Below are 57,380 nucleotides of genomic sequence, written 5' to 3'. Positions count from 1 at the left end.
AGGCCCAGCGCGCTGCGATCGCAGGCCCGCACCAGGTCCGTCGCCGTGACGATGCCGACCAGTCGTTCGCCCGACACGACGGCCACGAGGTCGAGCCCCGGCCGCAGCAGCACCCGGCTCGCGACCTCGGCGAGCGACGCGTCGGCGGGCACCCGCGCCGCCGCGGGCAGCGGCCGGGCCCGGTCCGCGACGGCGACGACCGTGCGCTCGCCCTCCGGGACGGGCGTCAGGTCGGACAGCGACACCACCCCGGTGGGCCGGTGGCCGTCGTCGACGACGGGGAAGACCCGGTGGTGCGAGCCGCGGGCCGCGACGGCGAGGAGCTGCGCTACGCTCCAGCGCGCGGGGGCGGCCACCGGCGACGGCGTCATGACGTCGCCGACCCGGGTGTCGCCGAGCTGATGCCGTAGCGACGCGTTCGCGAGCTCGGCGTTGGCCGCGGTCCGCAGGAACCAGCCGAGGAGCATCAGCCACAGGCCGCCCGCGCTGCCGAGGGCGAGCGTCTCGGCGGCGCCGAGCAGGATCAGCGCCAGCCCGACCGCGCGGCCGGAGCGCGCGGCGCCGCTCGCGGCCGCGAGGCGGTCGCCGGTGCGGCGCCACAGCACCGCCCGCACGACCCGTCCGCCGTCCAGCGGCGCACCCGGCAACAGGTTGAACACGGCCAGTACCAGGTTGGTCGCGCCGAGCCAGCCGATCGTCGCGGTCACCAGCTCCGGGACGGGCGGGCCGAGGAACGAGGCCGCCGCCAGCGCGACGACGCCGATCCCGACGCTCGTGAGCGGTCCGGCCAGCGCGATACGCAGATCGGCTTTCGGGTTCGGGGGTTCGTCGCGCAGCTCGGAGACGCCGCCGAGCAGCCACAGCGTGATCCCGTCCACCCCGACTCCGTAGCGGCCCGCCACCACCGAGTGCGCAAGTTCGTGGGCGAGCAGCGACACCAGCAGGCCTACCGCCGCGGCGACGCCCGCGATCCAGAACTGTGCGGGGCTCGGACCGCTGATCCGGGCGGGCAGGATCGCCCCGGCAAGCAGCCACGACAGCAGCCCGAGCGTCGCGAGCAGCGACCAGTGGGCCCGGATCTCTATCCCCGCGACCCGGCCGAGCCGGATCGATCCGCGCAGCATCGTCACACCCCCGGACGGCAGATCATGGTCGGGCACGGCGCGTGGTGCAGCAGCGCCTGACTCGTCGAGCCCAGGAGCAGGCCGCCGAGCAGTCCCCGGCCGTGGCTGCCGACGACGCTCAACTGAGCGTGCGTCGCCAGCCGCAGCAGCAGGTGCCGGGCGCCGATCTGCTCGACGATCTCGGTGACCGGCACGTCCGGGTACCGCTCGCGCTGCCCGGCGATGCACTCGGACAGCAACGCCGTCTCCTCGGCCTCGACGACTGCCCAGTCGATCAGTTCGAGCGCCGAGGTGCGGCCCGCCACCTCCCCGGCACCCCACGCGTGCGCGGCGAGGACGCCGACCCCGAGCGCCGCGGCCATGTCGAACGCGGCGGTGACCACCGGGCCGGCGTCCTCGCTGCCGTCGATGCCGACCAGCACCGGCCGGCGGTCCGTGCCCGGTTCGGGGACCGGATCGCCCCGCCAGAGCACGACCGGGCAGGTGGACCGGTTGGCGACCCGCAGCGCGGTGGAGCCGGTGAGCAGCGAACCGAGCGCACCCGTGCCGGTGGCTCCGAGCACGAGCATCCGGCTGCGGTCGCCGTGTTCGAGCAGCGCCAGGTCGGGTGGGCCGTCATGGACGGTTGTGACCACCTCGAGATCCGGGTGCCGCCGGTGCAGCGCCGCCGCGGTGTCGTCGAGCAGTTCACGGCCGATTTCGGCGAGGCGCTGGGTGTATTCGGTCCGCGCGCGCAGCGCGGCGTCACTGAAATAATTCCGGGGGCCCGGCAGCGAATGGACGAGCTGCAGGTTCGTGCCGAGCCGCGCGGCGACGGCTGCGGACCAGGTCGCAGCCTGTTTCGCGGCGTCGGAGCCGTCGATTCCGACGGTGACCGGCCGCCTGCCGAGGTCGCTGCTCATTGCGCCTGCCTTTCGGTTCGGCTTTGCTCGATAACGATTATGTGCAAGCCTCGTACAGGCCGACGTGGACCTCTACCGTGTTGTTGCGTAACTGTCGGGGCCACAGTTGTTGTTGCTACAGATGTGCTGATGGAGCCTGGTGTGACTCATACTTCCAGAACCAAGGCCGGACGCCGGGGGGTTCGGGCGCTCGTCCGATTCCTGATCGCGGCGCTCGTGCTGCCGCTCGCGGTGGCCTTCGCCGGCGCGGGCACCGCCTCGGCGGACCCCTACTCCCGCCTGCGGGAACACTGGGTGCCGGCGCCGGGCGGGGTCGGCCAGATCAAGGTCCGCATCTGGCTGGCGAACAACGGCAGCAACAAGGCCATGTACCTGCTCGACGGCCTGCGCGCCACCAACGACGTGAGCGGCTGGGAGCACGAGACGAACGCCGCGTGGCTGTCGGATCACGGCGTCAACGTGGTGATGCCGGTCGGCGGCCAGTCCAGCTTCTACACGGACTGGTACGCGCCGAGCAACCTCAACGGCCAGCGCTACACCTACAAGTGGGAGTCCTTCCTCACCCAGAACCTGCCGGACTTCCTGGCCGGTACGTACGGCATCGACCGTTCCAGCAACGCGATCGTGGGCCTGTCGATGGGAGGCAACGCGGCGCTGATCCTCGCGGCCTACCACCGCGACCAGTTCCGCTTCGCCGGTTCCATGTCCGGTTACCTGAACCTGTCCGCGCCCGGTATGCGGGAGGCGATCCGCCTCGCGATGATCGACTCCGGCGGCTACAACGCCGACTCGATGTGGGGCCCGCCGTGGAACTCGGCGTGGCTGCGCAACGACCCGTTCGTCGCCGCGCCCAGCATGCGGGGGCTGCCGATGTGGATCTCCGCGGGCAGCGGCCTGCCCGGCCAGCACGACCGGCCGAACTCCGCGATCGGGGTGTTCAACACGGGTAACGCGATGGGACTCGAGGCGCTCGCCCTGGCGCAGAACCGCGCGTTCCAGGTGCGGTTGGCGACCCTGGGCATCAACTCCGCCCACTTCGACTTCCCGGCCGCCGGCACCCACACGTGGGGTTACTGGCAGGACCAGCTGTGGGCGATGCTGCCCATGATGAAGTCCTCCATCGGTGCCTGAACGGTTCTCCCCGCCGGCACCCGGCACCCTGCGGGGCCGCACCTTCGTGGTGACCGGCGCGAACAGCGGCCTCGGTGCGGCCACCGCCCGGGCGCTCGGTGCCGCCGGTGCCGACGTGGTGCTCGCGTGCCGGAACGTGGCCAGGGGCGAGGCGGTCGCGCGGGATATCGGCCCGCACGCGCAGGTGCGCCGGCTCGATCTCGCCGACCTGGCGTCGGTGCGGGAGTTCGCGTCGGGCATCGAGACCGTCGACGTGCTCGTCAACAACGCCGGCGTGATGGGTGTGCCGCTGAGCCGCACGGTGGACGGCTTCGAGATGCAGATGGGCACCAACCACCTCGGGCACTTCGCGCTGACCGGGCTGCTGCTCGATCGGCTCACCGACCGCGTGGTCACCGTCTCGAGCATGAGTCACCGGTTCGGGCGCATCCATCTCGACGACCTGAACTGGGAGCGCCGCCGGCACTACAGCCGCTCGCTGGCCTACGCGGAATCCAAGCTGGCGAACCTGATGTTCAGCCTCGAGCTCGGGCGCCGGCTGGCGGCCGCCGGATCGCCGCTGCGGGCGGTGGCCGCGCATCCGGGCTACGCGGCCACCGACGTCGGCACGCACACCGGAACGTGGTTCGACCAGTTGTTCCGCCTCGGGAAGAGAGTGCTCGAGCGCACCCCGGCCCAGGGCGCCGAATCCGTGGTGGTGGCCGCCGCCGATCCCGAGGTGACCGGCGGCTACATCGGGCCGGACCGCTTCTTCGAGCTGTACGGCCCGCCGACCGTGGCCGCCTACAGCCGCCGCGCCGGAGATCCGGACACCGCCCGGCAACTGTGGGAGCTGTCGGAGAAGCTCACGGGCGTGCGGTTCGAGCTCTAGCGAACGGCGCCAGCAGGCCCGCGTACGGCTTCGCCGGCGGGACGGCGAACTCGCCCCGTTTGCCGGTGCGCAGACCCAGCGTGACCAGGGACTGGACGAACAACGTCGCCGCGGCCACCCCGTCCACGACCGGGGCGCCGAGCTCCTCGGAGATGTGTGCGCACAGGTCGGCCATGCCGGCACACCCGAGCACGACGGCGTCGGAGCCGTCCGAGTCGAGCGCCTCGAAACAGGCCTCCGTGACGATCTTGCGGGCGTCGGGATCGGTCTCGAGGTCCAGCACCGGCAGCTCGCACGCGTGCACGCCGAGGCAGGACCGGCGCAGGCCGTACCGTTCGGCCAGATCCCACGTCCGGCCGGTGGTCCGGCCCAGCGTCGTGACGACGGAGAAGCCACGACCCAGGAGCGCGGCCGCGTGCATGGCGGCCTCCGCGATGCCGACGACGGGCCCGGCGGCGATCTCCCGCGCTGCGTCGAGCCCCGGGTCGCCGAAACAGGCGATGACGTATCCGTCGACGCCGGCCTCCTCGCCCGCGGCGATCTCGGCGAGCACACCCGGTACGGCGAGCGCCTCGTCGTAGTGGCTCTCGATCGAGGCGGGACCCATCGTGGGGCTGACCGCCTCGACATCGGTGCCCGGGCCGGCGACGGTCCGGGCACACGCCTCGATGGTGGCGGTCATCGACCGGGTGGTGTTCGGGTTGACGACCTTGATGCGCATTCCGATCAGCCCACGCTCACCGGTTCGGCGGAACCGTCGCCGACGCGGACCGCGAGGGCGGTGCGGGTGGCGAGGACGTAGTAGACGGCCAGGCCGAGGCCGCACCCGATGAACCAGCTGTACTGCGCGGCGGTGTGCATGCCGGGCGCGGACTTGACCAGCACCGGGATCACCGCGACGGCGGCGCCGACGACGGTGGCGATCACCGCGGCGGGGTTGTAGCCCTTGCGGTACCAGTACGCGCCGCGCTCGGACATGGTGAACAGATCGTCGACGATCACCTTCTGCCTCCGCACCAGGTAGTAGTCCGCGATCAGGATGCCGAACAGCGGACCGATGAACGCGCCGAGCGTCTCGAGGGTGTAGTGGATGACATCGGGGTTGTTGTACAGGTTCCACGGGGTGATCAGCACCGAGCCGACGGCGGCGATCATTCCGCCGGCGCGCCAGCTGATCCGCTGGGGGCTGACGTTGGAGAAGTCGAAGGCGGGGGAGATGAAGTTGGCGACGATGTTGATGCCGATGGTGGCGACGGTGAACGTCAGGGCACCGAGCACGATCGCGAAGGTCGAGTCGATGCGGGCGACCGTTTCGACGGGATCGGTGATCAGCTCGCCGTACACGGGCAGGGTCAGCGACGCGGTGATCACCACGAGCAGCGAGAACACCAGGAAGTTGACCGGCAGGCCGAGGAGGTTGCCCTTCTTCACCGCGGCGAAGGACTTTCCGTAGCGGGAGAAATCGCCGAAGTTCAGCATCGGTCCGGAGAAGTAGGACACCACCAGCGCAATCGCGCCCAGCATCACCGGAATCGCATCCAGGCCCGTGTAGGTCACCGAGCCGAGATTCAGATCGATTGCGCTCCAACCGGCCTGGGAGATCAGGTAGCCGCACAGCAGGAACATCACGACATAGACTGCGGGACCGCAGAAGTCGATGAACCTACGGATCGACTCCATGCCGCGCCAGAATACGCAGGCCTGCACGATCCACAGGGTCAGGAAGCTGCCCCAGCCCAGGGCGGAGAGTCCGGCGAAGCCGTAGTCCTCCACCACCGCGTACGGGGCCAGCGACGGGAACAGCTTGATCAGCACCACATCGAGCGCCGCCGAGGCGAGGAACGTCTGGATTCCGTACCAGGCCACCGCGATCAGGCCGCGGATGATCGCGGGTATGTTCGCGCCGAGCACCCCGAAGACGCTGCGGCAGATCACCGGATAGGGCACGCCGGTCACCTGACTGGGCTTGGCGACGAGGTTGCAGAAGAAGTAGACGATCGTGATGCCGGCGAGCAGGGCCACCAGCACCTGCCAGCTGGCCAGGCCGAGGGCGAAGAGGCTGCCGGCGGTGACGTAGCCCCCGACGCTGTGCACGTCGGACATCCAGAACGCGAAGATGTTGTACGAGCCCCAGCTCTGCTTCTTCAGCGGGGCGAGGTCCTCGTTGGTGAGCCGCGGGTCGTAGTCCGGCTCGACCAGCCCGCCGCCGACGGGGTGGCCCGCCGCTTCGACGAGGTCGTCGGCGCCGAGCACGGCGCCGCGCGGCAGATCACGGCGGGGAGAGATCAATTCGGTCATGGGTACTCCTGGACGTCGACGACCGGCGGGGCGCCGATCGGTTCGGCACGGCGCAGGTCCGCGAGGAAGGCAGTGGACCCGGAATCTCAGCGACGGTGGTGAATTCCGATGAGGTGAACGGTAACGATCAGGTGTTGCCGGTGGGTTTCCCGATCGGTATATCTTCCGGGGTCAGCAACCCGGCGTCGGCGGGCAGCGTCGCGATCACGGAATCGAGCCGATGGTTGTGGGCGTCGGCGGCGGCGAGGAGCCCCGCCGTGTCCCGGGCCAGGAACGCGGTCAGCATCCGCTCGTGCTCGGCATGCAGAACCGTCCGCTGCACCGCGGACACGTGCACCATCGGTTGCACGGGTTCGGTGATGTTCCAAGCCGATTCGAGCATGTGCAGCAGCCGGTGCATGCGCGACGGGCCGGCCAGCGCCAGGTGGAACTCGCGGCTCTCGCGGTGGTAGGTGTGCGGATCGTCGTCGGCGACGGCGCGTTCGAGGCGTGCGTGGACCCATGCGGCGTGGGCGTGATCGGCTTCGGTGGCCAGCGCCACCGCCGCCGTCAGTGCTGCCGTCTCGAGGGTTTCCCGCACGAGATACATCTCGCGGAGTTCGGCGGCGGTCAGCCGGGCGACGGCGTATCCGTGGTTCCGCCGGTGGTCGACGAGTCCCTCGCCGATGAGGGTTTTCAGCGATTCCCGGATCGGGATGCGGCTGACGCCGAACAGTTCCGCCACCTCGGGTACCGGGATGGGGGTTCCCGGCGGGACGGCGCCGGAGAGGATGACGCGGCGCAGTTCGTCGAGGATGGCCTGCTGGGGACGGCCGGGGGTCCCGGATTCGAGCCGGTCGAGCAGTATCGACCTGCGACGTGGCGGCACGGGACCCCTCCTACTGCTCCCTTCGGAATTCCGGCGCGACGGGCGACGGAAGCGAGGCGACCCTATCGCCGGCCTGTTTCGGGAACGTGTCGGCGACGTGTCGGCGCCGGGCGGGTGGCCGAGCGGGTTCCTTTCCCGGATGTCCCGTTCCCCGTAGGGTGGCCGACATGACGGCTTGGACCACACGCGACATCCCGAAGCAGGACGGCCGCACCTTCGTGGTGACGGGCGCCAACAGCGGCCTGGGCGAGGTGGCGGCCCGCGCACTCGGGGCCGCGGGGGCGCGGGTGGTGCTGGCGTGCCGGAACGTGGCCAAGGGCGAGGCCGTGGCCCGGGAGATCGGGCCCAACGCGCAGGTGCGGCGCCTCGATCTGGCCGACCTGGCATCGGTGCGTGAATTCGCCGGGGGCGTCGACGAGGTCGACGTGCTGGTCAACAACGCCGGCGTGATGGCAGTACCGCTGCGCCGCACCGTCGACGGATTCGAGATGCAGATCGGAACCAATCACCTCGGCCACTTCGCCCTCACCGCCCTGCTGGGCGAGCGCGTCACCGACCGCGTGGTGACGATGTCGAGCGGCATGCACCGGATCGGCCGCATCGATCTCGACGACCTGAACTGGGAGCACCGTCGCTACGACCGGTGGCTGGCGTACGGGCAGTCGAAGCTGGCCAACCTGCTGTTCACCCACGAGCTGCAGCGCCGGCTCACCGAGCAGCAGTCCCCGGTCGTGGCGGTGGCCGCGCACCCGGGATACTCCTCGACGAACCTGCAGTCACACACCGAGTCGATCCAGGACGTGTTCCTGGGCGTGGCGAACCGGCTGGTGGGGCAGTCCCCGCAGACCGGAGCGCTGCCGCTGCTGTACGCGGCCACCGCGCCCGGCGTCGAGCCCGGCGGGTACTACGGTCCCGGTGGCCTGTTCGAGCTGCGGGGCGCCCCCGAGCGTGTCGAATCCAATTCGCGCTCGCACGACGAGGCTGTCGCCCGCGGACTCTGGGAGCTGTCGGCGCGGCTGTGCGCCCCGGCCGGATAGCGGAACCCGGGACGGCAACCGCACGGTCGGTCCGAGACGCCCCGGCCGGTCCGGGACGTTCCGATCAGTCCGAGACGCGCCGGAGGTAGAGCAGCCGGTCGCCGGCCTCCACCGCCTCGACCTCCGGGGACCCGACACGCAGCAGGCGGCCGTTGCGTTCGACGCCCAGGACGATGTCGGGGAGGTGCCGCGGTGAGCCGCCGACCTCGCCGGGTTCGACCTCGCGTTCGGCGATCGCGAAGCCTTCCTCCGGGGTGAGCAGGTCCTCGATCATTTCCACGACGTTCGGGGTGATGGTGGCGGCTCCGAGCAACCGGCCCGCCGTCTCGGAGGAGATCACCACCGTGTCGGCGCCCGACTGTCGGAGCAGATGGGTGTTCTCCGATTCGCGGATGGCCACGACGATCTTGGCGGCGGGGGCGAGTTCACGGGCGGTGAGGGTGACGAGCACCGCGGTGTCGTCGCGGTTGGCGGCGACGACGATCGAGTCGCAGTGCGGCACCCCGGCCAGGCGCAGCACGTCGGACTTGGTCGCCGAGCCCTGGACGGTGACCAAGCCCTGGCCGCTGGCGGCGTCGAGCACCACGGGGTCGGTGTCGACGACGACGATGTCCGAGGGCGCGGCGCCGTCGCCGAGCATCGCCTCGACCGCGGTGCGGCCCTTGGTGCCGTAGCCGGCGACGACGGTGTGGTTGCGCACGCGGTGTCGCCAGCGTTGGATGCGGAAGGTTTGGCGGGAGCTCTCGGTCAGGGCGGAGAGGGTGGTGCCGACCAGGATGATGAGGAAGAAGATCCGCAGCGGGGTGATGACCAGGACGTTGACGAGGCGGGCCTGCGGTGTGATGGGGGTGATGTCGCCGTAGCCGGTGGTCGAGAGCGACACCGTCGCGTAGTAGAGGCAGTCCAGCAACGACAGTTCGTTGTCCTGGGCGTCGGAGTAGCCGTCGCGGTCGAGGTAGACGACGAGCACCACCAGGGCCAGGGCGATCAGGGCGTACCCGATCCGGCGCACGATCGCCCGGCCCGGGCTGGTCTGTAGCTGCGGCACCCGCAGGATGCCCACCAGCGCGAAGTCGGGTCGCTCGGTCAGGGCGTCGGAACGGCTGAACCGGGTCCTCAGCGTGCTACCGGGCACGACCGGTGCCGTTCGGTGCCGCGGCCGGGTGGGGGTCCGGTCGCTCCTGGTGCGCTGTCGGTGACATCGTCTGCAGCCTACGTCGTTCCGGTGCTGTCAGGTGAGTTCGCTGAATCGTTCGGTGTTCCGGACCCGCCCGGAGACGATGATGGTGTCCCCGGGGGCGAGGACGGTGTCGGCGGTGGCGTAGGTGAAGTCCTCGCCGGGACGTTTGATCGCCACGACGGTCACGCCGAAGTCGGAGCGGACGGCGGTGTCGCCGAGGCGCCGGCCGATCGCGAACGCCGGCGGGGTCGTCTTGACCATCGCGAAGCCGTCGTCGAACTCGATGTAGTCGATCATCCGGCCGCGCACCAGGTGGGCGACCCGCTTGCCCATGTCGTGCTCCGGCCGGACGACGTGGTGCACCCCGATCTGGGTGAGGATCTTCGCGTGCGCGTTGCTGATCGCCTTGGCCCAGATGTTGTGCACGCCCAGGTTGATCAGGGCGGAGGCGGTGAGCAGGCTGGCCTCGAGATCGGAACCGATTCCCACGACGGCGCGGCCGTACTCGTGCACCGACAGTTGCCGCAGCGATTCCTCGTCGGTGGTGTCGGCGACCACGGCGTGGGTCAGGCGGTGGGCGACCTTCTGCACCACGGCGTCGCTGGAGTCGATGCCGAGGACCTCGGTGCCCTGGCTCATCAGCTCGAGCGCGAGCGACTTGCCGAACCGCCCGAGCCCGAGCACGACCACCACGTCGGCGGCGGATTTCCTAGCCAATGAAGGGCCTTTCTTCCGGGAGTTCGTAGCGCCGGCCGCGATCGCGGGCGGCGAGAGCGCTCACGAGGGTGATCGATCCGATGCGGCCCAGATACATCAGGAGCACCAGGATCAGCTGCCCCCAGACGGGCAGCTGCGCCGTGATCCCGGTGGACAGGCCGACGGTGGCGAACGCGGAGGTGACCTCGAACAACAGGACGTTGAGGTCGAACGAGGTCCCCGCCAACAGGGCGATGGTCGGCACCATCACCAGGGCGACACCGATCAGGGCCACCGACAACGCCTGACGCTGGACCCGGGTGTCGATGCGCCGGTCGAAGACGCTCACCGAGCGCTCGCCGCGGGCCTCGGCGAGGATGACGAACAGCAGAAGGACGAAGGTGGTGACCTTGATTCCGCCGGCGGTGCCGCCGCTGCCGCCGCCGATGAACATGAGCACGTCCGTCACCAGGAGGGTGGCCGGGTCCATCTGGGCGTAGTCGACGCTGTTGAAGCCGGCGGTGCGGGGCATCACGCCCTGGAACGCGGCGACGAGCAGCTTCTGGCCGAAGTGGTAGTGCTGCAGGGTGCGGGTCCACTCGAGCACCAGCACCAGCATCGGTCCCACCACCAACAGCACCGCGGTGACGGTCACGGTCAGGCGGGTGTGCAGGCTCCAGCGGTGGCTGCGGCCGCGCAGGTGCCGGGTCACTTCGAACAGGACCGGGAACCCGATGCCGCCCAGGATCACCGCGAGCATCAGCGGCACGCAGATCCACGGATCGTCGGCGAAGCCGATGATGTTGTCGCTGTAGAGCGCGAAGCCGGCGTTGTTGAACGCCGAGACGGAATGGAACACTCCCAGCCACACCGCACGCAGGGGCGGCTCCTCGTAGCCGAGCGCAAACCGCAGGGCGAGCGCCACCGCGGTGACCGACTCGATGAACACGCTCATCCGCACGACGCCGACGACGACCGAGCGGACGTCGCCGAGCCCCGACGCACGCACCTCGGCCGCGGTATTCAATCGGGCCTTGAGGCCGATCCGGTTCGCGAGCAGCAGGCCGACGAGCGAGGCCATGGTCATGATCCCGAACCCGCCGGCCTGGATCAGGGCCAGGATGATGCCCTGGCCGAAGCCGGACCAGTGCGTGGGCGTGTCGACGACGACCAGGCCCGTCAGGCACATCGCCGAGGTAGCGGTGAACAGGGCGTCGACGAGGGAAGTCGCGGTACCGGGCAGGCTCGCCGCGGGCGTGAGGAGCAGGAGCGTGCCGACGGCGATCGCGGCGGCGAAGCTCAGCGCCACGACCCGGACAGGAGTGAGCGTCGCCCGCGCCGCCATGCGCCGCAGCAGGGACGGCGCGAACGCACCGGTGCGTGTCCTCACCCGGAGGCGACTAGACCCGCTCCGGGCCGCCGGGGAACCGGACGGCGGTGGCCGGAGTTCGGACCCATGCCATGACGGCGGCGGGTGCGGGCCGCCGATCGGCGGAGGTGAACGTCACCGGTCTCTGCTGCGGGATCGGCGTGGCGCCGGCTCCCGTTCGTCCTCGTTGCCGGCGAGCAGGCCACGGACCCGTTCGCCGGCGGAGTCCAGTGCGCCCTTCGTCTTGTGCTCGGCGGCCTTCTCGACGACGTTCCCGGCCACGCCGCCGACGACGTCCGTCAGGCCCTTCGGCTCGGTCGTGGAGATCTCGAGCCTGTTGACTGCCTCGGCGAAACGCAGGTAGGTGTCGACGCTCGCCACCACGACCCGTGCGTCGATCGTGATGATCTCGATGCCCACGAGCGAGACGCGGACGAATGCGTCGATGACGAGTCCCTTGTCGAGGATGGTGTCGATGACGTCGGCGAGGCCGGACGAGTTCGGCCGTGCCATCGTGCCGCCGCCCCCACCTCCGCCTGCGGATTGGATGGTCATGGTCCGCGCTCCTGTCGCTCCAACGGTCCGCGAGCCGCCGCGCCGCGCGGGAGACCTCTCGTGGGGCGGTGCCCGTGTAAGGGCTATAGCCACGCGCTCCCGAGTCGAAACACGCCCGCGCGGAGAAATAAGGGCGGGACCAGCTCCAAAGACATACCGTGCGACCGGTTTGTTGCTATCGTCGCTTCGGGCCGCGATCCCGGCAGGGAGGTCACTCCGCCTGGCATGCGAGCGGGGAGTCCCGGCCCCCTACGTCTCCGCGTCGTCCGGGACTGGACGAGGGGTAGTCCCCGCGGCGCGGAGACGTCACACCATTTCCGCGCGTCGCGGGCACGTCCCTGCGGAGATGGCCGGGTTACCGCACGCGCGGGCTGTTTCGGCGCCACGATGGGGGAATGCAGGTGATGAGCCTTCCCGAGGCGCTGTTCGTGCTGCTCGAAACCTCGTCGCGTCCACTGCACCTCGGGGCTCTCGCGTTGTTCGAGCCCCCGCCGGATGCCGGGGACGACCACGCCCGTCGCATGTACGAGACCCTGCTCGCCCACGACGAGGTGGCGGATGCGCTGCGCCGGCGTCCGGTGCGGACGCTGCGCGGGGCCGGCTACCCGTGGTGGTCGCGTCCCGAGGACGTCGACCTGCGGTTTCACGTACGTCACACCGCCGTGCCCGGATCCGGTTCGATGGCCGACCTGCTGGCCCTCGTCTCCCGGATCCACGGCTCCCCGCTCGACCCGCTCCACCCGATGTGGGAGGTGTACGTCATCGAGGGACTCGAGGACGGGCGCACCGCGATGTACGCGAAGATCCACCTGTCCCTCGCCGACGGCCCGGCCGGCCTGCGCCTGCTGCACCGGAGCATGTCCACCGACCCCGGCGCCCGCGACTGCCCCGCGCCGTGGAGCCCGGAGGTGGTGGCCCCCCGGGCTCGGCTGTCGCCCCTTCCCACCTCGTGGCTGCGCGCCGGGCTCCGGGTCGGCGCGGAGGTGTTCGCGATGACCCCGGAGATCGGCAGGCTGGTCACGGAGGGCGTGCGCCGGCACCAGGTGGCGCTGCCGTGGCAGACGCCGCCCACGATGTTCAACGTCGCGGTGGGGCGGGGCCGGACCCTCGCGGCGCGCTCCTGGCCGATCGAGCGGCTCCACTCGGTTGCGACGTCGGCGGACACCACGATCGACGCGGTCGTGCTGACGATGTGCGCCGGCGGCCTGCGCGCGTATCTGTCCGAGCGGTACGCGCTCCCGGAGGCACCGCTGACCGCGATGCTCCCGGTGCCGATGAACCTCGGTGGCGCCGCGGTCGGTCCCGGCGGCCGCGAACCCGGCGTCGGAGCGATGGTGATCGGCCTGGCCACCGACGAACCCGATCCCGCGGTGCGGCTCGCCCGGATCGCCGACTCGCTCGTCCACACCGACCGGGTGGTCACCGCGCTGAGCGGAACCCAGTTCCTGATGCTCAGCGCGTTGTCGCTGAGCCCGCTCGCGCTCGAGCCGGTGCGGCGGTTCGTCGACGAGATCCCGCCGCCGTTCAACGTGCTGATCTCCTACCTGCCGGGACCTTCCCGCACCCGGTACTGGAACGGTGCGCGGCTGACCGGCATCTACCCCGTGCCGGCCGTGCTGAACGGGCAGGCACTGAGCATCACCCTCACCGGGAACGACGGCCGGCTCGATCTCGGGGTGGTCGGCGACCGCCACGCGGTGCCCGCCCTCGACCGGCTGGTCGAGCTCCTCGAGGGCGCGCTCACCGAACTGGAGAGCGCTGTGGGTACCCGGCCGCGGTGAAGCCGGCCGGCTCCACCGGGCACTCGCCCCTGCCGATCTGCCCGAGCAGGTCGAGGGTGCGCAGGTAGCGCCGGACGAGATCGCCCGCCGACAGATCCGACTCCGCCGCCTCGCGCAGGGCCGCGGACACGCCGTCGCCACGGGCCCACCGGTGGATCGCGCGCATCGCCACCGGATCCGGTTCGGGGCCCGCGGGCAGGCCGTGCCGGCGCTCCGCGTCGGACAGTTCCCGCCACAGCCGGACCGTCGCGCGGTACGCGGCGTCGACACCGGCCGTGGGGGCTCCGCCGCCGGGCGCCGGCCGTCGCGATTCGCCGAGCACACTCGACACGACGGCGGCCAGCTCGGCCGGATCGAGGCCCGCCCACACGCCGGTTCTCAGGCACTCGGCAACGAGAAGGTCGCTGCCGCAATAAATCCGGCCCAGCATCCGGCCGTGGTCGGTGGCCACCGCCTCGCCGGTGTACGGGTCGGACAGGATGTACCCGCGTTCGTCGAGCAGCCCGAGGACACGGTCGAACGTCTCCACGAGCCGGCCGGTGGCGGCGGCGACCTGCCCGCGCAGCACCTCGGTGTCGGCGGCCAGCGCGCGACGGCGCTCGGCGACGGTGATCAGGCGTTCCCGATCGGCGTGCCGGTGCCCGGGGTGCGAACGCACGGCCCGCGCGAGAGCGGTCACCGCGTCGGCGGTGCCGCTGGTGCGCGCCGCGGCCAGCCGCTCGCGCAACTGCTGGTACTCGGCGAAACCCTCGGCGTCCCCGAGTTCGTCGTCGAGCCGGTGGAGCGTCGCCGCGTTCGTCGTCGCCGCGGTGGCCAGCGCGGCCACCGAATGCTCCGCCTGGAACTGGGCGAAGGACCGGCCGAGCAGGTCCCGGGCTCCGGCGACGCCGAGCCGGTCGACGAGGTTGACAGCGGTGTTGTAGCCCACCCGCAGGGAGCTGTTCAGCGGGTAGGTGCGGGTGGAGGCGAGCCCCGCGACGGTGGCCGGCTGCACCTCCGGACTCCACAGCACGACCGCGTGGCCCTCCCGATCGATGCCGCGACGGCCGGCCCGTCCCGTCAACTGGGTGTACTCGCCGGCGGTGAGGCGGACCGGCCCGGCGGTGGTGTGCTTGACGAGGCGTTCGAGCACGACTGTCCGTGCGGGCATGTTGACGCCCACGGCGAGAGTCTCCGTGGCGAAGACGATCCGGACGAGGCCGAGGCCGAACAGCTCCTCCACGGCGTGCCGGAATACCGGCACCATGCCCGCGTGATGGGCGGCGAAGCCGCGTTCGAGTCCGTCGAGCCAGTCGGCGAATCCGAGCGCGTCGAGGTCGGCGGGGGAGAGGCCGGCGGTGTGCCGGTCGACGATGCGGCGGATGCGGGTGACGTCGGCGGCCTCGGTGAGCCGCAGCGACGAGCGCAGGCATTCGGCGACGGCCTCGTCGCAGCCGCTGCGGCTGAAGCGGAACCAGATCGCCGGCAGCAGCGACTCGGCCTCGAGCCGCGCGACGAGCTCGGGCCGGTCGACGCCGGCCGGGCCGGGCGTGGCCGTGCGGCGGCGCCGGCGACGCGACGGGACGGCGGGGGCGGCGTCGACGAGCTGGCGATGCGCGACGTACCGCACGAGGTTCTCGTCGATCGCACCGGTGGTGGGGGAGAACAGGTCGAACAGCCGGCCCCCGGCGAGCACGTGCTGGTGCAGCGGAACCGGCCGGGTCTCCTCGACGACGACGGTGGTCGCGCCGCGGACCCGGCCCAGCCAGGCACCGAACTCCTCGGCGTTGCTGACCGTCGCGGACAGGCTCACCAGGCGCACGGTGCCGGGTAGATAGAGGATGGCCTCCTCCCACACCGCGCCGCGCTCGCGGTCGGCGAGGTAGTGGACCTCGTCCATCACGACGTGGGTGAGCCCGTCGAGCAGGGGCGAGCGGCCGTGCAGCATGCTGCGCAGCACCTCGGTCGTCATGACGACCACGGGTGCGTGCGGGTCGACCGAGACGTCTCCGGTGAGCAGGCCGACCCGCTCGTCCCCGAGTTGCGCGGCGAGGTCGGCGTGCTTCTGGTTGCTCAGGGCCTTGATGGGCGTCGTGTAGAAGCACTTGCCGCCGGCGGCGAGCGCCAGGTGCACCGCGAACTCGCCGACGATCGTCTTGCCGGCGCCGGTGGGGGCACAGACGAGCACGTCCCGGCCCTCGTCGAGAGCGCGACAGGCGCGGACCTGGAAGTCGTCGAGCGTGAAGCCGAGTCCCGCGGTGAACTGCGCGAGCCGCGGCCCGTCCTGCCTGCACACGCAATCCACGCTACGCGTGCCTGGGGACGGACCGCGGCGAGCCGCGCGAGAGTGACCGCGGCGAGCCGCGCAGGTGTGACCGCGGCGAGCCGCGCGGGTCAGTCCTCGGTGACCTCGAGTTCGACATCGATGTTGCCGCGGGTGGCGTTCGAGTACGGGCACACCTGGTGGGCCTTCTCGGTCAGTTCGAGGGCCTGGGCGCGCGGCACGTGGGGCAGCGACACCTCGAGCGTGACCTTCAGGCCGAAGCCGCCGCCGTCGGTGCGGCCGATGCCGACGCGTGCTCCGACCGCCGAGTCGGCGACGTCGGCCTTGTCCTGCCGGGCGACGAGCTGCAGCGCCGAGTGGAAGCAGGCGGCGTATCCCGCGGCGAAGAGCTGCTCGGGATTGGTGCCCTCGCCGGTGCCGCCCATTTCGGTGGGGATGGCGAGGCCCAGGTCGAGCTTGCCGTCGGAGGTCCGGGCGCGGCCGTTGCGACCCTCTCCGGTGGCGAGTGCTTCGGCGGTGTAGAGCACGTTCATGGCTTCTCCTGTGGGGTGGCGGGATGGGGATCGGGTGTTTCGGGGCGGTGCAGCGCCTCGGTCATGCGGTGGAGCGTGTCGCGAAGGGCGGCCAGCTCGTCGGCCGCGAGGCCGCTCGCGCGGGCCATGCGCGCGGGGATGTCCTCGGCGCGGGCGCGCAGCTCGCGCCCGGCCTCGGTGAGGTGGATCTGCACGCGGCGCTCGTCGCTGCTCTGCCGCCGGCGTTCGAGCAGTCCGGCGCTCTCGAGCCGCTTGAGGAGCGGGGAGAGGGTGCCGGTGTCGAGGTCGAGGGCGTCGCACAGGTCGCGGACGCCGCGGCCGCTGTGGTCCCCGCGGCTTTCCTGTTCCCACAGGGCCAGGAGTACGAGGTACTGCGGGTAGGTGACGCCGAGCCGGTCGAGCATGCCGCGGTAGGCGGCGGTGGTGGCCCGGGAGGCGGAGTAGAGCGCGAAGCAGACCTGCCGGTCGAGCGCGAGATCGTCGGACACGAGAAATAAAGTAGCGCACCGCTATGTTGTGCACAACTGAAATTCGGGCCTCAAGGATATGGCGCACATCACACCATCTGTGGAATTGACAGGGGACCCGACACGTTAGTTGAGTGAGAAAGACTCAAGTCCGAGAGAGAGGCTTCGGAATGCCGGCATTCTTCGGGCCTGGTGGCCCTGGGCGTATCGACATCACCCGCTACCTGAGCCGTGGCACCCAGGAACTCATGGCCGCTGCGGCCCGATTCGCCGCCGAACGCGGCGACACGGACCTCGACGCGCTCCACGTCCTGCACGTGATGGCGGAACAGGACCCGGTCCGGTCGGTCATGACCCGCGCCGGGGCCGATCCCGCCGAGGTCCTGGCCGCGGTGGAGCAACGGCTCCCGCAGGAACAGACCCGCACCGCGGTCACCGCTCCCGCCCTCACCGGCGCGATCAAGACGGTGCTGCTCGAGGCGCACCAGCTCACGCGCGCCCTCGGCGCGACCTACATCGAACCCCAGCACCTGTTCGTGGCCCTCGCCGCCGACCAGGAACACGGGGTCGGAGGGCTGCTCGTCTCGGCCGGGATCACCGCTCAGTCGCTCCAGGCCGCCCTGCAGCCCGCCGCGCCCGCCGAGGCGGCGCAGGAGCAGTCCGCCACCCCCACCCTGGACAAGTACGGCGTAGACCTGACCGAGCGTGCCCGCGGCGGCGGCATCGACCCCGTCATCGGCCGTGCCGACGAGATCGAGCAGACCGTCGAGATCCTCTCCCGCCGCACCAAGAACAACCCGGTTCTGGTCGGTGAGGCCGGTGTCGGCAAGACCGCGATCGTCGAGGGTCTGGCCCAGCGCGTCGTCGACGGCGACGTCCCGGACAGCCTGCGCGGCAAGCGGATCGTGCAGCTCGACCTGACCGGTATGGTCGCCGGCACCCGGTACCGCGGCGACTTCGAGGAGCGGCTGACCAAGGTGCTCGACGAGATCGCCGCGCACTCGGACGAGCTGATCGTCTTCGTCGACGAGATCCACACCGTCGTCGGCGCGGGCGGCGGCAACGAAGGCGCGATGGATGCCGGCAACATTCTCAAGCCCAAGCTCGCCCGCGGGGAACTGCACATCGTCGGCGCCACCACGCTCGACGAGTACCGCAAGCACATCGAGAAGGATCCGGCGCTCGAGCGCCGCTTCCAGCCGGTCACCGTCGGCGAACCCGGCCACGACGACGCGGTCGCGATCCTGCGCGGCCTGCGGGACCGCTACGCCGAACACCACGGTGTGCGGTATACCGACGACGCGCTCGACGCCGCGGTGGACCTGTCGGTGCGGTACCTGCCGGACCGGCACCTGCCGGACAAGGCGATCGACCTGATCGACCAGGCCGGTGCCCGGCTGCGGCTGCGCTCACCGCGCGTCGACGAGAAGGCGTTGCGCGAGCAGCTGGCCCGGCTCGAGGCCGACAAGGACCGGGCCGTCGCGGCGGAACGCTACGAGCAGGCCTCGCGACTGCGCGACCAGATCACCGAGGTGCAGGCCCGTCTCGATGCCGGCGCCCCCGCCGGTGCCGAGGTGCCCGAGGTGACCGCGGAACTGATCGCCGAGGTCGTCTCCCGCGCCACCGGCATCCCGGCGACGCGGATGACCCAGGCGGAGAAGGAGCGGCTGCGCGGCCTCGAGGACGAACTGCACCGGCGCGTCGTCGGGCAGGACGAGGCCGTCCGGGCCGTGGCCCGGGCCGTGCGTCGCAGCCGCGCCGGCATGAGCGATCCGCATCGGCCGGTCGGCAGCTTCCTGTTCCTGGGTCCCACCGGCGTCGGCAAGACCGAGCTGGCGAAGGCGCTGGCGGAGGTGCTGTTCGGCGACGAGCGCAAGATGCTGCGGGTGGACATGAGCGAGTTCGGCGAGCGGCACACGGTCAGCCGTCTCGTGGGGGCGCCCCCGGGCTACGTCGGCTACGGCGAGGCGGGTCAGCTCACCGAGCAGGTGCGGCGCAACCCGTACTCGGTCGTGCTGCTCGACGAGATCGAGAAGGCGCACCCGGACGTGTTCAACACCCTGCTGCAGGTGCTCGACGACGGCCGGCTCACCGACGGCCAGGGCCGCACGGTCGACTTCACCAACACCGTGGTGATCATGACCAGCAACCTCGGCTCGGACATCATCTCGAGCCGCGGCGGGGCGCTGGGCTTCAGCACCGGGGACGCCGAGGCGGCCGAGAAGCCGCTGCGGGACCGGGTGATGGGTCGTCTGCGCGAGTCGATGCGGCCGGAGTTCCTCAATCGCATCGACGAGATCGTGATCTTCCGCAGGCTCGACACCGAGCAGCTGCACCGGATCACCGACCTGCTGTTGGACGACAGCCGCAAGCGACTGCACGCCAAGGGAATCGAGATCGAGTTCACCGAGGCCGCCGTCGACTGGATTGCCGAGCACGGCCACCAGCCGGAGTTCGGGGCGCGGCCGTTGCGCCGGTCCATCCAGCGCGCCGTGGACGACCGCATCGCCGACCTGCTGCTCGACGACGTGCTCGTCGAGGGTGGGCAGGTCCGAGTCGACGTCGCCGACGACGAACTGGACCTGATGGTGCGCTGACGCTGCCACCGACGCGCAGGCACGCGGGGCGGTGACCGGAACCGGTCACCGCCCCGCTTGCTGTGCAACGGGTCCGCGGGTCGTCGTCGAGCCCGGCTCCGACCGGGCGTCGGCGACGCGGCCCTGTTCCACCGGCCCCTGCGGCATTTGTCCGTTGTCCGGGCGCGCAACTTGTCACCCGCAGTGACAGTGATCACACTGACTGGGCAGCGGTCTGCGATCCCGTGCGGGCCCGGGGTCGCAACGAAGGAGCCGCCCAGGTGGATGTGCAGCAGGGGGAGACGCGGATCGCGGTCGACGAGGAGGAGTTGCAGACGCCATGGCCGAACCTCGCAGCCCGGCCGCGGTGGGGGCCCTCGCCATCCTCGTGATGCTGTTGGCGACGCTGGCGGTCTTCTCCTTCGATTCGCTACCGCTCCTGGGAGCCGGCGCCCTCTACCGTGCCGAGTTCACCGAAGCAGCGGGCCTGAGACCTGGCAACGAAGTCCGGATCGCCGGTGTCAAGGTCGGCAAGGTCATGTCGGTCGAACTCGAAGGCGACCACGTCGAGGTGACGTTCGGAGCCAAGGACGCGTGGATCGGTGACAACACCTCCGCCTCCATACAGATCAAGACGATCCTGGGGCAGAAGTACCTGGCCCTCGACCCCCGTGGCTCCGAGGTCCTGAATCCGCGGGAGGTGATCCCACGCGACCGCACCACGTCTCCCTACGACGTGCTCGAGGCCTTCTCGGCGGCGGCACAGACCATCGGGGAGATCGACTCCACCCAACTCGCCCAGAGCCTGACGGTGTTGTCCCAGGCATTCGACAACACCTCCGACGACATCCGCGCCTCCCTCGACGGCGTCACCCGACTCTCACAGACCATCGCGAGCCGCGACCGAGAATTGCGCAGACTGCTCGACGCGACCGAGCACACCACAGGGGTGCTGGCCGACCGCAATGCCGAATTCACTCAACTGATCACCGACGCCGGACTGCTCATCGGGGAACTGAACAGCCGGCAGCAGGCGATCTCCCAGCTGCTCACCGGAACCCAGCGCCTGTCCCGGCAACTGACCGGACTCGTGCGCGACAACGAAGCCACCATCGGACCGGCACTCGAACAACTCCGCGGCGTCGTGCAGATCCTCGACGCCCGCAACGACGACCTGAACCGGGCGCTGGAGCTGTACTACCCCTTCATCCGCATGTACACGAACATCATCGGCAACGGGCGCTGGTTCGAGGGAGTCATCGTGAATCTCACCCCGCCCGGGTTGCCGGATATTTCGGCGCCGCGCAGTCCCATTCGCACGATGGAAGGCAATTGACCGGCAGACGTCGCATGAGGCCGCAGCGCAGACAGGTCACGCCGCTTCGCCCGCACCGCCACCGGCCCACCTCCGCTCGCCGACACGGGACTGCACATCCGAGCAGTTGCACCGGCATCCCCAACCGAGAGATGATCGTTCGGTCCGGCGCCCACGTCCCATAGCGGCCGCACGCTCCGAAGACGTGGCCCCGGCGGCGGGACGCCGTTCCGGGTTCCGAACCGGACGTCCCCGCGCTCCCGGCTCTCACCCCAGGGTCACACTTCTCACCCCTAGGGTGGCTATCGAGGCTCCCGATCCCGGACAAGTGTCGAGCTGGGTAAGTGGCGCGGCGCCACAAGCCGCGCGATGCGAGGAGTCACTCATGAGCATCGTCAACCTGCAGGCAGACCCCCGGGCCGCTCCGGGGCAGCGCTCCACACCGAAACCCCTCGTCGAGGGGACGACGCTGGCGGGGGTGTGCGGCGTCGTACCACCGCACCGTTACGCTCAGGCCGAGCTCACCAAGATGTTCGCCGACTACTGCCTCGGCGAGGACGGCGACATCAGGTTGCTGCAGCGGCTGCACGCCAATGCCGAGGTCCGGACGCGGCACCTGGTGCGCCCGCTCGAGCGCTATCCGGAGCTGCACGACTTCGACGATTGCAACAACACGTTCATCGAAGGTGCGATCGAGTTGGGTGCGGCCGCCGTGACCGGCGCGCTCGCCCAGTCCGGGATTCGACCCGACGAGGTGGACTTGATCATGTCCACCACGGTCACCGGTGTCGCCGCCCCGTCGATGGAGGCCCGGATCGCGTATCGGGTCGGGCTGCGACCCGACGTCAAACGGGTGCCGATCTTCGGGCTCGGGTGCGTTGCCGGTGCGGCGGGAACAGCGCGTCTGTACGACTATCTGCTCGGGCACCCCGACGACGTGGCCGTCCTGCTGTCCGTGGAACTGTGTTCGCTGACGGTGCAGCGCAACGATCACTCCATCGCCAATCTCGTGGCGACCGGGCTGTTCGGCGACGGTGCGGCAGCGGTGGCGGCCGTCGGCGCCCGGCGCGCCGAACGGACCCGGGCGCGCGGGCCCCGGGTGATCGCGTCGCGCAGCCACCTGTACCCGGACACCGAGCGGACCATGGGGTGGGATGTGGGGTCGAGCGGCCTGAAGATCGTCCTCGATGCCCAGGTGCCCGCCGTGATCGAAAAGTACCTCGGTGCGGACGTCCGCTCGTTCCTGGCCGAACACGGATTGCGGACGGACGACATCACCGCCTGGGTCTGCCATCCGGGAGGGCCGAGGGTGATCCGCGCGGTCGAGTCCGTGCTCGGTCTGTCGTCGCAGGCGTTGGAGATGACCCGCCGGTCGCTGGCCGCGGTGGGGAACCTGTCCTCGTCGTCGGTCCTGCACGTGCTGCGGGACACGCTCGAACAGCGCCCCCCGGAACCGGGCACTCCGGGGCTCATGATGGCTATGGGGCCGGGGTTCTGCTCCGAACTCGTCCTCCTCGAGTGGTAGCGCGGACGCCATGTTCTATCTCCTGCTCGTCGCCGCGGTCGCCACGGAGCGGCTCGCCGAGCTGGTGGTGTCCCGGCGGAACCTGGCGTGGAGCATGGAGCGCGGGGGCCGGGAGAGCGGCCGCGGACACTATCCGGTGATGGCGTCACTGCACGCGGGGCTGCTGGCCGGATGCCTGATCGAGACGTTCGGCGTCGGCCGCCGGTACGTGCCGGCTCTCGGCCGGCCGATGCTGGCACTCGTCCTGGCGTCGCAGTGCCTGAGATGGTGGTGCATCCTCACCCTCGGACACCGCTGGAACACCCGCATCGTGATCGTGCCCGGATTGCCCCTGATCCGCCGTGGGCCGTACCGCCGGCTCCGGCACCCCAACTACGTGGCCGTCGTCGTCGAGGGTGCGGCACTGCCGCTCGTCCACTCCGCGTGGGTGACCGCGGTGACCTTCACTGCGCTCGATGCCGTGGTACTTCGGGTGCGGATCCGCGCCGAGAACGCCGCCCTGCGCGAACTGGTGCGCGATGCATGACCTGATCGTCGTCGGCGCCGGCCCCGCCGGGCTGGCCACGGCCCTGTATTCCGCCCGGGCCGGCCTCGATACGGTCGTGATCGAGTCGAGGCCGTCGCCGATCGACAAGGCCTGCGGGGAGGGTCTGATGCCGGGCGCGGTCGCCTGCCTGCGCGAACTCGGTGTGCCGGTCGACGGACATCCCCTCCGGGGGATCCGGTACACGGACGGGCGCTGCCGGGCCGAGGCCGTCTTCCGCGACGGCCACGGCTTGGGGGTGCGCCGCACCGATCTGCAGGCAGCATTGCAGTCCGAGGTCGTGACACGAGGTGTTCCGGTGCTGCAGCGCCGGGTCTCCGAGATCACGCAGGATGCCCGGTGCGTGACGGCCGCAGGCGCCACGGCGCGGTACCTCGTCGCGGCCGACGGGCTGCACTCCGCCATCCGACGGCAGCTGGGCCTGGACCGCCCACCGTCCGGTCACCACAGGTGGGGGCTACGCCGGCACTTCGAGGTGGCCCCATGGACCGACTTCGTGGAAGTGCATTGGGCCCGCGACCGCGAGGCCTACGTCACCCCGGTCGGTCCCCGCCTCGTCGGCGTCGCGCTGCTCTCCGCTACCCGCGGGTCGTTCGCCCGGCAGCTGGCCGAATTCCCCGCCCTTGCCCAGCGGCTCCCCGACACCGCGGCGACCGCCGTCCGGGGGGCGGGACCGATGCGTCAGGACGCCAGGGCCCGCGTCGCGGGCCGTGTGCTGCTCGTCGGCGACGCGGCCGGATACGTGGACGCGATCACCGGCGAAGGCATCGACGTCGCTCTGAAATGCGCACGCGCCCTTGTGCAGTGCCTCGTCTGCGGGCAACCGGCACGCTACGAACGGGCATGGTCGCGGGCGTCGCGGCGCTCACGCCTGCTGACCTCCTCCCTGCTGTGGGCGCGTCGGCAACCCCGCCTCGGCCCTGTCATCGTGCCGTTGGCTGCGCGGTCACCACGCCTGTTCGCTGCCGCCGTCCATCAGGTCGCACGATGACGATGTCGACGTCCCCGACCCGGCCTCCGCCACGGCCATGACCCGCTGGGCCGCATTTCTTCTCGCACGCCGGTGGCTCGTGCTGATCGTGACCGTCACCGCGCTGGTGCTCGGCGGCGCATGGGGGCTGGGGGTCTTCCCCCATCTGAGGTTCGAGGGCTTCCTCGACGACGGGAGCGAAGCCGCGCACGTCACGCACCAGGTCGAGGAGCACCTCGGCCGCAGGGAGCCGGACATCGTCGCCATCTACACCGCCCCACCCGGGCAGAGCATCGACGACATCGGACCCGAGGTGGCCGGGCACCTCGCCGCTCTCGATCGCACCCGGGTCGAGCGCGTCGACACCTACTGGACGGTGCCCGTGGTCGAGAAACCGTACTTGCGCTCCGCCGATGGCACCCGAGCGCTCGCGACGGTGACCCTGCAGCATTCCGGGTCGGGTGATCGGCCGCCGTACCACGATCTGCTGTCCGTGCTGCAGGTTCCCGGAGTCGACACCCAGCTGACCGGCAAGACCGTGGTCGACGATTCGTTCAACACACAACTGAAGACCGACCTCGTCGTCGCCGAGTCGGTGTCGCTTCCGCTGACCCTGATTCTGCTGGTGATGATCTTCGGCGGACTGACCGCCGCGGCGGTGCCGGTTCTCGTCGCCGCGCTGTCGGTGCTCAGCGCGCTCGGGACGCTTCGGCTGCTGACCATGTTCACCGCGGTCAATGCCTTTGCCCTCAACGTCACCTCCCTTCTGTGTCTCGGTCTGGCCATCGATTACGGACTGTTCATCGTCAGCCGGTTCCGGGAAGAACTCCGCTCCGGCGCCTCGCCGAACGACGCGGTTCGGCAGACCGTTCTCACCGCGGGCCGCACCGTGTGCTTTTCCGCGCTGCTGCTCGTATGTGCCTTCGCCGGAATGCTCGTCTTTCCCCAGGAGGTGATCCGGTCGCTGGGTTTGGGCGCCATCTCGGCCGCCCTCAGCGCGGCCCTGCTGTCCTTGACCGCCGTGCCCGCGGCCCTGGCCGTTCTGGGTGCCCGGATCAACAGTCTGACCTGGCGCCGCGGGGCGGTCGAGCGCGGCGAGGTGCGAGCCCACCGATTCTGGGGAGCCGTCGCCGACCGGGTGATGCGCCATCCGCTGCGCGTCGCAGTCCCGATCACCCTCGTGCTGGTGGTGTTCGCGGCCCCGGTCGTTCTGACGCGGTTCGGCTCGATCAGCTACACCTCGCTGCCGCCCGGCAATCCGGTTCGCGCGGCCACCGAACAGCTGGTCCAGGAATTTCGGTCACCTGGTGGCGACATCACCGTCCTGGTGCACGGAACAGCCGGCTCGCCCCCGCCCCTGCATGCGAGCCTCGGGTTCGTGGCACAGGCCGATGCCGTCGACGGGGTCACCGGGGCGCAGCCGATCGCCACGACCTCGGATTTCACCGTCATCTCCGCGGCGGTGACCGACCGATCGGACGTCGAGCGCGCGAACGCGGCCGTCGCAGCACTGCGCGAGCTGGCGCCGCCGGCAGGAACCCGGATCGAGGTCGGCGGACCGTTCGCCCTCGAGGCCGACAACAATCACGCGATCACCGAGGCGCTGCCCACCATGATCGCCGTCATGGTGGGCGCGACACTGCTGCTGCTGTTCCTGGCCTTCGGCACGGTGGTGCTGCCGGTCAAGGCGGTCGCCATGGCGGGACTGAGCCTCGGGGCGACCTTCGGGCTGCTGACCTGGATCTTCCAGGAAGGACACGGCGCCGGTCTCATCGGCGTGGCTCCGGAGCCCGTCCAGCCCACCCTGGTCGTGTTGATCCTCGCCGTCGTGTTCGGCCTGTCGACCGATTACGAGATCTTCCTGATGTCGCGGATGGTCGAAGCGCATGCTGCGGGGGCGTCGACCGAGACGGCGGTGCACACCGGTACCGCCCTCACCGGTCGTGTCGTCACCTGCGCCGCGCTGATACTCGGTACGGTCACCGCGGCCTTCGCGCTCTCCCCGATGACGATCATGCGGTTCATCGGACTGGGAATGATCTTCGCCCTCGTCATCGACGCCACGCTGGTCCGCATGCTGCTGGTTCCCTCACTGATCAAGCTGATGGGCGACGCGAACTGGTGGGCGCCGGCACCCCTGGCACGCCTGCACCGACGCATCGTGCACGGATGGTCCGAGGGCCCGGGCCCGCGCCACCGGGCCACCGCGAGAGGCCGGTCGACACCCGCCGCGGGCCGGCACCGGTCCTCCGTGGACCTGCGCCGACCACGCCGGAAAGGGTCCTCCCCGGACCGGGGGGCGGCCGCGATCGACCCGGTCCACCGGCCGCATCGGGGCGGACTCGACGACCCGGCACCCTCGGGTGAGGATCCCCTGGCGGATACCACCGACGGCCACAGCCCTACGTCGCCTGCACCAGCCGACGGATCGCGTTGAGCGGCAGCCGGATCCACTGTGGCCGGTGGCGGGCCTCGTAGACCACCTCGTAAACGGCCTTGTCCAGTTCGTACGCGCGCAGCAGCGCGGCCGACTCGCGCGGATCCGCGCCGGACGCGCCCGCATAGCCGTCGCAGAACGCGGCGGAGTTGCGCTGCGCCCATTCCTGCGCCCGGAACTCGCGTTGCGCGGCGGCAGCCTCCGACGTCGCATCGTGCAGGGAGTGGTGGGCCGCGTAGTCGAACGAGCGGAGCATCCCCGCCACGTCGCGCAGGGCGCTGTCCGGTTCCCGCCGTTCGTCGAGGGACTTGGCGGGCTCGCCCTCGAAATCGATGAGCAGCCAGTGTTCCGGGGTGCGCAGCACCTGCCCGAGGTGCAGGTCCCCGTGGACCCGCTGCACCGTGGTCGTGCCGGTGGCCGCCGCCTCCGCCAACCGCTCCCGCACCGCCGGGGCGAATTCCGCCAGTTCCGGTACGACGGCACCGGCCGCGTCCAGGCGGCGCAGCATGCCGTCGACGATCTCGCCGACGGGTCGCTGCGACGTCCCGAGGGACTGCGCCAGCAGCGCGTGCACCTCGGCCACGGCCGCGCCCATCCGCTGCGATTCGCCGGCGAAGTCCGTGCCCACCTCGTCCGCCCGCAGGTCGGCCTCGAGCAGCAGGTCCCGCACGCTGCCCAGAGCCATCGACCAGCCGTCGGCGGAGTTGGCCGCGAAGTCCTGCACCATCGCCAGCGTCGTGCGCACGCCGCCGATCTCGGCGTCGATCCACGCGCGCACGGGGGCGACCGACCGGCAGCCCGCCTCGCCGAGCGCGAGGTGCAGTTCCACGTCGGGGTTGACGCCCGGAGTGATCCGGCGGAAGAGCTTGAGCAGCAACTGCTCGCCCAGCACGACGGAGGTGTTGGACTGCTCGGCGCTGAGCGCCCGCCCGCGCAGTCCCTCCTCGATGACCGTGCCGGGCACGGTGTGCAGCTCGACCGGGCCGTACACCTGCCCGGTAGCGATCGAGTGCGCGTACAGGTCGATGATCTCCTGGTCGCGCAGGCCGTCGTAGGCGTGGGGGCGGTCGTCGCCGCTCCCGTCGGGCCGCGGCAGCGCCCAGGGTGCCAGCTCGTCGGGCAGGTGCGGGCGATACCCGAGCGGCACCTGGTAGATCTGCTCGGCGCCGGATTCGAACTCGACGGTCACCAGCAGGTGGTCCGCTCCGAACGCGGGGGTGTCGGTGAGCGGTTCCCGCAGCATGATCCGGACGGCGGCGACGGTTCTGCCCTTGGCGGCGAACCAACGCTGGTGGGGAAGCCACTCGGCCAGCAGGGCCTCGAGCTCCGCATCGGAGTAGTGCTGCACGTTCGGATCCCTCATGGCTGCACCGCCGCCTCGGCTTCGCTGCTCACCGGATGTTCGCCGACGCCTTCCCTCGTCGGATCGGGCTGCAGCGCGAACCAATAGAAACCGTGACCGGGCAGGGTGATCATGTACCCCTCCTCCGTGATCGGTGGGAACGGGACGGAACCGGTGAGCTCCACCGGAATCCACCCTGCGAACCGGGACAGGTCCAGGATGACGGCCTGGGGATACCGGGACAGGTTGTTCACACACAGGATGACGTCGCTGTAGTTGCGGTCCGGGCCGAGCGGCATCTCCCGCAGGTACGACAGGACGGCCGGGTTGGCGCTGCCCAATTCGGTGAAGGCGGCCTTGCCGAACGCCGGATGCTGCTTGCGGACCTGGATCATCCGGCGCGTCCAGTGCAGCAGCGTGTTCGTCGAGTTCATCTGCCGCTCGACGTTCACGGACTGGTAGCCGTAGGTCGGATCCATGATCGTCGGCAGGTACAGCCGCGCGGGGTCCGCCCGCGAGAAGCCCGCGTTGCGGTCGGGTGTCCACTGCATCGGCGTGCGCACGGCGTCGCGGTCGCCGAGCCAGATGTTGTCGCCCATCCCGATCTCGTCGCCGTAGTAGAGCACCGGCGAGCCGGGCAGGCTCAACAGCAGAGCCGTGAACAGCTCGAGCTGGTTGCGGTCGTTCTCGAGCAGCGGGGCCAGCCGGCGCCGGATGCCGATGTTCGCCCGCATCCGCGGGTCGGTGACGTACTCGGCATACATGTAGTCACGTTCTTCGTCCGTGACCATCTCGAGGGTCAGCTCGTCGTGGTTGCGCAGGAAGATGCCCCACTGCGCACTGCTCGGAATCGGCGGGGTCTGGGCGAGGATCTCGGAGATGGGGAACCGGTTCTGGCGCCGCACCGCCATGAAGATGCGCGGCATGAGCGGGAAGTGGAACGCCATGTGGCATTCGTCGCCGACCTCCGGCTCGCCGAAGTACTCCACCACGTCGCTGGGCCACTGGTTCGCCTCCGCCAGCAGCACCCGGCCCGGATACTCCGCGTCGATCACCGCGCGGCACTTCTTCAGGAACGCGTGTGTCTCGGGCAGGTTCTCGCAGTTGGTGCCCTCGCGCTCGAACAGGTAGGGCACCGCGTCCAGCCGGAACCCGTCGATCCCCAGGTCGAGCCAGAAGCGCAGGACGTCGATCATCGCGTCCTGCACCTCGGGATTGTCGTAGTTCAGGTCCGGCTGGTGCGAGAAGAACCGGTGCCAGTAGTACTGCTTGCGCACCGGATCCCACGTCCAGTTGGAGGATTCGGTGTCGACGAAGATGATGCGCGCATCCGGGTAGCGCTCGTCGGTGTCGGACCACACGTAGAAGTCGCCGTACGGGCCGTCCGGGTCCGTACGCGACTCCTGGAACCACGCGTGCGTGTCGGACGTGTGGTTCATGACCAGGTCGGTGATCACGCGGATACCGCGCTTGTGCGCCTCGTCGAGGAACGTGACGAAGTCGTCGACGGTGCCGAACTCCGGGAGCACCGCCCGGAAGTCCCGGATGTCGTACCCGCCGTCGCGCAGCGGGGAGTCGTAGAACGGTGGCAGCCAGATACAGTCGGCGCCCAGCCAGGCGATGTAGTCGAGCTTCTCGGTCAGCCCGCGCAGATCACCCGTCCCGTCGTGGTTCGAGTCGTTGAAGGCGCGCACCAGGACCTCGTAGAACACCGCGGTCTTGAACCAGTCGGGATCCACCGCGAGGTTTCTGGCATGGGAGAAGTCCTCGGACTGGGCCTCGACGAGATGGCCGTCGGCTGTGTGTTCCGGTTCGTTCGACCGGTCCCTGGACTCGTGTGAACCTTCGAGCGGCATAACACCTCGGCGATCGTCTCGGCGGTACGGGCAGTGTTCTCGGTTCGTTCCGATCGTAGGGGGGTCGGCGCCGTCGCGCTGGCAATGCGGACTCGCCCCGGGCCCCCGATGTGCACCCCCGCGGGGGCTCGGGTAGGGTGTCCGTCATGCAGCGTGCATATTTCTGGTTTAGCAGGCCGGCCCGGGGTGGGTCGGTCGGCGTAACCGCGCGCTGACTTCTTCCACCTACGAGCCGGACACGGACCGGCTCGCTGGGATCTTTCAGGTTCAGCCAGGGTCGGCCCGGGAACAGGAACCGAACCCCGATGACCACCAGCACCTCCATCTCCACCGCGAATCTCGACGAACAGCGGACCGTGCGGATCAGCCCGCTCGTCGCCCCGGCCGTCGTCCGCGGCGAGCACGCCCCCGACGAGGTGGCCGCCGCCACCGTGCGCTCGGGCCGCGCCGACACCGTGGCGATCCTCGACGGCACCGACGACCGGCTGCTCGTCGTGGTCGGGCCGTGCTCGGTGCACGACCCCGCCGCCGCGATGGACTACGCGCGCCGCCTCGCCGCCAAGGCCGACGATCTGCGCGACGACCTGCACGTGGTGATGCGGGTGTACTTCGAGAAGCCGCGCACCACCCTCGGGTGGAAGGGCCTGCTCAACGACCCGCACCTCGACGGCACCTACGACATCAACACTGGTCTGCGCATCGGCCGCAAGCTGCTGCTCGACGTGTCCGGCCTCGGACTGCCGGTCGGGTGCGAGTTCCTCGACCCGATCCTGCCGCAGTACTACGCGGATCTGGTCACCTACGGCGCGATCGGTGCCCGCACCGCGGCCAGCCAGGTACACCGGCAACTGTGCAGCGCCCTGTCCATGCCGGTCGGCATCAAGAACTCCACCGAGGGTGACGTGCAGGTGGCCGTCGACGGCACCCGCGCCGCCGCCGCGAGCCACGTGTTCCCCGGCACCGATCTCGACGGGCAGGCCGCGCTCATCGAGACCGTCGGCAACCCCGACTGCCACGTCATCCTGCGCGGCGGCTCCGCCGGCCCCAACTACGACGCCGGGACGGTCGCCGACACCATGGCCCGCCTGCGCAAGGCCGGTCTGCCCGAGCGCGTCGTGATCGACGCGAGCCACGGCAACAGCAGCAAGAACCACGAGAAGCAGGTCGACGTCGTCACCGACATCGCCGAGCGGCTCGTCGCGGGCGAGAAGGGCATCGTCGGTGTGATGCTGGAGAGCTTCCTCGAGGCGGGCCGTCAGGACCTGACCCTGGGCCGGTCCGACGAGCTCGAGTACGGCAAGTCGATCACCGACGCGTGCCTCGACTGGGCCACCACGGCCGACCAGCTCGACCGGCTGGCCGACGCGGTGCGCCGCCGGCGCGCCTGAGGCCCGCGGCGCCCCTGACGCCGGTGCCGGGAACCGTCTCGGGGGATGTCCCGGAACGGTTCCCGCCCTCGGCGGCGCGCGGCCGGTCGCGGTAGCGTCGGAGGCATGCATCAGCACACGCTGTCGGTGGTCGTGCCGGCGTACAACGAGGAACGCTACATCGGTCCGTGCCTGGCGGCGCTGTTGGAGCAGGAAGCGGACATCCGCGAAATCGTGGTAGTGGACAACAATTCGACGGACAGGACGGGCGAGATCGTCGACGCGATCGCCGAGCGGTCTCCGATCGTCCGCCGGATCGTCGAGCCCCGCCCCGGCGTCGCATTCGCCCGCAATGCCGGATTCGACTCGGCGACAGGAGATCTCCTCGGCCGGATCGACGCCGACACGCGGGTGCGGCCCGGATGGGCCCGCGCGATCCTCGACTTCTTCGCGCGTGCAGACACCGAGAGCGTCGGTGCCGTCAGCGGACTCAGCAACTCCTACGACTCGCCGTACCGGGAGCTCAAGCGCCGGTATATCGAGCAGCGCGTGCGCAAGGGCTTCTTCGGCGGTGAGCGCCGCATCGACAACCTGCACGGTGCCAACATGGCCGTGCGCCGGTCGGCCTGGCAGCGCGTCCGTGACGCGGTCAGCACGGATGCCGGGATCCACGAAGACCTCGACCTGGCCCTGTGTCTGCGCGAGGCCGACATCGAGATCGCCCAGCTCTCCGAGCTGTTCGTCGACATCTCCCCACGGCGTGCGCTGACGCCGCCGCGGGAGTACACCAAGTACATCCGCTCCGGAACCGCCACGTTCGAACTGCACGGCCGGATGAATCCGGTGCTTCGCCGAATCCTGCGGGCGCACTGGGCGTTCCACGTGCTCGTGTATCTGGCCTACCGGCCCTACGATCCGGAGCTGGGCCGGTTCACGCTCACCCGGCTGCTGCGCACACCGCGTGCCCGCACGCTGCCGATCGACGTGGCGGACACCGCCCGCGTGTGAGCGCCGCGATGCGGGGTGCGCCCGGCCCGCGCCGGTCGCACCCCGCGTCCGTTCCTGTCAGCGCATCTGTTCGGGTCAGTGCAGGGGAGTGAAGTCCCGGCTGCCGAGGTAGTCCGGCCGCCGGCGCGGCGCCGAGAACGGCTCGACGAGCGCGTTCTCGACACTGTTGAACACCACGAACAGATTCGAGCGGGGGAACGGGGTGATGTTGCCGTTCGAGCCGTGCATGCAGTTCGCGTCGAACACCGTGGCCGAACCGGCCGAGCCGGTGAACGTGGCGATGCCGTGCTCGGCGGCCATCGAGGTCAGCGTGTCCTCGTCGGGCGAACCGGTGGGGGGCACGTGCGTAACGAGGGACTGCCGGTAGTAGTCGTCGGGGGTGGTACCGGCGCACGAGACGAAGGTCCGGTGCGAACCGGGCATGATCATCAAACCGCCGTTGTAACCGTAGTTCTCGGTCAGCGCGACGGAGATGCTCAGCGCCCGCGGACGCGGCATCCCGTCCTCGGCGTGCCAGGTCTCGAAATCGGAGTGCCAGTAGAACGGTCCGCCGCGGAATCCCGGCTTGACGTTCAGCCTCGATTGGTGGATGTAGACCGCCGAGCCGAGGAGTTGGCGGGCGATTCCGGCGATCTCCGGTCGCCGGACGATCTCGGCGACCGTGCCGGAGAGGCGGTGCACGTCGAACACGGAGCGCACGTCCCCGCTTCCCGCCTCCCGCACGACCCGCTCGTCGTCGGCCAGATCCCGGCCCAGACGTGCCGTCTCGTCGAGCAGATTTCCGACGTCGTGCGCCGGCAGGAGCGCGTCGACGGTGTGGAACCCGCGCCGGTCGTACTCGGCGACGGCCGGGGCGTCCAGCGGCCCCGTTGCCGATCCCCACACCACCGGATCCGGCCGGGACACGCTCACGCAGTTCGTGCGGTTCCGGGTCGGGTAGTCGTCGATGACGGCCGTCTGCATTGTTGCGAATCACCCTCTCGAAGTCGATGACGGTTCCTTCCGACGCTCTCACCCACCGTGGGCGGATGCAACCCGTCGCGGAGATCCGCGGCACAAACATGCGCAACGCCGCATGCGCCGGGAGTAGGGTCGCCCCTGGCTGCCGCCGCACAACAGGATGAGGGGATCATGACCGAGACGATGCGCGCCGCGCGTTTTCATGCGGACACCAGAACCAATGTGCTGGAAGATGTTCCGATTCCGTCGCCGGGCCCCGGCGAGGTGCTCGTCAAGGTCGCCTTCTGCGGCATCTGCCACTCGGACCTGAGCCTGCTCGACGGCACCTTCCCGGCCCTGCTGCCGGTGGTCACCCAGGGCCACGAAGCCGCCGGGATCATCGCGGCCGTCGGGGACGGCGTGACCGGGTGGGAGGTCGGGGACCGCGTCGTGCCCTCGGCCGGACGACCGTGCATGCAGTGCCGCAAGTGCCGGCGCGGCGACCTGACCAACTGCCTGAACATCCAGTTGATGGCCTTCGCGTACGACGGCGCCTGGGCCGAGTACACCGTCGCACAGGCGGGCGGTCTCACCCTCGTGCCCGACAACGTCCCGCTCGAGCAGGCGGCGATCCTCGCCGACGCGGTGTCCACGCCGTTCGGCGCCGTCGTGCGCACCGGGCAGGTGCAGGTGGGCGAGGCCGTCGGCGTGTGGGGGGTCGGCGGAGTGGGCACCCACATCGTGCAGCTCGCCCGGCTGATCGGTGCCGTGCCGGTCCTCGCGTTCGACATCAACCCCGCGGTGCGGGAGCGGGCCCTCGAACTCGGCGCCGACTACGCGTTCGACTCCCGCGACCCGGACCTGGTGCAGAGGGTCGCCGAGGCGACCGGCGGGAAGATGCTCGACGTGGCCTTCGACTCGGCGGGCGTGAAGGCCACCTTCGACCAGGCCCTGCAGTGCGTGATGACGGGTGGCCGCGTCGTGGTCGTCGGGCTGAGCGGGCAGGAGGCCTCCCTGGGCCCCACCGCCACGTTCGGACTGTCGCGCAAGCACGTGATGGGCCACCTCGGCTACAAGAATGTCGACATCGAAACGCTCGCCGCGCTCGTCTCCCGCGGCCGCCTGGACATCTCCCGCTCGATCAGCGAGATCGTGCCGCTAGAGAACATCGCCGAGGGCATCGAGAAGCTGCACAACCACATCGGGGATCCGATCCGGATCCTCGTTCAGCCCTGACCTGTCGGAGTCTCGTCGTACCGTCGCCGCATGGGTTACGAATTCCAGGTGACGGTCGATTCCGACAGCCCGCACACGCTGGCGAAATGGTGGGCGGCCGCGCTGGGCTGGCGGGTGGAGCCGAGCAACGAGGACTTCATCCGCGGCCTGGTCGCGGCCGGCCACGCCCGCGAGGAGGACACCGAGATCTTCGAGGGCGTCCTGGTCTGGAAGGCGGGCGCCGCGATCTCCGATCCCGAGGTGCCCGCGCGTCCGCGCGTGCTCTTCCAGCGGGTGCCCGAGGGCAAGACGGTGAAGAACCGGCTGCACTTCGACATCCGGGCCGGGGAGGAACGTGAGGCGCTCGCCGGGAGGCTCGTCGAGGCGGGCGCGACCGTCCTGCACCGGGGCCGGCAGGGGCCGAGCGAGTGGATCACCATGACCGACCCGGAGGGCAACGAGTTCTGCGTCGGGTGAACCGGCGGACCTACCGATACGCGCGCGGGGTCTTGCCTGTCCATCGCTTGAAGGCACGCCGGAACGCGCTCGGCTCGGAGAAGCCGAGGCGGGCCGACAGCGCGTCCACCGGTTCGCCGCGGCGCAGCCCGGCGATCGCCATGTCGCGCAGCACCTCCTCGCGCAACTGCCCGAGCGAGGTGCCCTCCTGCCGGAGCAGGCGCCGCAGATGCGGTGCGCTCACCGACAGCATCTCCGCGACTTCCTCGGCGGTCGCCGTGCGTCCCTCGATGCCCGACTCGAAGATCCGCCGCACCTGCGACGCGGCGGTGGAGTCGTAGTCGCGTTCCGACATCATCAGATTCGGCGATTCGCGCAGATAGTCCTCGAGCGTCTCCTCGGTCTGGACGATGGGCGACCGCAGTGCCGCGTTGTCGATTTCGAGCGCTGCCCCGTCGGCGTCGAAGGTGACCGGCACCCCGAAGATCGCGTCGTAGTTCTTCGCGAGCACCGGATCGGGCTCGCCGTAGGGAACCGTGACCGACGCCAGCCGTACTCGTCCGCCGACGAGCCAGGCCGCGAAGCGGTGCAGCAGGATGAGCAGGAAATCGATGATGACGCGGGTCTTGTCGTCGCACGGCTCCGGCAGCACCACCTCGAGCCGGGTCGTCTGCGGGCCCGGCGTCAGCCGCAGTCTCGGCAGCGTCGGCAGCACGCGGTTGACCTCGATCATCCGTTCGAGGGCCTGGGCGAGGTCCCGGCAGTGGATCAGCGTCAGGCACATCACGCGGAAGGTGCCGCGGGGCACCGGCCCCGGGCCGAGGCCGAACAACTCGTCACCGGTGAGCTCCCAGGTCTTCTGCGTGAACCGGGTGACCTGTTCGGGGGTGAGGCGCGCGTGCGGGTGCGCGAGCACCGCGCGACTGATCCGGGCCGCGTCCAGGGCCGGGGCCAGATCCACGCCGTTCGCCGCGGCGAGAACCACCGAGCGGCGCACGAAGTCGGAGGGAATGGTGGCGGGGGCGGTCATGTTCAGCCGTGCTCCCGCAGGCTGCGCAGCCGCCGGACGCCCTCGAGGAGGACGTCGTCGCGCTTGCAGAACGCGAAGCGCACCAGATGGTTCCACTGCTGGGGGTCGTCGACGAAGGCGCTGACCGGGACCGCGGCCACCCCGATGCGTTCGGGCAGGGTCCGGCAGAAGGCGACACCGTCCGTCGCGCCGAACGGGGTGATGTCCGCGCACACGAAATACGTTCCGGCCGAGTCCAATACACCGAATCCGGCGTCGGCGAGGGCGCCGGAGAGCAGGTCGCGCCTGCGCTGCAGATCGTCGCGCTGGGCGGCGATCCACGGCTGCTCGTGGGTCAGCGCGTACGCGACGGCGGGCTGGAACGGCGCCCCGGCGACGAACGACATGAACTGTTTCGCCGCGCGCACCCCGTCGATCAGTTCGCGGGGGCCGAGCGCCCATCCGATCTTCCAGCCGGTGACGTTGAACGTCTTCGCGGCGCTGGACACGGTGACGGTGCGTTCGGCCATGCCGGGCAGCGACGCGAGCGGCCGGTGCCGGCGGCCGTCGAACACCAGGTGCTCGTACACCTCGTCGGACAGCACCAGCAGGTCCCGCTCGCAGGCCAGTGCCGCGACCGCGGCGAGCGCCGCGTCGTCGTAGACCGTGCCCGTCGGGTTGTGCGGGGTGTTGACCACGAGCATGCGGGTGCGCTCGGTGACCGCGGCGCGCAGCGCGTCCACGTCCAGGACGAACCCGGACCCCGCGCGGGCGAGCGGCACCGTGCGGCGGCTCGCCCCCGCCAGCGCCACGGACGCGGCGTAGGAGTCGTAGTAGGGCTCGGTGAGCAGCACCTCGTCGCCGGGTTCGACGAGACCGAGGATGGCGGCGCTGATCGCCTCGGTGGCGCCGACGGTGACGAGGACCTCGGTGTCCGGGTCGTGCTCGAGCCCGTACCGGGCGGCGCGGTCCGCCGCGATCGCCCGGCGCAACTCGGGCGTGCCCGGCCCGGGCGGGTACTGGTTGACGCCGTCGGCGATGGCCTGGCGCGCGACGTCCAGCATCGCGCGGGGGCCGTCCGTGTCGGGAAAACCCTGGCCGAGGTTCACGGCGTCGTGCGTAACGGCCAGGGCGGTCATCTCGGCGAAGATCGTGGACGCGAACGGGCGCAGCCTGCGGACGGTGCGGACCCGATGTGAGGACGCGATTTCTGCCATTTCTGCAGCTTAGCCGCGCCCTTCCCGGCCTCCGGCAGCGGTCGTGTCACATCCGGCGGGGCTGTCTCGTCCAAAGGATGAACGGTCCCGCTCGGGACCCGAGGAACGGAGAAGGTAATGGCGCGCATTCCCGCGGTGACACCGGCCGAGGCCGGCGTCACGACGAAGATCGCCTACCGGGTGGCCCGGCGCCGCTTCGGGGAGGTGCCCGAGCCGTTCGCCGTCTACGCCCACCATCCGGCGTTGATGCGGGCGAGCGCCGTGCACGAGATGCTCGTCGAGCGCGCCTCGACGGTGCTGCCGGCGCACGTCCGCGAGCTCGCGGTGTACCGGGTGGCCTGGAGCGTCGGGTGCTCCTGGTGCGTCGACTTCGGCGCGATGCTGCAGCGGCTCGACGGGCTCGACGTGGACCGCCTCGAGCACATCGCCGACTACGCGACCTCCGACGCCTACAGCGACGACGAGCGTGCGGCGATCGCGTACGCCGACGCGATGACGGGAGCCGGCGGTGCGGCCGTCGCGGTGACGGACGAGCAGGTCGCCGACCTCGAGCGTCGCTTCGGGCGGGCCGGGGTGGTGGAACTGACGTACCAGATCGCGCTCGAGAACATGCGGGCCCGGATGAACTCGGCCCTGGGCATCCACGAGCAGGGATTCAGCACCGACGCGTGCCGGGTGCCGTGGCTGCAGGACGACGCGGCTCAGGGCAGCACGAGCTGACCGATGGGACCCGGATTCCAGGCGATCTCCCACCGGAATCCGTCGGGGTCCGCGAAATACCCTGTGTAGCCGCCCCACTCACGTTCGACCGCGTCGGAGACCGGATCGGCTCCGGCGCGGCGGGCGGTGTCCAGCACCCGGTCGACGTCCGCTCGGTCGGCGACGTTGTGGGCGAGCGTCACGGGCGGGACGCCGCCCCGCTGCACGGGGCCGACCTCGGCCGCGAACTGCCGTTCGTCCCACAGGGACAGGACGAGGTGCGGGCCGACCTGGATCATCACCACCTCGCCGGGGACGTCGACGACCGGGGTCCAGCCGAGTCCGTCGACGTAGAAGCGCCGGGTGCGCTCGAGGTCGGCGACGGCGAGAGTGACGAAGCTCAGTCGTTGCTCCATGGCCGAAGCCTAGGCGTGTCCGTCCCGGACACGCGAGTGCGGATGGGCGACACTGTTCGTGGTGTCTCGTTCGCGGACCCGACCGCGGCCGGACCCGGATACTGGGAGGCGCCATGGCCGGTGGTTTCGTGCCTGTTCCGGACTGGTTCAGCTGGGAGAATCACGACTGCGGCGTCGCCGTCGCCGACCTCGACGGTGACGGCGCACCGGACGTCGTCGCTCTCATGATCGACAACCCGCGAGAGCAGAACACCGGCTGGTACCGGGTCGGACACGGGCTGGCCGCCGACGGAACGGTGCGCAACTGGGAGTCCTGGATCCCCGTTCCCGATTGGTGGGGCTGGGAGAACCAGGGCGCCGGTATCGCCGTCGCGGACCTCGGCGGTACCGGCACGCTCGACCTCGTCGTCTTCGTCGTCGACAACCCGCCCGGTCAGAACTCCGGATACTTCCGCATCGGCCGCGACCTGGCCGCCGACGGAACGGTCACGGGAGGGTGGACGCCGTGGATCGCGGTCCCGGACTGGTACGGGTGGGAGAACCAGGGCGCCGACATCGCGATCGCCGACCTCGACGGCCTGCCCACCCTCGTGGTCTTCGTCGTCGACAACCCGCCCGGCCAGAACAGCGGACAGTTCCGGCTGGGCCGGGGGTTGACTCCCGAGGGAACGCTGACCGCCGGCTGGACGCCCTGGGTGCCCGTACCGGACTGGTACGGCTGGGAGAACCAGGGTGCGGGCATCGCCGTCACCGACCTCGACGGCGACGGCCGGCCCGAACTGATCGTGCTCGCCGTCGACAATCCGCCGGGGGAGAACGGTGGTCACTACACGATCGGCTGGGGTCTGGACGGATCCGGTCACGCCCTCGACGGCTGGAGCGTGTGGTCCACCATCCCGGCGTGGGGCTTCTGGGAGAACCAGGGTGCGGCAGCCGCAGTGCTGGATCGCGGCGACGGTTCCCGGCCCGAACTGGTCGTGCTCGCGACGGACAACCCACCGCAGCGCAACACCGGATACCTCCGCGTGGTCGAACTCGTCACGGACGTCGACGAGGCGCCCGACATGGGTCTCTGGCGGCTGCTCGACTTCGGCACCGAGATCAATCCCGTGCACGCGGCGCTGCTGCACACCGGGGACGTGCTCTTCTTCGCAGGCTCCGGGAACGATCCCGACCACCATGCAGCCCATCGATTCCGCACCAGAGTCTGGCACTATCCCGCTCCCGAACTCGACGCTCCGGCCACACCGATCGACCTGTTCTGCGTCGGGCAGGCGTTTCTTCCCGACGGGCGCCTTCTCGCGGCCGGGGGCACCGAACGGTACGACCCGTTCTACGGTCTGAAGGACGCGCTCGTCTTCGATCCGGTCACGGGGGAGTGGTCGGCCACCGCCGACATGACGTACGGGCGGTGGTACCCGACGCTGCTCACCCTCGGCGACGGGAACGTGGTCGCGGTGTCCGGACTCGGCGCCGACAACCATCTTTCGGTCGTCCCCGAGCGCTACACCGCGGCGACCGCGACGTGGTCGGAACTGCCGTCGCCGGGCCCGATCCCGATGTATGCGCACCTGTTCCTGCTCGCGGACGGCCGGATCTTCTATTCCGGAGGTCAATACGGCGGGAACAACGGCATGCGGCCGTCCGTGTGGGATCCCGATACGGGTCACGTCACCGCCGTGGCCGGCCTGGCCGTGCCCGGTTCCCGCAATCAGGCGGCGAGCGTGCTGCTGCCGCCGGCCCAGCAGCAGAGGGTCATGATCCTCGGCGGCGGAGGATTCGACCTGCACAGTCCCGCACCTGCACTCGCCGACACGCGGATCGTCGACCTCACCGACCCGGAGCCCGCCTATCGGCCCGGTCCCCCGATGGCCCATGCCCGCATGCATCTGAGCGCGGTGCTGCTCCCGGACCGCACGGTGCTCGCCATGGGCGGTTCGGCGGTGGAGGAGACGGCGCACGGCGCACCGCCCCATGCGGAGATCTACCGGCCCGCCACCGGCGTGTGGACGCACACCGCGCCCTCTCGGGTGCCCCGGCTCTACCACTCGGTCGCCTTGCTGACCCCCGACGGGAAAGTGGTCACCGCCGGCTCGAATCCGGCCCGCAAGACGGAGGACCTGCGCATCGAGATCTACTGGCCCCCGTATCTGTTCCACGGCGACCGGCCGACCCTCGAGCTGGCCGCCGCCGAGGGCGGATACGGGGGAACCGTTGCCGCGACCGTGCACCCGCGCGGCGCCGTACAGACCGTCGGCCTCGTCCGTCCGGGCGCCTGCACCCACTCGTGCGACAGCGAGCAACGCCTGATCGACGTCGCGTTCACCGCCGGGGCGGGTGGATCGGTCACGCTGCATCTGCCCACCGACCCCGACCTCGCGCCGCCGGGGTGGTACCTCGTGTTCGCGGTCGACGAGCACGAGGTGCCGTCGATCGGCCGATGGCTGCACCTGGGGTGAAACCGATCGCACCGTCCGGTCGGCGGATTCGGTCCGGTTCGCTACGCTCGGTCGCCGTCCCCGCGGTCGAGCAGGACGCCGCGGAGCTTGTCGGGATTGGCCATGTCGTAGGCCGCCCAGACCCGCCCGTTGCGGACCGTGCAGCCGACGACCCGGCCGGCGAAGGCCCGGTGGGTCTCGTCGCCGGGGCCGCCCCCGCTGACGAACCCGAGTTCGCCGTTGACGAGCGCCGGTGTGCCGGCCAGGAACGCCTCGGCGCCGTAGCGCTGCATCAGGCCCAGGAAGAACCGGGCGAACCGCTCCGCGCCGACGACGACGTTGACGGCCGTGCGGGTCACCCCGTTGGCGTCTCCGATCACCCGGGCATCGGGATCGAGCGCCGCGACCACCGCCGCGAGGTCCCCGGAGGCGAGGGCGGTCATCAGCCGCTGCACCGCCTCGACGTGCTCGGCGGCCGGCACGGGGGGCGGCGCGGCCGCGACGGCCCGCCTACCGCGGGAGGCGAGCTGGCGCGCGGACGCCGGCGTGACGTCGAGAATGCCGGCGATCTCGTCGAACGGCACGGCGAACCCGTCGTGCAGGACGAAGGCGACGCGCTGGGCGGGGGTGAGCGTGTCCAGCACGACCATCGCCGCCATCCTGCTGTCCTCCTGCCGCACCACGGCTTCCAGTGGATCCGGGGCCGGCGATCCGCCGAGCGGGGTGACGATCGGCTCGGGCAGCCACTGGCCGACATAGTTCTCCCGGCGCGCCGTCGCCGACCGCAGCCGGTCGAGGCACAGGCGTCCGACGACGGTGGTCAGCCACGCCCGCAGATCGTCGATCCGGTCGGTGTCGGCGCCGTCGAGGCGCAGCCACGCGTCCTGGACCGCGTCCTCGGCGTCGGCGACGCTGCCCGTCAGCCGGTAGGCGACGGAGAGCAGGTGCGGCCGATGCTGCTCGAAGGCGTCGGCGAGCACGGCGGTGCGCATGGGGCGATCGTACCGACCGACGGCGCGATCGCGACCGGTACGGCACCGGACCGAACATGTCAAGGGATCCGCACACGGATGCGCCGAAGCGTTGACCCGTCGCGGCGGCCCGGGACAGACTTCCGGAGTCCGATCGCCGCAGAAGGAGTCCACCGTGTACGAGTGTCCGGACTGTTGTCGCTGACCCTCCCGGTGTAGCCCGGCGTGCCGGCCCGGCCGGCCGCCGTCGCGCGATCTTCCGTTGCCGCACCGCGAATCCCGGTGTCGCGTACGCCTTCACTGTCGCCGCGCGCCGCATTTCTCCGTGCCCGCCGTGTCGGGCCTCTTCGTCGAACGTAAGGGACAACTCTCGCGATGTCGTATTCCACGCTGCGCAGCCGACTGGTCCGGTCGGCTGCGGTCGCAGCCACCCTCGTCACCCTCGCCGCGGGGGTCGCGGCCTGCTCCTCGGGGTCGGAGACCACCACCACCGAGGACGGTCGCACCGTCCTGCGCTACCAGGGCTCGGCCGGCCAGGTCACCTATCCCGAACTCGCGGAGAACCTCGGTTACTACGAGAGCGTCGCGCTGGACTGGGTGGGCGACACCACCAGCGGTCCGCAGGACATCCAGTCCGCGGCCACCGGCCAGACCGAGTTCGGCGGCGCATTCAACGGCGCCGTCATCAAGCTCGCCGCCGCCAACTCGCCGATCACGTCGGTCATCAGCTACTACGGCTCCGACAAGGAGTCGTTCAACGGCTACTACGTGCTCGAGGACAGCCCGATCCGCACCGCCCGGGATCTGATCGGCAAGAAGGTGGGGATGAACACGCTCGGTGCCCACCACGAGTTCCTCGTCCGCGAATGGCTCGCCCAGCAGGGACTGACCCCGGACGAAATCAAGCAGGTCGAACTGATCGTGGTGCCCCCGGTGAACACCGAGCAGGCGCTGCGGGAAGGGCAGATCGACGTCGGCACCCTCGGCAGCGTGTTCCGCGAGACCGCGGTCTCGCGCGGCGGGATCCGTCCGCTGTTCACCGACGAGTCCCTGTTCGGGGCGTTCAGCTACGGCACGTACGTCTTCCGAGACGACTTCATCGCCGAGAACCGGGACGCGGTGGCGGATTTCGTGCAGGGCACGGCGCGGGCCATTCGCTGGGCACAGACCACCCCACGCGACGAGGTCATCGCCGAGTACAAGGAGATCATCAACGGCCGCGGCCGCAACGAGAACACCAACCTCGTCGAGTTCTACAAGAGCCCCGGCGTCGCCGGCCCGGGCGGGACGATCACCGAACAGGAGATCCAGACCTGGCTCGACTGGCTCGCCCGGAACGGCGAACTGCCCGAGAGCACGTTCACCCCGGCCGACATCTACACCAACGAATTCAACCCCTACGCCAACGGCACCTACGAACCGTCGAGCGGTCCGAACGGTGAACCCGTCGAGGAGGCGAAATGAGCACCACCCCGAAGCTCCGTCTCGAGCACGTGACCAAGCAGTTCCCGGTCCGCGGTACGGACACCGCGTTCACTGCCCTCGACGATGTCAGCCTCGACCTGGCCGACGGTGAGTTCCTCGTCCTCGTCGGCCCCAGCGGCTGCGGCAAGTCCACGCTGCTCGACCTTCTCGGCGGGCTGAGCAGCCCGACGTCGGGACGGATCCTGCTCGACGGACAGCCGATCTCCGGGCCGGGCCTGGATCGGGGCATCGTCTTCCAGCAGTACGCGCTCCTGCCGTGGCGCACCGCGCGGCACAACATCGAATTCGGCCTCGAGGCGAAGGGCCTGCCCCGGCGTCAGCGCCGCGCGCTGGCCGAGCACTACCTCGAGCTGGTGGGGCTGCGCGGGTTCGGCGATCGCTATCCGCACGAGCTGTCCGGCGGCATGAAACAGCGCGTCGCGATCGCCCGGAGCCTGGCGTTCGACCCCGAGGTGCTCCTCATGGACGAGCCGTTCGCCGCCCTCGACGCGCAGACCCGGGAGTCGTTGCAGGACGAGCTGTTGCGGATCCGGCACGAGACCGGCAAGACCATCCTGTTCATCACCCACGGCATCGACGAGGCGATCTACCTCGGACAGCGCGTCGCCGTGCTCACGTCCCGGCCCGGGCGGATCAAGACCGTCGTGGACATCGACATCGATCGCACCGTCGACGACGTCCGGTCCGGCGAGGCGTTCCGACACTATCGACACCGGATCTGGTCGTTGCTGCACTCGGAGGTCGAGCGCGCGCAGCACCACGAGTTCGGTGCCGCAACCCAGGAGGTGCAGCATGTCTAGTCCGAGCGCCACGCTGATCGACCCCGTCGAGCTCGACGGGGCCCTCGCGGAGCAGCGACCCGCGCCGGCCGTGCCCGCCCCGGGCGCCGGGACCGGACGCCGGGTCGGTGCCGTCGTATGGCGCGGTGTGAAGCCGGCCCTCGCGATCCTCGCCTTCCTCGCGGTCTGGGAGACCGCGCCCCGGCTCGGGCTCGTCGACGAGGTGTTCCTGCCGCCCTTCACCGTGGTCGCGGAGGCCTTCACCCAGCTGATCGGTAGTGGCCAGCTCGCCGAACACCTCGGCGCCAGCCTGTCCCGGGCCGTCACCGGATTCGTGATCGCAGTGCTCGTCGCGATCCCGCTCGGGGTGGCGATCGGCTGGTACCGGCCGGTGGCCGAGTTCCTCAACCCGATCCTCGAGCTGTTCCGCAACACCGCCGCGCTCGCACTGCTACCCGTGTTCATCCTGATCCTGGGCATCGGCGAGACCTCGAAGGTGGCGCTGGTGATCTACGCGAGCACCTTCCCGATCCTGCTCAACACCATCTCCGGCGTGCGCACCGTGGATCCGCTGCTGGTCAAATCGGCCCGTTCCCTCGGTCTGCCTTCCTACCGCCTGTTCCAGAAGGTGATCCTGCCGGCTGCCGTGCCGACGATCTTCACCGGCATCCGGATGGCTGCGGCCTCGTCGATCCTCGTGCTCATTGCGGCCGAGATGGTCGGCGCCAAAGCAGGTCTCGGCTATCTCATCACCGCCTCGCAGCTCAACTTCCAGATCCCGAACATGTATGCCGGCATCGTCGCCATCTCCCTCGTCGGTCTGACCTTCAACGGGATCCTCGTCGCAGTCGAGCGCCGACTGTCCCGCTGGCGCGCAGACCAGTAGTCCCTCCGTTCCCACGTACTCGGATAGGTTGTCATGTCCCAGTCTCCGAAGCAGTTCCACCTCAACGCCTTCCTGATGGGGGTCGGCCACCACGAGGCCGCCTGGCGGCACCCGCGCACCGACGAGCGCCGCGTCCTCGACGTCGCACACTTCCAGGAGCTCGCGCAGATCGCCGAACGCGGCAAGCTCGACTCGGTGTTCTTCGCCGACGGCCTCGCGACCGGTCCCCGCGTGGAACACAACATCCAGGCGGTCTTCGAGCCGATCACCCTGCTGTCCGCGATGGCCGTCGTCACCGAGCGGGTGGGCCTGATCGCCACCGCGTCGACCGGCTACAACGAGCCGTTCAACCTCGCCCGCAAGTTCGCCTCGCTCGACCACATCAGTCACGGCCGCGCCGGCTGGAACATCGTGACCTCGGGTGGCGCCGACGAGGCGGCCAACTTCGGCTACGACGAGACACCGGACCACGCCGGCCGTTACGACCGCGCCGCCGAGTTCGTCGACGTCGCCGTCGACCTGTGGGACAGCTGGGACGACGATGCCGTCGAGCTGGACGTCGACAGCGGCCGCTTCGCCGACCCGGCCAAGGTACACACCATCGACCACGACGGCGCGCGGTTCACGGTGCGCGGCCCACTGAACTCCCCGCGCTCACCTCAGGGCCGTCCCGTGCTGGTACAGGCCGGATCCTCGGAGAGCGGAAAGGATTTCGCCGCCCGGTACGCCGAGGCGGTCTTCACCGCGCAGCGCACCCTGGCCGAGGGGCAGGCGTTCTACCGCGACCTGAAGGCCCGCGTGGCCGAGGCGGGGCGGGATCCGCACTCCCTGAAGGTGCTCCCCGGGATCGTGCCGTTCATCGGCGACACCGAGGCCGAGGCCGAGGCGCTCGAGCAGGAGTTCACCGACCTGATCTCGCCGGCGTACTCGTTGCGCCAGCTCTCCGGGATGGTGGGAGTTGATCTCACCGAGCATGCCCTGGACGCGCCCCTGCCTCCGCTGCCGCCGATCGACCGGATCCAGGGCAACAAGAGCCGCTACGAACTGGTGAAGAACCTCGCCGAGAGCGAGGGCCTGACCGTGCGCCAGCTCATCGGGAAGCTCGGCGGCGGCCGCGGGCACCGCACCTTCGCCGGCACCCCCGAACAGATCGCCGACGAACTGCAGCTGTGGTTCGACAGCGAGGCCGCCGACGGCTTCAACGTCATGCCGCCGTATCTGCCCGGCGGACTCGAGGACTTCACCACCCGCGTGGTGCCGATCCTGCAGGAGCGCGGGCTGTTCCGCACCGAGTACACGGCGACGACGTTGCGCGGCCACTACGGGCTCGACCGCCCGGCCGGTCGCCTCGCGGCCACCGCATACGCGGGTGCCGCGACGGCGTGAGTCCGCCCCTCGAACCGACGTCGCTCGTCCGGACGGTGTTCGTCCCGTCCGCGATCTTCGGGATCGGGCAGGGTGCCGGGGCCCCGGTGGTTGCGCTTCTCGCGCGCGACCTCGGGGCCCCGGTGTCCGTGGCCGGGTTGATCGTGGCGTCGACCTACTCTGTTCGTATCCGGCGGGACAGATGATGGACCGCTTCGGCCGCCGCGTCGTGGCGGTGCCGTCGCTGCTCGTGATCGGTGTGGCGTTTCTGGCGCTCCCGATCGCGGACGATCTCATCTCCCTCGTGGCGGTGGCCGTGCTCCTCGGAATCGGCAACGGCCTGGGCAACGGCGTCATCATGACGCTCGGGGCCGACACCGCCCCGCCGCGGACGCGTGCGGAGTTTCTCGCGGCCTGGCGACTGATGCACGACAGCGGTATGTTCGCCGGCCCGTTCGCGGTCGGGGCCGTCGCCGCGCTGTCGTTGGCGGCCGGCGCACTGACCGTCGGAGGACTCGCGATGCTCGGTGCCGCCGTCATGTACCGGTACATTCCGCGATACTCGGCTTGGCCGCGTCGCACGCTGCAACCGGCGTCGGCGTCCGAGAAGGCAGCACACACCACGACACCGAGTTAGGACCCACATGCGTTTCGGATTCTTCGTCCCCCAGGGCTGGCGGCTCGACCTCGTCGGCATCGATCCCGCCGAGCAGTGGCGGGTGATGCGCGACCTGGCGCAGCGCGCCGATGCCGGCCCGTGGGAATCGATCTGGGTGTACGACCACTTCCACACCGTGCCTCTGCCCACCGAGGAGGCCACCCACGAGGCCTGGTCGCTGGTGTCGGCATTCGCCGCGGTCACCGAGAACGTGCGCATCGGACAGATGTGCACCGCCATGAGCTACCGCAACCCCGCCTACCTGGCGAAGGTCGCCGCGACCGCGGACATCATCTCCGGCGGCCGCATCGAGATGGGCATCGGCGGCGGATGGTACGAGCACGAGTGGCGCGCGTACGGATACGGCTTCCCGCCCGCCGCCGAACGGCTGCGCCGGCTCGACGAGGGCGTGCAGATCTTCCGGCAGGCCTGGACCACCGGCACCGCGACCCTGCACGGCAGGCACTACCAGGTGGACGGCGCCGTCGTGCGCCCCCTGCCGCTGCAGGACGGCGGCATCCCGCTGTGGATCGCCGGCGGCGGGGAGAAGGTGACCCTGAAGATCGCGGCCAAGTACGCGCAGTACACCAACTTCGACGGCACCCCGGAGGGCTTCGCCCACAAGTCGGAGATCCTGCGCGGGCACTGCGCCGACGTGGGCACCGACTTCGACGCCATCGTCCGCTCGGCGAACTACAACGTCGCGATCGGCCGGACCGAGGCCGAGGTGCAGGAGCGCCTCGATGCGCTGCGCGCGCGGCTCGAACCGTACGTCGGGCCGGAGAAGGCCGACAGCGCGCTCGACGCGTTCCGGGGGCTGCCCGCCGTCGGCACTCCCGAGCAGATCGTGGAGAACTTCACCGCGCTGAAGAAGCAGGGCATGACCTACGCGATCCTCTATTTCCCCGAGGCCGCGTACGACACCTCGGGCATCGAGTTGTTCGAGAGGGAAGTCCTGCCCGAACTGCGCTGACCGGGGTCGCCGGCGGCCGTGCCGATCACATCGGCCACCCGTCGGCCGGCACGCGTGGGTCGTCGGGCAGCAGACCCGCGACCCACGCGTCGTGCCGCACCCCGCGCTGCAGCACGCCGCGCCGTTGCACCCCCTCGAAGCGGAAGCCGACGCGCCGCGCCACCGCCGCCGACGCGAGATTGGCGGCCAGCGCCCGCCATTCGATACGGCCCAGTTTCAGACCGTCCGCGCGGAAGGCGAAGTCGCACAACACGTTCACCGCGGCCGTCGCGAGCCCGCGGGTGCGTGCGGCCGGAGCGATCCAGTACCCGATCTCCGCGGCCGACGGGTCGCGCGCGATCAGCCCGATCGTGCCCAGCAGCGGGCCGTCGGCGGTGGTCCGCACCGCCCACACCGGACTGTGTCCCTCCCAGCCGGCGGGCACCACGTCGCCGACGAACCGTTGCGCGTCGGCGCGGGTGTAGGGGTCGGGGACCGTCGTCCACCGGACGATCGACCGGTCCCGGCAGGCGGCCGTGATCGCGTCGACGTCGTCCGGGCCCGGCACCGTGAGAACGACGGTGCTTCCGGCGAGGACGACGGGTCGCATGGTCAGCGCAGGTCGGGGGGCAGGTCCTTCGGGTCCAGCACGAGCCGGCGCTCGTCGCGGGCCGCGACCTCGTCCGAGAGGGACAGTTTGCCTTCGACCACCTTCCACTCGGTCTCGTCGATGGCGGCCGCGGCCTCCCGCAGCACCGAGGCGTCGCGGGTGCCCCACGCGATCGGCATCGGGCTGACCATCTGCCACGCGCCGCTCGTGTTGCGGGTGGTGCGGTCCGACAGCACCGCGACGCACGGCACGCGCTCGCCGACCTGCACCCGGTGCCCCGGTACGGCCGTGACGTCCCGGGCGACCAGCGCATAGCGGTGGACGCCGGTCTCCGGCTTGGCGATGTCGACGAGCGCGAGCAGCGTCATCCCGCGCGGCCGGAGCTCGGAGACCACGGCCGGCACCAGGGGACTGTCCCGGTACAGGTGCTGGATCGTGCCCACCTTGCGCGGCGCCCATACCGCAACCCACGCAGCGGTGAGTGCGGCGACGATCACCACCGCCGCGACGACGAAGGACCACGCCTGGCCGATCAGGAGCAGCCACACCGCGGCCGCCGCGAACAGCACCGCCAGCACGATCCCCGAGACCCGCAGCCGCCGCACCTCGGCGACGGTCTGATTGACGGCCTTGGCGTGGGGCAGGTCCACGGGGAAGTCGAAACGGCGCACGCCGTCAGCTTATGCGACCGGCTGGTCGGCGGTGGAGCCCTGTAGGGGGGCCGCAGCGGTGGTGAGGGAGGCGTTGCTGTGGAGCCCTCTCGCGCGATGGCGCAGGATCCACCCCTTCGACACGAGGACCTTCGGATCACTGCGTAGCGGCCCGTACCGCCGCGATCACCCCGGCGACGAGCAGGGCCAGCAGGGCGACCACGAGCAGGACCGGAGCCAGCAGCGCCACCAGGACGACGGCGAGAGCAAGGAGGATCTTGGCCTTGATGCTCAGTCCGGACAGCAGGCCCTTGAACGCTGCCCACACGACGTTCTTGCCGGTCAGGAAGGCCCGGATCCCCTCCAGGACGGCACTTTTGATCGGGTGGCCCTCGGTGACGGAGTCGGTGAGCTGATCCGTCCACCCGGGGATCTTGCGCATCACCGCGGCTCCTTGCCTCCGCGCCGCGCGCGCAAGTCGGCGAACGCGGATCTTCAGCCACTCGACGAGGGCCGCGAAGGGTCCGGGCTTGCGGCTCGGAAGAGGCTCGCCGCGACCGGTGGGTCCGGGGCGTTGCGAGGTCGAGGCCGGCCGGCGGGGCGTGCGCTCCGGCGACGAGGGCCGGGATGCCGACGAGGGCCGGGATGTCGTGGAGGTGCGGGACTGCTCGCGGGGCCGCTGCCGTGCCTCCCCCGCGGCGGCGGTCCGCGTCCGCGGACGGGCCGGGCGCGTGGCGGCTTCCTGCCCCGGGCGGCGGGGGGTCTCCGACGTCGATCGGCGGGGGGCCGTTGCCCGTTCGGTGCGCGGCTTCGACGCCGTCCGCCGCGGTGCCGCCGTGGTGGTCGATTTCGTGGCGGCCTCCTGCCCCGGGCGGCGCCGGGGGGCATCCGACGTCGATCGGCGGGGTGTCTCCGGCGCCGATCGGCGGGGGGCCGTTGCCCGTTCGGTGCGCGGCTTCGACGCCGTCCGCCGCGGTGCCGCCGTGGTCGATTCCGTGGTGGCCTTCGTGGCGGCCGACTTCGCGGCGGTCGGTTTCGTGGCGGACGAGCGTCTGCGGGGCGCTCGTTCCCGGCCGGCGGTGGCCGACGCCGTCGGCCTTTTCGCCGTCCCGGACGACGGGGCCGCACGACGCGGCCGCTCGGTCGTCCTGGTCGAGCTGCCCCGGTCCGCGGCCTTGGTAGCCGTTCGGCCGGGGCTGCCGGATGCGGTCCGGCCACCCTTGTCGCCCCGTGCGCCCATGCGGAAGGCGTACCCCTCATGCGGTCCCGGTAAACCCGCCGACCGGGGCGAATGCACTCGAGCAGAATGCGCACAACGGCGCTATCGCACGCAACGGTGACCACCCGCAGTGGCCTGCCCCACACTTCCGTGTAGCAGAGATCACACCGGGCGACGACCCGGATTCTCGAACCTCCTCCGCACCGTCCACCGACGAAAGCGAGCAGATCGTGCTTGTCTTCCTCGGCTTCCTCATGGTCGCCGTCTTCATGTATCTGATCCTGTCCAAGAGGGCCACTCCCGTCGTCGGGCTGATCCTCGTTCCGGTCGCCTTCGGCCTGTTCGCCGGTGCGGGCGCCGATCTCGGCGACATGATCGTCGACGGGGTCACCGACCTCGCCCCGACGGCCGCGCTGCTGTTCTTCGCGATCATCTTCTTCGGGATCATGATCGACGTGGGGCTGTTCGACCCCCTGGTGCGGCTCGTCCTGCGGCTCGTCCGGGACGACCCGGCGCGGCTCGTCGTGGGGACGGCAGTGCTGGCGATGGTCGTCTCCCTCGACGGCGACGGCTCGACCACCTTCATCATCACCACGTCCGCGATGCTGCCGCTGTACCTGAAGCTGCGGGTGAGCCCGGTGGTGCTGACGGTTGTCGCGGGCCTGTCGAACGCGACGATGAACATCATCCCGTGGGGCGGCCCGACGGTCCGCGCCGCCAGCGCGCTCGGCCTGTCCCCGTCGGATGTGTTCGTCCCGATGATCCCGTCGCTGCTCGTCGGCCTGGTCGTCGTGCTCGGGTTCGCGCTGCACCTCGGTGTCATGGAGCGCCGGCGCCTCGGCAAGCTGGTGTGGACCGCTGAGCCGGTCCTGGCCGGCGCCGGCCGCGGCGGCTCCACAGGAGCGGGTCGTTCGGGTTCGCGTGGCACCGGCAGCGGATCCGGCCCGGACGCGACCGGCGACGACGAGACCGGCGGTTTCGTCGCAGGTCTCGACCCGACCCGCGCGACCCTGCGACCGAGGCTGCTGCCGTTCAACGCGCTGCTCACCGTCGCCCTGCTCGTCGTCCTCGGGCTCGACATCCTGCCCATCCCCGTCCTGTTCATGATCGCCGCAGGTCTGGCGCTGGCCGTGAACTTCCCGCGCGTGTCGGAGCAGTCCGAGGCGATCGTCCGGCACTCGTCGAGCATCGTGTCGGTCGTGGCCATGGTGTTCGCGGCCGCCGTCCTGACCGGTGTGTTCCAGGGCACCGGCATGGTCGAGGAGATGGCGCAGTGGCTGACCGGCGCGATCCCGGACGCGCTCGGCCCCTACCTGGCCGTGATCACGGGCGTGCTCAGCATCCCGTTCACCTTCTTCATGACCAACGACGCGTTCTACTTCGGCGTGCTGCCGGTCCTGGCCGAGACGGCCGCCCAGTACGGGATCGAACCGGTCGAGATGGCCCGCGCCTCGATCACCGGCCAGCCCGTGCACATGCAGAGCCCGCTGGTGCCCGCGATCCTGCTGCTCGTCACCCTCGCCGGCGTCCAGCTCGCCGACCACCACCGCAAGGTGCTGTGGCGTGCGACGCTCGTGTCGCTCACCATGCTGGCCGTCGGCATCCTCCTGGGCCAGATCCCGCTCGGCTGAGCTCCGCACCGACGTACCGTCGCGAGAAACGGATCAACGTGTCGGACCCCGAATTGCCGGAGGCGTCGTGAGGCTGCGCACCCAGGTGCTGCTGTTGCAGTCCGCCGTGGTGGCGGTGGCGCTCGGACTCGGGTTCGCGGCGTTCGTCACCACCACCGAGGACCGCGTCACCGACGAATACGGACAACGCGCCCTCGCCGTCGCCCGGACCGTCGCAGCCGATGCCACGGTCCGGGCCGAGGTGGCCCGGCTCGCGGCCGCCGACGACGGAGTCGTCGCACCCGGCAACCCGGAGCTCGCGACCGGCACGGTCCAGCAGGCCGCCGAGGCGGTGCGCGCGGCCACCGGCGCGTTGTTCGTGGTGGTCACCGACGAGCAGGGACTGCGGCTGGCTCACCCCGACGCGCGGCTGCTCGGTCTGCGGGTCAGCACCGACCCGGACGAGGCCCTGGCCGGACGGGAGGTGGTGCGCAGCGAGCGCGGCACCCTCGGCGACTCCGTCCGGGCCAAGGTGCCCGTCGTCGCCCCCGGCTCGGAGCGGGTCGTCGGCGAGGTCAGCGTCGGCATCGCCACCGACCGCGTCCGGTCGGAGCTGCGCGAGGACGTCGCGCAGGCGGCGCTCGTCGCGGCCGGCGCCCTGGCGTGCGGCGCCGCGGGATCGGCGCTGCTGGCCCGCCGGTGGAAGCGGCTGACCCTCGGCCTCGAGCCCGAGCAGCTCGCCGAGCTGGTCCGGGAGCAGGAGGTCGTGCTGCACGGCATCGGGGAAGGGGTGATCGGCGCCGACACCGAGGGGGTGGTCACCGTCGTCAACGCCGAGGCCCGGCGGCTGCTCGACCTGCGCGGCGGAGTGGGGGACCGGCTCGAGGACGTCGGGCTCACCCCGCGCCTGCTCGACGTCGCGCGCCGCCCCCGCGACGAGCCGGTGGCCGCCGCCGCGGGCGACCGGATCGTGCTGGCCGTCGCGCGACGGGTCCTGCGCGACGGCCGCGACCTGGGCACCGTGATGTCGGTGCGCGACCGCACCGACGTCGAGAAGCTCACCCGCGAACTCGACGCCGTGCAGTCGCTGACCACCGCCCTGCGGGCCCAGCGGCACGAGACCGCGAACCGCCTGCACCTGCTCTACGGCCTGCTGCAGCAAGGCCGCAGCGCTCAGGCCACCGAGTACCTCGAGCAGCTCCTCGGATCCGGGCCCACCGGCCGGCCCCTCGACGGGCTCGACGCCGTCGCCGACCCGTATCTGCACGCCTTCCTCACCGCCAAGGCCGCCCACGCGCGGGAGAGCGGGGTGACGCTGGTCCTCGGCGAGAACACCTGGGTGCGCGGCACCGTCCGCTGCCCCGTGGACGTCACGACCGTGCTGGGCAACCTGCTCGACAACGCGATCGAGGCGGCCCGCGAGCACGGGCACGACCCCGCCGAGGTGGAGGTCGAACTCGTCGAGGCCGGCCGCGACCTGCACCTGGCCGTCGCGGACACCGGTGCCGGCATCGCCGCCGGCCGCGCCGGGGAGGTCTTCGGGGAGGGTGTCACCACCCACGCCGACGGTGCCGTCCCGGGCGGTCGCGGAATGGGCCTGGCGCTGGCGCGGCAGGTGGCCCGGCAGCACGGCGGCGACGTGATCCTCGCCGATCCCGGCGGGCGGCGCACCCCGGACAATCCCACCGGGGGCGCGGTGTTCGTCGCCACGCTGATCGACGTACTCGACCAAGGAGACACCGCGTGGGCGGATCCGATCTGACGGTGCTCGTCGTCGACGACGACTTCCGCGTCGCGGAACTGCACGCGAGCGTGGTCGCCGCGGTGGCCGGGTTCCGCGTGGCGGCGGTCGCCGGTACCGTCGCGGCCGCGCGCGCCGCGGTCCGCGAGGCCCCGGTCGACCTCGCGCTCGTGGACGTGTACCTGCCCGACGGCTCCGGCATCGACCTGATCCGTGAACTCGACTGCGACGCATTCGTACTCGGCGCGGCCGCCGAGGGCACGACGGTGCGGGCCGCGCTGGCCGCCGGCGCCTCGGGGTATCTGGTCAAGCCGTTTCCCAACACCGAACTCGCGCGGCGGTTGTCGGCGTACGCGCAGTACCGGCGTCTCGTCGCCGGCGCCGAACTCACCCAGGCCGAGATCGACTCGGCGCTCGCCGCGCTGCGCCCGGCGCCGTCGGGCGCCGGCGACAGGGCGCCCCGATCGGTGACCAAAGAACTTGTTCTGCAAGCTCTCTCGTCCTCGAACACGCCCATGTCGGCGGGGGAGGTGGCGGCCACGATCGGGGTATCCCGTGCGACCGCCCAGCGTTATCTCGCCGCGCTCGTCACCAAGGGGCAGCTGCGGATGCAGCTCCGGTACGGCAGCACGGGACGACCGGAACAGGAGTACCGCCTCCCGCCCGGCTGAACCGGCCGGCGGTCAGCCGATGGTGGGGCCGAGCAGATCGTCCGCGTCGGTGATCCGGTACGCGTATCCCTGTTCGGCGAGGAACCGCTGCCGGTGCGCGGCGTACTCGGCGTCGAGGGTGTCGCGCGCGACGACCGAGTAGAAGTGCGCCTGCCCGCCGTCGTGCTTGGGGCGCAGCAACCGGCCGAGGCGCTGCGCCTCCTCCTGGCGCGAGCCGAACGTGCCCGACACCTGCACCGCCACCGACGCCTCGGGCAGGTCGATCGAGAAGTTCGCGACCTTCGACACGACGAGCACCTTCAGCTCACCGGCGCGGAAGCGGTCGAACAGCTCCTCGCGCTCCTTGTTCCGGGTCGAGCCCTTGATCACCGGGGCGTCCAGCGCCTCGCCGAGCTCGTCGAGCTGATCGAGGTACGCCCCGATGATCAGGGTGGGGGAGTCGCGGTGCCGGTCCAGGATCGACTTCACCACCGCGATCTTCGTGTGCGCGGTCGAGCACAGCTTGTACCGCTCCTCGGGCTCGGCCACCGCGTACGTCATCCGTTCCGCGTCGGTCAGGGTCACCCGCACCTCGACGCACTCCGCGGGCGCGATCCAGCCCTGCGCCTCGATGTCCTTCCACGGTGCGTCGTAGCGCTTGGGGCCGATGAGCGAGAATACGTCGCCCTCGCGGCCGTCCTCGCGCACGAGGGTCGCGGTGAGGCCGAGCCGGCGCCGGGACTGCAGGTCGGCTGTCATCCGGAACACCGGGGCGGGCAGCAGATGCACCTCGTCGTAGATCATCAGCCCCCAGTCGCGGGAGTCGAACAGCTCGAGGTTGCGGTACTCGCCCTTCGACTTGCGGGTGATGACCTGGTAGGTGGCGATGGTGACCGGGCGGATCTCCTTCTTCTCCCCGGAGTACTCGCCGATCTCGTCCTCGGTGAGCGACGTGCGGGCGATCAGCTCGCGCTTCCACTGCCGGCCCGCGACGGTGTTGGTCACCAGGATCAGGGTGGTGGCGCCCGCCTTGGCCATCGCGGCCGCACCCACCATCGTCTTCCCCGCCCCGCACGGCAGCACCACCACGCCGGAGCCGCCGGCCCAGAACGAGTCGGCGGCCATCTCCTGGTAGTCCCGCAGGTGCCAGGGGTTGGTCTCGAAGTCGAGGTTGATCGCGTGTGCCTCACCGTCGACGTAGCCGGCGAGGTCCTCGGCCGGCCAGCCGACCTTGAGCAACATCTGCTTGAGCCGGCCGCGCTCGCTCGGATGCACGATCACGGTGTCGTCGTCGAGCCGGGCGCCGAGCATCGGCGCGATCTTCTTGTTGCGCATCACCTCCTCGAGCACCGCCCGGTCGAGGCTGACCAGGGTCAGGCCGTGCGCGGGGTTCTTCACCAGCTGCAGCCGGCCGTAGCGGGCCATGGTGTCGACGATGTCGACGAGCAGCGGCTGCGGGACCGCGAACCGGGAGTGGGTGACCAGGGCGTCGACGACCTGCTCGGCGTCGTGTCCCGCGGCGCGGGCGTTCCACAACGCCAGCGGGGTGACCCGGTAGGTGTGCACGTGCTCGGGGGCGCGTTCGAGCTCGGCGAACGGCGCGATGGCCTGCCGGGCCTCGTTCGCGAGGGCGTGGTCGACCTCGAGGAGCAGGGTCTTGTCGGACTGGACGATCAACGGTCCGTCGGCCACGGACGCCTCCTAGCACGGGAACAGGCAGAACCTCCCCATTCTCCAGGTGCGGCGGCAGGCCCGCCACCGGCCGCCGTCACTCCACGAGCGCGACCGTGGTGATGCGGTGCAGCACGAAGCTGCGGACCGTGCCCGCGGCGGGGTCGAACGCCTCGAGCTGCCCCCCGCCGACGGCGACGGGATCGACGATGCGGTGGGTGGCGACGCCCTGCGCGTCGACGTAGCCGATCCGGACGCTGCGCTTGCCGTGCGCGGCGAGTTGCAGCAGCGCCATCGTCGCGGCACCGCCCGTGCGGGTGCCGTCGCCGCGGACGGTGGTGCCGCGCGGGGCGGCCGCGGCCCGGTCCCCGGCGCGCAGCGTGCGGATCAGGGTGTCGAGTTGCTCCCCGGTGGGCGGCGTCGGTCCGATGTAGCGGGGCCGTGCCCGCGGCACCGACACCCGGGCGCCTCGTGGCCGCAGGTCCAGCACCGCGCCGGTGGCGTCCTCGCCCGCGGGCGCGAAGCCCGCACCGCGCAGCTCGGCGAGCACCTCCGCCAGCGGCGCCTGCGACACCGCGACCGTCGGCGCGACGGCCCGCAGGGCGAGGTGGCCGGCGACGGGGTGACCGAGCACCTCGGCCAGCAGCGCCGGGTCGTCGGAGCGGACGAACGAGGCGGCGATCCCGGCGCGGAGCCGGCCGTGGCGGCGGGCGACGTCGTCGATCAGGTAGGTCAACGCCTGGGGGACGGGAGTGCGCGAATGCGTGGCGAACAGGGCGTGCAGCTCGGCGGCGCCGGTGCCCGCGTCCAGAGCGCGGCGCACGCCGGTCTCGCTCACCCGGTACACCGTGGCCGCGCCCGCCGACTCGACGTCGGCGACGAGGGCGATGCGGTCCGCGAGTTCGGGCACCAGGGGGCCGGGCGCCACCACCGTCAGGTCGGCCTGGACCAGCACGTAGTCGACCGGTTCCGGCAGGACCGCGGCCATCTCGGCCTCGGGGTCGCCGCCGTGCAGCAGCGCCTTGCCGGGCGAGGCGAGAGCCCCGTGCGCGACGACGGCCAGCGCCGTCGCCTCCCGCAGCGTCTCGGCCACCGTGTCGCCGCCGAGCCGGGCCGCCCACCGCGGCCGCCGCCAGGCCAGCACGGCTCGCGCCGCATCCGCGCCGGGCGCCGACCCGGGCACCTCGGCGAGCAGCTCGAGCAGCAGGCGCCGCTCGCGCGGTGCGGCGGTGGACTGGCACTCGTCGGACAGTGCGGCGATCGGCTTGTCCGTCGCGTCGCGGCGCCCGACGAGCCACGGACGTCGCGGCGCGTCGAGCCACGCGCCCGCGAGCACGGCCCAGCGCTGCGCGGGCGGCGCGTTCGACCAGCCGTCGGCGGCGGTGGTCGGCGCCCAGTAGTCGTCGATGTCCGTCGGGGGCGGCGGCTGGGGCACACCCCGCGAGATCAGGCCGGCCGCGGCGAGCACCTCGACGAGCAGCGCGGCGAGTTGCTCGTCGACGTCGACGGTCTTGGCGAGGCGGCGCAGTTCGCGCACTCCGAGTCCCCCGGACTTGAGCGCGGGGGCGGGCAGCGCGGCGAGCGCGTCGATCAGGTTCTCGCAGTGCCGCAGCAGTTCGAGGGCGGCGCGTGAGTGGCGCGTGTGGCGGGATGAAGTCGCAGGTAGGGACCAAAGTCCATCGCCGGTGCCGGTTCGCGACCTCGCCGTTATGCCCGTGTTATGTGAGGA

49 protein-coding genes (1 of these 49 running past the window's edge) are annotated in these 57,380 nt (G+C 70.9%); 25 read left to right on the top strand and 24 right to left on the bottom strand.

Features of this window, described 5'->3' with window-relative positions; genetic code table 11:
- Positions 1–1,124, bottom strand: the 5' portion of a protein-coding gene (locus G6039_RS10285) for a site-2 protease family protein (RefSeq protein ID WP_006946940.1). It extends 55 nt beyond the left edge of the window; 1,124 of the gene's 1,179 nt are visible here — the first part of the coding sequence; its start codon is at positions 1,122–1,124; its stop codon lies off the left edge, out of view.
- 2 nt (positions 1,125–1,126) lie between these two features.
- Positions 1,127–2,026, bottom strand: a complete 900-nt coding sequence (locus G6039_RS10280; RefSeq protein ID WP_029541725.1) for a universal stress protein — start codon at positions 2,024–2,026, stop codon at positions 1,127–1,129.
- 129 nt (positions 2,027–2,155) lie between these two features.
- Here G6039_RS10280 and G6039_RS10275 point away from each other — a divergent pair, with 129 nt between their 5' ends.
- On the top strand, positions 2,156–3,157 hold the full coding sequence (locus G6039_RS10275) for an alpha/beta hydrolase (protein ID WP_174824773.1): 1,002 nt from the start codon (positions 2,156–2,158) through the stop codon (positions 3,155–3,157).
- Complete coding sequence (locus G6039_RS10270) at positions 3,150–4,028, top strand: oxidoreductase (RefSeq protein WP_006946928.1); 879 nt, start codon at positions 3,150–3,152, stop codon at positions 4,026–4,028. Before G6039_RS10275 ends, G6039_RS10270 begins: the two co-directional genes overlap by 8 nt.
- Here G6039_RS10270 and G6039_RS10265 read toward each other — a convergent pair.
- The 3 genes from G6039_RS10265 to G6039_RS10255 form a co-directional block, all read right to left on the bottom strand.
- Positions 4,003–4,749, bottom strand: a complete 747-nt coding sequence (locus G6039_RS10265) for an aspartate/glutamate racemase family protein (protein ID WP_029541727.1) — start codon at positions 4,747–4,749, stop codon at positions 4,003–4,005. The genes G6039_RS10270 and G6039_RS10265 overlap by 26 nt on opposite strands.
- A gap of 5 nt (positions 4,750–4,754) precedes the next feature.
- The gene (locus tag G6039_RS10260) at positions 4,755–6,326 is read right to left on the bottom strand and encodes an NCS1 family nucleobase:cation symporter-1 (RefSeq protein ID WP_029541729.1); all 1,572 of its coding nucleotides are present in this window, start codon (positions 6,324–6,326) and stop codon (positions 4,755–4,757) included.
- A gap of 127 nt (positions 6,327–6,453) precedes the next feature.
- Complete coding sequence (locus tag G6039_RS10255) at positions 6,454–7,194, bottom strand: GntR family transcriptional regulator (protein WP_043799849.1); 741 nt, start codon at positions 7,192–7,194, stop codon at positions 6,454–6,456.
- Positions 7,195–7,361: 167 nt separating this feature from the next.
- Here G6039_RS10255 and G6039_RS10250 point away from each other — a divergent pair, with 167 nt between their 5' ends.
- The gene (locus G6039_RS10250; protein WP_043799891.1) at positions 7,362–8,231 is read left to right on the top strand and encodes an oxidoreductase; all 870 of its coding nucleotides are present in this window, start codon (positions 7,362–7,364) and stop codon (positions 8,229–8,231) included.
- Positions 8,232–8,295: 64 nt separating this feature from the next.
- Here G6039_RS10250 and G6039_RS10245 read toward each other — a convergent pair whose 3' ends face one another.
- From G6039_RS10245 to gvpJ, 4 genes are all read right to left on the bottom strand, one after another.
- Positions 8,296–9,366: a potassium channel family protein gene (locus tag G6039_RS10245; RefSeq protein WP_006946916.1), complete on the bottom strand. Its 1,071-nt coding sequence runs from the start codon at positions 9,364–9,366 to the stop codon at positions 8,296–8,298.
- A gap of 96 nt (positions 9,367–9,462) precedes the next feature.
- Entirely contained in the window at positions 9,463–10,101 is a 639-nt protein-coding gene (locus G6039_RS10240; protein ID WP_029541736.1) for a potassium channel family protein, read from the bottom strand.
- Positions 10,102–10,120: 19 nt separating this feature from the next.
- Positions 10,121–11,497 (bottom strand): TrkH family potassium uptake protein, encoded by a 1,377-nt coding sequence (locus tag G6039_RS10235; RefSeq protein ID WP_006946913.1) that lies wholly within the window; start codon positions 11,495–11,497, stop codon positions 10,121–10,123.
- A gap of 114 nt (positions 11,498–11,611) precedes the next feature.
- The gene (gene gvpJ, locus G6039_RS10230; RefSeq protein ID WP_006946912.1) at positions 11,612–12,031 is read right to left on the bottom strand and encodes a gas vesicle protein GvpJ; all 420 of its coding nucleotides are present in this window, start codon (positions 12,029–12,031) and stop codon (positions 11,612–11,614) included.
- Positions 12,032–12,426: 395 nt separating this feature from the next.
- Between gvpJ and G6039_RS10225 the strand changes: the two genes are divergently transcribed.
- Positions 12,427–13,812 (top strand): wax ester/triacylglycerol synthase family O-acyltransferase, encoded by a 1,386-nt coding sequence (locus G6039_RS10225; RefSeq protein WP_043799852.1) that lies wholly within the window; start codon positions 12,427–12,429, stop codon positions 13,810–13,812.
- Here the strand turns inward: G6039_RS10225 and G6039_RS10220 are convergent.
- The 3 genes from G6039_RS10220 to G6039_RS10210 form a co-directional block, all read right to left on the bottom strand.
- Positions 13,772–16,087 (bottom strand): DEAD/DEAH box helicase, encoded by a 2,316-nt coding sequence (locus tag G6039_RS10220; protein WP_006946907.1) that lies wholly within the window; start codon positions 16,085–16,087, stop codon positions 13,772–13,774. The two genes, G6039_RS10225 and G6039_RS10220, sit on opposite strands and share 41 nt — an antisense overlap.
- 98 nt (positions 16,088–16,185) lie before the next feature.
- Complete coding sequence (locus G6039_RS10215) at positions 16,186–16,608, bottom strand: organic hydroperoxide resistance protein (RefSeq protein ID WP_029541741.1); 423 nt, start codon at positions 16,606–16,608, stop codon at positions 16,186–16,188.
- Complete coding sequence (locus G6039_RS10210; protein WP_006946904.1) at positions 16,605–17,096, bottom strand: MarR family winged helix-turn-helix transcriptional regulator; 492 nt, start codon at positions 17,094–17,096, stop codon at positions 16,605–16,607. Before G6039_RS10210 ends, G6039_RS10215 begins: the two co-directional genes overlap by 4 nt.
- A gap of 149 nt (positions 17,097–17,245) precedes the next feature.
- On the opposite strand from G6039_RS10210, the gene G6039_RS10205 reads away from it, so the two are divergent.
- The 6 genes from G6039_RS10205 to G6039_RS10180 all read left to right on the top strand — a co-directional run bounded on the left by G6039_RS10205 (position 17,246) and on the right by G6039_RS10180 (position 26,442).
- Positions 17,246–19,672: an ATP-dependent Clp protease ATP-binding subunit gene (locus tag G6039_RS10205; protein WP_029541747.1), complete on the top strand. Its 2,427-nt coding sequence runs from the start codon at positions 17,246–17,248 to the stop codon at positions 19,670–19,672.
- Between the two features lie 319 nt (positions 19,673–19,991).
- Positions 19,992–20,987 carry an MCE family protein gene (locus tag G6039_RS10200; RefSeq protein WP_006946898.1) on the top strand — a complete coding sequence of 332 codons (996 nt, stop codon included), beginning with the start codon at positions 19,992–19,994 and terminating at the stop codon, positions 20,985–20,987.
- Between the two features lie 364 nt (positions 20,988–21,351).
- The gene (locus G6039_RS10195; protein ID WP_232334103.1) at positions 21,352–22,491 is read left to right on the top strand and encodes a type III polyketide synthase; all 1,140 of its coding nucleotides are present in this window, start codon (positions 21,352–21,354) and stop codon (positions 22,489–22,491) included.
- Between the two features lie 10 nt (positions 22,492–22,501).
- Positions 22,502–23,017, top strand: coding sequence for an isoprenylcysteine carboxyl methyltransferase family protein (locus G6039_RS10190; RefSeq protein ID WP_006946895.1), 516 nt, complete (start codon positions 22,502–22,504; stop codon positions 23,015–23,017).
- Positions 23,010–24,026: an NAD(P)/FAD-dependent oxidoreductase gene (locus G6039_RS10185; protein WP_043799856.1), complete on the top strand. Its 1,017-nt coding sequence runs from the start codon at positions 23,010–23,012 to the stop codon at positions 24,024–24,026. The genes G6039_RS10190 and G6039_RS10185 overlap by 8 nt, the downstream gene beginning before the upstream one ends.
- Before the next feature lie 37 nt (positions 24,027–24,063).
- Positions 24,064–26,442 (top strand): MMPL family transporter, encoded by a 2,379-nt coding sequence (locus G6039_RS10180; RefSeq protein ID WP_043799859.1) that lies wholly within the window; start codon positions 24,064–24,066, stop codon positions 26,440–26,442.
- Here G6039_RS10180 and G6039_RS10175 read toward each other — a convergent pair.
- Together G6039_RS10175 and treS are read right to left on the bottom strand one after the other, a co-directional pair.
- Positions 26,408–27,805 (bottom strand): maltokinase N-terminal cap-like domain-containing protein, encoded by a 1,398-nt coding sequence (locus tag G6039_RS10175; protein WP_029541761.1) that lies wholly within the window; start codon positions 27,803–27,805, stop codon positions 26,408–26,410. The two genes, G6039_RS10180 and G6039_RS10175, sit on opposite strands and share 35 nt — an antisense overlap.
- The gene (gene treS / locus G6039_RS10170) at positions 27,802–29,640 is read right to left on the bottom strand and encodes a maltose alpha-D-glucosyltransferase (RefSeq protein ID WP_006946891.1); all 1,839 of its coding nucleotides are present in this window, start codon (positions 29,638–29,640) and stop codon (positions 27,802–27,804) included. Before treS ends, G6039_RS10175 begins: the two co-directional genes overlap by 4 nt.
- A gap of 305 nt (positions 29,641–29,945) precedes the next feature.
- Here treS and G6039_RS10165 point away from each other — a divergent pair, with 305 nt between their 5' ends.
- Entirely contained in the window at positions 29,946–31,028 is a 1,083-nt protein-coding gene (locus G6039_RS10165; protein WP_043799862.1) for a 3-deoxy-7-phosphoheptulonate synthase, read from the top strand.
- Positions 31,029–31,133: 105 nt separating this feature from the next.
- Entirely contained in the window at positions 31,134–32,015 is an 882-nt protein-coding gene (locus G6039_RS10160; RefSeq protein ID WP_029541766.1) for a glycosyltransferase family 2 protein, read from the top strand.
- Positions 32,016–32,090: 75 nt separating this feature from the next.
- Here the strand turns inward: G6039_RS10160 and thpD are convergent, their stop codons facing one another.
- Entirely contained in the window at positions 32,091–32,978 is an 888-nt protein-coding gene (gene thpD / locus G6039_RS10155) for an ectoine hydroxylase (RefSeq protein WP_043799864.1), read from the bottom strand.
- Positions 32,979–33,146: 168 nt separating this feature from the next.
- Between thpD and G6039_RS10150 the strand changes: the two genes are divergently transcribed.
- Both G6039_RS10150 and G6039_RS10145 read left to right on the top strand, forming a co-directional pair.
- The gene (locus tag G6039_RS10150; protein ID WP_006931096.1) at positions 33,147–34,190 is read left to right on the top strand and encodes a zinc-binding dehydrogenase; all 1,044 of its coding nucleotides are present in this window, start codon (positions 33,147–33,149) and stop codon (positions 34,188–34,190) included.
- A gap of 30 nt (positions 34,191–34,220) precedes the next feature.
- Positions 34,221–34,646, top strand: coding sequence for a VOC family protein (locus G6039_RS10145; RefSeq protein ID WP_043799865.1), 426 nt, complete (start codon positions 34,221–34,223; stop codon positions 34,644–34,646).
- A gap of 10 nt (positions 34,647–34,656) precedes the next feature.
- On the opposite strand, the gene G6039_RS10140 is transcribed toward G6039_RS10145, so the two are convergent.
- Positions 34,657–35,655: an AraC family transcriptional regulator gene (locus G6039_RS10140; RefSeq protein WP_029541775.1), complete on the bottom strand. Its 999-nt coding sequence runs from the start codon at positions 35,653–35,655 to the stop codon at positions 34,657–34,659.
- Between the two features lie 2 nt (positions 35,656–35,657).
- The gene (locus G6039_RS10135) at positions 35,658–36,851 is read right to left on the bottom strand and encodes a pyridoxal phosphate-dependent aminotransferase (RefSeq protein ID WP_080688542.1); all 1,194 of its coding nucleotides are present in this window, start codon (positions 36,849–36,851) and stop codon (positions 35,658–35,660) included.
- 117 nt (positions 36,852–36,968) lie between these two features.
- Between G6039_RS10135 and G6039_RS10130 the strand changes: the two genes are divergently transcribed.
- Positions 36,969–37,571: a carboxymuconolactone decarboxylase family protein gene (locus G6039_RS10130; RefSeq protein ID WP_006931110.1), complete on the top strand. Its 603-nt coding sequence runs from the start codon at positions 36,969–36,971 to the stop codon at positions 37,569–37,571.
- Here the strand turns inward: G6039_RS10130 and G6039_RS10125 are convergent.
- A complete protein-coding gene (locus G6039_RS10125; RefSeq protein ID WP_006931112.1) occupies positions 37,553–37,966 on the bottom strand; it encodes a VOC family protein in 414 nt (137 codons plus the stop codon). The genes G6039_RS10130 and G6039_RS10125 overlap by 19 nt on opposite strands.
- A 113-nt stretch (positions 37,967–38,079) precedes the next feature.
- Between G6039_RS10125 and G6039_RS10120 the strand changes: the two genes are divergently transcribed.
- A complete protein-coding gene (locus G6039_RS10120) occupies positions 38,080–40,425 on the top strand; it encodes a galactose oxidase-like domain-containing protein (RefSeq protein ID WP_043799867.1) in 2,346 nt (781 codons plus the stop codon).
- A 41-nt stretch (positions 40,426–40,466) separates the two neighbouring features.
- On the opposite strand, the gene G6039_RS10115 is transcribed toward G6039_RS10120, so the two are convergent.
- Positions 40,467–41,396 (bottom strand): sigma-70 family RNA polymerase sigma factor, encoded by a 930-nt coding sequence (locus tag G6039_RS10115; protein ID WP_006931119.1) that lies wholly within the window; start codon positions 41,394–41,396, stop codon positions 40,467–40,469.
- A gap of 354 nt (positions 41,397–41,750) precedes the next feature.
- Between G6039_RS10115 and G6039_RS10110 the strand changes: the two genes are divergently transcribed.
- From G6039_RS10110 to G6039_RS10085, 6 genes are all read left to right on the top strand, one after another.
- Complete coding sequence (locus G6039_RS10110; RefSeq protein ID WP_043799869.1) at positions 41,751–42,839, top strand: ABC transporter substrate-binding protein; 1,089 nt, start codon at positions 41,751–41,753, stop codon at positions 42,837–42,839.
- The gene (locus tag G6039_RS10105) at positions 42,836–43,660 is read left to right on the top strand and encodes an ABC transporter ATP-binding protein (protein WP_029541783.1); all 825 of its coding nucleotides are present in this window, start codon (positions 42,836–42,838) and stop codon (positions 43,658–43,660) included. Before G6039_RS10110 ends, G6039_RS10105 begins: the two co-directional genes overlap by 4 nt.
- A complete protein-coding gene (locus G6039_RS10100) occupies positions 43,653–44,525 on the top strand; it encodes an ABC transporter permease (RefSeq protein ID WP_006931126.1) in 873 nt (290 codons plus the stop codon). Before G6039_RS10105 ends, G6039_RS10100 begins: the two co-directional genes overlap by 8 nt.
- 33 nt (positions 44,526–44,558) lie before the next feature.
- Positions 44,559–45,911, top strand: coding sequence for an LLM class flavin-dependent oxidoreductase (locus G6039_RS10095; protein ID WP_043799872.1), 1,353 nt, complete (start codon positions 44,559–44,561; stop codon positions 45,909–45,911).
- 181 nt (positions 45,912–46,092) lie between these two features.
- A complete protein-coding gene (locus G6039_RS10090; RefSeq protein ID WP_072634507.1) occupies positions 46,093–46,527 on the top strand; it encodes an MFS transporter in 435 nt (144 codons plus the stop codon).
- 7 nt (positions 46,528–46,534) lie between these two features.
- On the top strand, positions 46,535–47,521 hold the full coding sequence (locus G6039_RS10085) for an LLM class F420-dependent oxidoreductase (RefSeq protein ID WP_006931130.1): 987 nt from the start codon (positions 46,535–46,537) through the stop codon (positions 47,519–47,521).
- 25 nt (positions 47,522–47,546) lie between these two features.
- Here the strand turns inward: G6039_RS10085 and G6039_RS10080 are convergent, their stop codons facing one another.
- The 3 genes from G6039_RS10080 to G6039_RS10070 all read right to left on the bottom strand — a co-directional run bounded on the left by G6039_RS10080 (position 47,547) and on the right by G6039_RS10070 (position 49,202).
- Entirely contained in the window at positions 47,547–48,110 is a 564-nt protein-coding gene (locus G6039_RS10080; protein ID WP_006931131.1) for a GNAT family N-acetyltransferase, read from the bottom strand.
- A gap of 2 nt (positions 48,111–48,112) precedes the next feature.
- Entirely contained in the window at positions 48,113–48,781 is a 669-nt protein-coding gene (locus G6039_RS10075; RefSeq protein ID WP_029541792.1) for a DUF3239 domain-containing protein, read from the bottom strand.
- Positions 48,782–48,917: 136 nt separating this feature from the next.
- Positions 48,918–49,202, bottom strand: coding sequence for a hypothetical protein (locus G6039_RS10070; protein WP_206530884.1), 285 nt, complete (start codon positions 49,200–49,202; stop codon positions 48,918–48,920).
- A 1,007-nt stretch (positions 49,203–50,209) separates the two neighbouring features.
- On the opposite strand from G6039_RS10070, the gene G6039_RS10065 reads away from it, so the two are divergent.
- The 3 genes from G6039_RS10065 (at position 50,210) to G6039_RS10055 (ending at position 54,001) form a co-directional block, all read left to right on the top strand.
- Entirely contained in the window at positions 50,210–51,610 is a 1,401-nt protein-coding gene (locus G6039_RS10065) for a CitMHS family transporter (RefSeq protein ID WP_006936182.1), read from the top strand.
- A 67-nt stretch (positions 51,611–51,677) separates the two neighbouring features.
- Positions 51,678–53,351: a sensor histidine kinase gene (locus tag G6039_RS10060; RefSeq protein WP_029541798.1), complete on the top strand. Its 1,674-nt coding sequence runs from the start codon at positions 51,678–51,680 to the stop codon at positions 53,349–53,351.
- Entirely contained in the window at positions 53,333–54,001 is a 669-nt protein-coding gene (locus G6039_RS10055; RefSeq protein ID WP_029541800.1) for a response regulator, read from the top strand. Before G6039_RS10060 ends, G6039_RS10055 begins: the two co-directional genes overlap by 19 nt.
- A 12-nt stretch (positions 54,002–54,013) precedes the next feature.
- On the opposite strand, the gene G6039_RS10050 is transcribed toward G6039_RS10055, so the two are convergent.
- Positions 54,014–55,672, bottom strand: coding sequence for a DNA repair helicase XPB (locus tag G6039_RS10050; protein ID WP_006936177.1), 1,659 nt, complete (start codon positions 55,670–55,672; stop codon positions 54,014–54,016).
- Between the two features lie 76 nt (positions 55,673–55,748).
- Positions 55,749–57,380, bottom strand: a 1,632-nt coding sequence (locus tag G6039_RS10045; RefSeq protein WP_241258747.1) for a helicase-associated domain-containing protein, incomplete at its 5' end; no start/stop codon positions are given.

Origin of the sequence: Rhodococcus aetherivorans, assembly GCF_011058165.1 — a bacterium.
GTDB classification, from domain to species: domain Bacteria; phylum Actinomycetota; class Actinomycetes; order Mycobacteriales; family Mycobacteriaceae; genus Rhodococcus; species Rhodococcus aetherivorans.
The sequence above is the reverse complement of the archived record's forward strand: the minus strand, read 5'-3'. Positions and strand labels throughout refer to the sequence as shown.

Excerpts from the sequence above, each read along its gene's own strand:
- G6039_RS10280 (WP_029541725.1), bottom strand. The coding sequence starts at position 2,026 with ATGAGCAGCGACCTCGGCAGGCGGCCGGTCACCGTCGGAATCGACGGC.
- G6039_RS10275 (WP_174824773.1), top strand. The coding sequence starts at position 2,156 with ATGGAGCCTGGTGTGACTCATACTTCCAGAACCAAGGCCGGACGCCGG.
- G6039_RS10265 (WP_029541727.1), bottom strand. The coding sequence starts at position 4,749 with ATGCGCATCAAGGTCGTCAACCCGAACACCACCCGGTCGATGACCGCC.
- G6039_RS10260 (WP_029541729.1), bottom strand. The coding sequence starts at position 6,326 with ATGACCGAATTGATCTCTCCCCGCCGTGATCTGCCGCGCGGCGCCGTG.
- G6039_RS10250 (WP_043799891.1), top strand. The coding sequence starts at position 7,362 with ATGACGGCTTGGACCACACGCGACATCCCGAAGCAGGACGGCCGCACC.
- gvpJ (WP_006946912.1), bottom strand. The coding sequence starts at position 12,031 with ATGACCATCCAATCCGCAGGCGGAGGTGGGGGCGGCGGCACGATGGCA.
- G6039_RS10225 (WP_043799852.1), top strand. The coding sequence starts at position 12,427 with ATGCAGGTGATGAGCCTTCCCGAGGCGCTGTTCGTGCTGCTCGAAACC.
- G6039_RS10215 (WP_029541741.1), bottom strand. The coding sequence starts at position 16,608 with ATGAACGTGCTCTACACCGCCGAAGCACTCGCCACCGGAGAGGGTCGC.
- G6039_RS10205 (WP_029541747.1), top strand. The coding sequence starts at position 17,246 with ATGCCGGCATTCTTCGGGCCTGGTGGCCCTGGGCGTATCGACATCACC.
- G6039_RS10200 (WP_006946898.1), top strand. The coding sequence starts at position 19,992 with ATGGCCGAACCTCGCAGCCCGGCCGCGGTGGGGGCCCTCGCCATCCTC.
- G6039_RS10195 (WP_232334103.1), top strand. The coding sequence starts at position 21,352 with ATGAGCATCGTCAACCTGCAGGCAGACCCCCGGGCCGCTCCGGGGCAG.
- G6039_RS10190 (WP_006946895.1), top strand. The coding sequence starts at position 22,502 with ATGTTCTATCTCCTGCTCGTCGCCGCGGTCGCCACGGAGCGGCTCGCC.
- G6039_RS10185 (WP_043799856.1), top strand. The coding sequence starts at position 23,010 with ATGCATGACCTGATCGTCGTCGGCGCCGGCCCCGCCGGGCTGGCCACG.
- G6039_RS10180 (WP_043799859.1), top strand. The coding sequence starts at position 24,064 with ATGACCCGCTGGGCCGCATTTCTTCTCGCACGCCGGTGGCTCGTGCTG.
- G6039_RS10175 (WP_029541761.1), bottom strand. The coding sequence starts at position 27,805 with ATGAGGGATCCGAACGTGCAGCACTACTCCGATGCGGAGCTCGAGGCC.
- treS (WP_006946891.1), bottom strand. The coding sequence starts at position 29,640 with ATGCCGCTCGAAGGTTCACACGAGTCCAGGGACCGGTCGAACGAACCG.
- G6039_RS10165 (WP_043799862.1), top strand. The coding sequence starts at position 29,946 with ATGACCACCAGCACCTCCATCTCCACCGCGAATCTCGACGAACAGCGG.
- G6039_RS10160 (WP_029541766.1), top strand. The coding sequence starts at position 31,134 with ATGCATCAGCACACGCTGTCGGTGGTCGTGCCGGCGTACAACGAGGAA.
- thpD (WP_043799864.1), bottom strand. The coding sequence starts at position 32,978 with ATGCAGACGGCCGTCATCGACGACTACCCGACCCGGAACCGCACGAAC.
- G6039_RS10150 (WP_006931096.1), top strand. The coding sequence starts at position 33,147 with ATGACCGAGACGATGCGCGCCGCGCGTTTTCATGCGGACACCAGAACC.
- G6039_RS10145 (WP_043799865.1), top strand. The coding sequence starts at position 34,221 with ATGGGTTACGAATTCCAGGTGACGGTCGATTCCGACAGCCCGCACACG.
- G6039_RS10140 (WP_029541775.1), bottom strand. The coding sequence starts at position 35,655 with ATGACCGCCCCCGCCACCATTCCCTCCGACTTCGTGCGCCGCTCGGTG.
- G6039_RS10135 (WP_080688542.1), bottom strand. The coding sequence starts at position 36,851 with ATGGCAGAAATCGCGTCCTCACATCGGGTCCGCACCGTCCGCAGGCTG.
- G6039_RS10130 (WP_006931110.1), top strand. The coding sequence starts at position 36,969 with ATGGCGCGCATTCCCGCGGTGACACCGGCCGAGGCCGGCGTCACGACG.
- G6039_RS10125 (WP_006931112.1), bottom strand. The coding sequence starts at position 37,966 with ATGGAGCAACGACTGAGCTTCGTCACTCTCGCCGTCGCCGACCTCGAG.
- G6039_RS10120 (WP_043799867.1), top strand. The coding sequence starts at position 38,080 with ATGGCCGGTGGTTTCGTGCCTGTTCCGGACTGGTTCAGCTGGGAGAAT.
- G6039_RS10115 (WP_006931119.1), bottom strand. The coding sequence starts at position 41,396 with ATGCGCACCGCCGTGCTCGCCGACGCCTTCGAGCAGCATCGGCCGCAC.
- G6039_RS10110 (WP_043799869.1), top strand. The coding sequence starts at position 41,751 with ATGTCGTATTCCACGCTGCGCAGCCGACTGGTCCGGTCGGCTGCGGTC.
- G6039_RS10105 (WP_029541783.1), top strand. The coding sequence starts at position 42,836 with ATGAGCACCACCCCGAAGCTCCGTCTCGAGCACGTGACCAAGCAGTTC.
- G6039_RS10100 (WP_006931126.1), top strand. The coding sequence starts at position 43,653 with ATGTCTAGTCCGAGCGCCACGCTGATCGACCCCGTCGAGCTCGACGGG.
- G6039_RS10095 (WP_043799872.1), top strand. The coding sequence starts at position 44,559 with ATGTCCCAGTCTCCGAAGCAGTTCCACCTCAACGCCTTCCTGATGGGG.
- G6039_RS10090 (WP_072634507.1), top strand. The coding sequence starts at position 46,093 with ATGATGGACCGCTTCGGCCGCCGCGTCGTGGCGGTGCCGTCGCTGCTC.
- G6039_RS10085 (WP_006931130.1), top strand. The coding sequence starts at position 46,535 with ATGCGTTTCGGATTCTTCGTCCCCCAGGGCTGGCGGCTCGACCTCGTC.
- G6039_RS10080 (WP_006931131.1), bottom strand. The coding sequence starts at position 48,110 with ATGCGACCCGTCGTCCTCGCCGGAAGCACCGTCGTTCTCACGGTGCCG.
- G6039_RS10070 (WP_206530884.1), bottom strand. The coding sequence starts at position 49,202 with ATGCGCAAGATCCCCGGGTGGACGGATCAGCTCACCGACTCCGTCACC.